Annotated in this window: 52 protein-coding genes and 1 riboswitch (2 of these 53 only partly in view); of the genes, 41 read left to right on the top strand and 11 right to left on the bottom strand. The window is 50.0% G+C overall.

The window, feature by feature from the left end:
* Nucleotides 1-1,374, top strand: the 3' portion of a protein-coding gene (locus QU597_RS07695; RefSeq protein ID WP_310832108.1) for a helix-turn-helix transcriptional regulator. The gene continues 2,955 nt to the left of window position 1, outside the view; only the last 1,374 of its 4,329 coding nucleotides appear in the window; its start codon lies off the left edge, out of view; its stop codon occupies nt 1,372-1,374.
* 14 nt (nt 1,375-1,388) lie between these two features.
* On the opposite strand, the gene QU597_RS07700 is transcribed toward QU597_RS07695, so the two are convergent.
* Both QU597_RS07700 and QU597_RS07705 read right to left on the bottom strand, forming a co-directional pair.
* A complete protein-coding gene (locus tag QU597_RS07700; protein ID WP_310832109.1) occupies nt 1,389-1,739 on the bottom strand; it encodes a response regulator in 351 nt (116 codons plus the stop codon).
* Nucleotides 1,740-1,769: 30 nt separating this feature from the next.
* On the bottom strand, nt 1,770-2,975 hold the full coding sequence (locus QU597_RS07705; RefSeq protein WP_310833254.1) for a sugar efflux transporter: 1,206 nt from the start codon (nt 2,973-2,975) through the stop codon (nt 1,770-1,772).
* Between the two features lie 134 nt (nt 2,976-3,109).
* Here QU597_RS07705 and QU597_RS07710 point away from each other — a divergent pair, with 134 nt between their 5' ends.
* The 7 genes from QU597_RS07710 to QU597_RS07740 all read left to right on the top strand — a co-directional run bounded on the left by QU597_RS07710 (nt 3,110) and on the right by QU597_RS07740 (nt 10,945).
* Entirely contained in the window at nt 3,110-4,000 is an 891-nt protein-coding gene (locus QU597_RS07710; RefSeq protein ID WP_310832110.1) for a helix-turn-helix transcriptional regulator, read from the top strand.
* Between the two features lie 116 nt (nt 4,001-4,116).
* Nucleotides 4,117-6,939 (top strand): glycoside hydrolase family 3 protein, encoded by a 2,823-nt coding sequence (locus tag QU597_RS07715; protein WP_310832111.1) that lies wholly within the window; start codon nt 4,117-4,119, stop codon nt 6,937-6,939.
* Between the two features lie 295 nt (nt 6,940-7,234).
* A complete protein-coding gene (locus QU597_RS07720; RefSeq protein ID WP_441295339.1) occupies nt 7,235-7,738 on the top strand; it encodes a DUF6933 domain-containing protein in 504 nt (167 codons plus the stop codon).
* A 250-nt stretch (nt 7,739-7,988) separates the two neighbouring features.
* Nucleotides 7,989-8,396, top strand: coding sequence for a hypothetical protein (locus tag QU597_RS07725; protein ID WP_310832113.1), 408 nt, complete (start codon nt 7,989-7,991; stop codon nt 8,394-8,396).
* Between the two features lie 232 nt (nt 8,397-8,628).
* Entirely contained in the window at nt 8,629-9,141 is a 513-nt protein-coding gene (locus QU597_RS07730) for a hypothetical protein (RefSeq protein ID WP_310832114.1), read from the top strand.
* Nucleotides 9,142-9,650: 509 nt separating this feature from the next.
* On the top strand, nt 9,651-10,049 hold the full coding sequence (locus tag QU597_RS07735) for a MerR family transcriptional regulator (RefSeq protein ID WP_310832115.1): 399 nt from the start codon (nt 9,651-9,653) through the stop codon (nt 10,047-10,049).
* A 53-nt stretch (nt 10,050-10,102) separates the two neighbouring features.
* On the top strand, nt 10,103-10,945 hold the full coding sequence (locus tag QU597_RS07740) for an oxidoreductase (protein WP_310832116.1): 843 nt from the start codon (nt 10,103-10,105) through the stop codon (nt 10,943-10,945).
* Nucleotides 10,946-11,260: 315 nt separating this feature from the next.
* Here QU597_RS07740 and QU597_RS07745 read toward each other — a convergent pair whose 3' ends face one another.
* Nucleotides 11,261-12,004: a YqcI/YcgG family protein gene (locus QU597_RS07745; protein WP_310832117.1), complete on the bottom strand. Its 744-nt coding sequence runs from the start codon at nt 12,002-12,004 to the stop codon at nt 11,261-11,263.
* A gap of 383 nt (nt 12,005-12,387) precedes the next feature.
* Here QU597_RS07745 and QU597_RS07750 point away from each other — a divergent pair, with 383 nt between their 5' ends.
* From QU597_RS07750 to QU597_RS07785, 8 genes are all read left to right on the top strand, one after another.
* Nucleotides 12,388-13,155: a nucleotidyltransferase domain-containing protein gene (locus tag QU597_RS07750; protein WP_310832118.1), complete on the top strand. Its 768-nt coding sequence runs from the start codon at nt 12,388-12,390 to the stop codon at nt 13,153-13,155.
* Nucleotides 13,156-13,570: 415 nt separating this feature from the next.
* Nucleotides 13,571-13,948 (top strand): hypothetical protein, encoded by a 378-nt coding sequence (locus tag QU597_RS07755; protein ID WP_310832119.1) that lies wholly within the window; start codon nt 13,571-13,573, stop codon nt 13,946-13,948.
* A gap of 21 nt (nt 13,949-13,969) precedes the next feature.
* Complete coding sequence (locus QU597_RS07760; RefSeq protein ID WP_310832120.1) at nt 13,970-14,104, top strand: hypothetical protein; 135 nt, start codon at nt 13,970-13,972, stop codon at nt 14,102-14,104.
* Between the two features lie 737 nt (nt 14,105-14,841).
* A complete protein-coding gene (gene yidC, locus QU597_RS07765) occupies nt 14,842-15,684 on the top strand; it encodes a membrane protein insertase YidC (RefSeq protein WP_310832121.1) in 843 nt (280 codons plus the stop codon).
* Nucleotides 15,685-15,930: 246 nt separating this feature from the next.
* Nucleotides 15,931-17,025: a GerAB/ArcD/ProY family transporter gene (locus QU597_RS07770; RefSeq protein ID WP_310832122.1), complete on the top strand. Its 1,095-nt coding sequence runs from the start codon at nt 15,931-15,933 to the stop codon at nt 17,023-17,025.
* Between the two features lie 51 nt (nt 17,026-17,076).
* Complete coding sequence (locus QU597_RS07775; protein WP_310832123.1) at nt 17,077-18,669, top strand: spore germination protein; 1,593 nt, start codon at nt 17,077-17,079, stop codon at nt 18,667-18,669.
* Between the two features lie 40 nt (nt 18,670-18,709).
* Complete coding sequence (locus tag QU597_RS07780) at nt 18,710-19,906, top strand: Ger(x)C family spore germination protein (protein WP_369698848.1); 1,197 nt, start codon at nt 18,710-18,712, stop codon at nt 19,904-19,906.
* Between the two features lie 135 nt (nt 19,907-20,041).
* A complete protein-coding gene (locus QU597_RS07785) occupies nt 20,042-20,482 on the top strand; it encodes a DUF5680 domain-containing protein (RefSeq protein WP_310832124.1) in 441 nt (146 codons plus the stop codon).
* 72 nt (nt 20,483-20,554) lie between these two features.
* Here QU597_RS07785 and QU597_RS07790 read toward each other — a convergent pair whose 3' ends face one another.
* From QU597_RS07790 to QU597_RS07800, 3 genes are all read right to left on the bottom strand, one after another.
* Nucleotides 20,555-21,055: a hypothetical protein gene (locus QU597_RS07790; protein ID WP_310832125.1), complete on the bottom strand. Its 501-nt coding sequence runs from the start codon at nt 21,053-21,055 to the stop codon at nt 20,555-20,557.
* A 247-nt stretch (nt 21,056-21,302) separates the two neighbouring features.
* On the bottom strand, nt 21,303-21,665 hold the full coding sequence (locus QU597_RS07795; RefSeq protein WP_310832126.1) for a hypothetical protein: 363 nt from the start codon (nt 21,663-21,665) through the stop codon (nt 21,303-21,305).
* A gap of 71 nt (nt 21,666-21,736) precedes the next feature.
* Nucleotides 21,737-23,017, bottom strand: a complete 1,281-nt coding sequence (locus QU597_RS07800) for a helix-turn-helix domain-containing protein (protein WP_310832127.1) — start codon at nt 23,015-23,017, stop codon at nt 21,737-21,739.
* A gap of 119 nt (nt 23,018-23,136) precedes the next feature.
* On the opposite strand from QU597_RS07800, the gene QU597_RS07805 reads away from it, so the two are divergent.
* Nucleotides 23,137-25,407 (top strand): glycoside hydrolase family 3 C-terminal domain-containing protein, encoded by a 2,271-nt coding sequence (locus tag QU597_RS07805; RefSeq protein ID WP_310832128.1) that lies wholly within the window; start codon nt 23,137-23,139, stop codon nt 25,405-25,407.
* 397 nt (nt 25,408-25,804) lie between these two features.
* Here the strand turns inward: QU597_RS07805 and QU597_RS07810 are convergent, their stop codons facing one another.
* On the bottom strand, nt 25,805-26,740 hold the full coding sequence (locus QU597_RS07810; RefSeq protein ID WP_310832129.1) for an MBL fold metallo-hydrolase: 936 nt from the start codon (nt 26,738-26,740) through the stop codon (nt 25,805-25,807).
* 241 nt (nt 26,741-26,981) lie between these two features.
* On the opposite strand from QU597_RS07810, the gene QU597_RS07815 reads away from it, so the two are divergent.
* The 19 genes from QU597_RS07815 (at nt 26,982) to QU597_RS07905 (ending at nt 49,958) form a co-directional block, all read left to right on the top strand.
* Nucleotides 26,982-28,352: a glycoside hydrolase family 30 protein gene (locus tag QU597_RS07815; protein ID WP_310832130.1), complete on the top strand. Its 1,371-nt coding sequence runs from the start codon at nt 26,982-26,984 to the stop codon at nt 28,350-28,352.
* Nucleotides 28,353-28,469: 117 nt separating this feature from the next.
* Nucleotides 28,470-30,251, top strand: a complete 1,782-nt coding sequence (locus tag QU597_RS07820; RefSeq protein ID WP_310832131.1) for a sensor histidine kinase — start codon at nt 28,470-28,472, stop codon at nt 30,249-30,251.
* Nucleotides 30,244-31,329 carry a response regulator transcription factor gene (locus QU597_RS07825; protein WP_310832132.1) on the top strand — a complete coding sequence of 362 codons (1,086 nt, stop codon included), beginning with the start codon at nt 30,244-30,246 and terminating at the stop codon, nt 31,327-31,329. The genes QU597_RS07820 and QU597_RS07825 overlap by 8 nt, the downstream gene beginning before the upstream one ends.
* 79 nt (nt 31,330-31,408) lie before the next feature.
* Nucleotides 31,409-32,710, top strand: coding sequence for an ABC transporter substrate-binding protein (locus tag QU597_RS07830; RefSeq protein ID WP_310832133.1), 1,302 nt, complete (start codon nt 31,409-31,411; stop codon nt 32,708-32,710).
* A 102-nt stretch (nt 32,711-32,812) separates the two neighbouring features.
* Nucleotides 32,813-33,697 (top strand): carbohydrate ABC transporter permease, encoded by an 885-nt coding sequence (locus tag QU597_RS07835; protein ID WP_310832134.1) that lies wholly within the window; start codon nt 32,813-32,815, stop codon nt 33,695-33,697.
* Nucleotides 33,694-34,521: a carbohydrate ABC transporter permease gene (locus QU597_RS07840; RefSeq protein ID WP_310832136.1), complete on the top strand. Its 828-nt coding sequence runs from the start codon at nt 33,694-33,696 to the stop codon at nt 34,519-34,521. The genes QU597_RS07835 and QU597_RS07840 overlap by 4 nt, the downstream gene beginning before the upstream one ends.
* 20 nt (nt 34,522-34,541) lie before the next feature.
* Nucleotides 34,542-36,554 carry a beta-galactosidase gene (locus QU597_RS07845; protein ID WP_310833256.1) on the top strand — a complete coding sequence of 671 codons (2,013 nt, stop codon included), beginning with the start codon at nt 34,542-34,544 and terminating at the stop codon, nt 36,552-36,554.
* Between the two features lie 86 nt (nt 36,555-36,640).
* Nucleotides 36,641-36,750, top strand: a riboswitch (guanidine-I (ykkC/yxkD leader).
* 283 nt (nt 36,751-37,033) lie between these two features.
* A complete protein-coding gene (locus QU597_RS07850) occupies nt 37,034-37,390 on the top strand; it encodes a DMT family transporter (RefSeq protein ID WP_206103820.1) in 357 nt (118 codons plus the stop codon).
* Complete coding sequence (locus tag QU597_RS07855) at nt 37,391-37,705, top strand: DMT family transporter (protein WP_054939541.1); 315 nt, start codon at nt 37,391-37,393, stop codon at nt 37,703-37,705.
* A 110-nt stretch (nt 37,706-37,815) separates the two neighbouring features.
* Entirely contained in the window at nt 37,816-38,679 is an 864-nt protein-coding gene (locus QU597_RS07860) for an aldo/keto reductase (protein WP_206103822.1), read from the top strand.
* A gap of 156 nt (nt 38,680-38,835) precedes the next feature.
* Nucleotides 38,836-40,434 carry a spore germination protein gene (locus tag QU597_RS07865; RefSeq protein WP_370656236.1) on the top strand — a complete coding sequence of 533 codons (1,599 nt, stop codon included), beginning with the start codon at nt 38,836-38,838 and terminating at the stop codon, nt 40,432-40,434.
* Nucleotides 40,435-40,473: 39 nt separating this feature from the next.
* A complete protein-coding gene (locus QU597_RS07870; protein WP_310832137.1) occupies nt 40,474-41,661 on the top strand; it encodes a Ger(x)C family spore germination protein in 1,188 nt (395 codons plus the stop codon).
* Nucleotides 41,658-41,879, top strand: coding sequence for a hypothetical protein (locus tag QU597_RS07875; RefSeq protein ID WP_310832138.1), 222 nt, complete (start codon nt 41,658-41,660; stop codon nt 41,877-41,879). Before QU597_RS07870 ends, QU597_RS07875 begins: the two co-directional genes overlap by 4 nt.
* A 15-nt stretch (nt 41,880-41,894) precedes the next feature.
* Nucleotides 41,895-42,986 (top strand): GerAB/ArcD/ProY family transporter, encoded by a 1,092-nt coding sequence (locus QU597_RS07880; protein WP_310832139.1) that lies wholly within the window; start codon nt 41,895-41,897, stop codon nt 42,984-42,986.
* A gap of 160 nt (nt 42,987-43,146) precedes the next feature.
* Complete coding sequence (locus QU597_RS07885; protein ID WP_310832140.1) at nt 43,147-44,490, top strand: GH1 family beta-glucosidase; 1,344 nt, start codon at nt 43,147-43,149, stop codon at nt 44,488-44,490.
* Between the two features lie 253 nt (nt 44,491-44,743).
* Nucleotides 44,744-46,198, top strand: coding sequence for a PTS mannitol transporter subunit IIBC (locus QU597_RS07890; protein ID WP_310832141.1), 1,455 nt, complete (start codon nt 44,744-44,746; stop codon nt 46,196-46,198).
* Between the two features lie 97 nt (nt 46,199-46,295).
* Nucleotides 46,296-48,362: a BglG family transcription antiterminator gene (locus QU597_RS07895; RefSeq protein ID WP_310832142.1), complete on the top strand. Its 2,067-nt coding sequence runs from the start codon at nt 46,296-46,298 to the stop codon at nt 48,360-48,362.
* Between the two features lie 16 nt (nt 48,363-48,378).
* A complete protein-coding gene (locus QU597_RS07900; RefSeq protein ID WP_054939548.1) occupies nt 48,379-48,813 on the top strand; it encodes a PTS mannitol transporter subunit IIA in 435 nt (144 codons plus the stop codon).
* The gene (locus QU597_RS07905; protein WP_310832143.1) at nt 48,813-49,958 is read left to right on the top strand and encodes a mannitol-1-phosphate 5-dehydrogenase; all 1,146 of its coding nucleotides are present in this window, start codon (nt 48,813-48,815) and stop codon (nt 49,956-49,958) included. Before QU597_RS07900 ends, QU597_RS07905 begins: the two co-directional genes overlap by 1 nt.
* Before the next feature lie 245 nt (nt 49,959-50,203).
* On the opposite strand, the gene QU597_RS07910 is transcribed toward QU597_RS07905, so the two are convergent.
* The 3 genes from QU597_RS07910 to QU597_RS07920 all read right to left on the bottom strand — a co-directional run bounded on the left by QU597_RS07910 (nt 50,204) and on the right by QU597_RS07920 (nt 52,301).
* On the bottom strand, nt 50,204-50,737 hold the full coding sequence (locus QU597_RS07910) for a hypothetical protein (RefSeq protein ID WP_310832144.1): 534 nt from the start codon (nt 50,735-50,737) through the stop codon (nt 50,204-50,206).
* Nucleotides 50,738-50,872: 135 nt separating this feature from the next.
* Nucleotides 50,873-51,718: an anti-sigma factor gene (locus QU597_RS07915; RefSeq protein WP_310832145.1), complete on the bottom strand. Its 846-nt coding sequence runs from the start codon at nt 51,716-51,718 to the stop codon at nt 50,873-50,875.
* Entirely contained in the window at nt 51,690-52,301 is a 612-nt protein-coding gene (locus tag QU597_RS07920) for an RNA polymerase sigma factor (RefSeq protein WP_310832146.1), read from the bottom strand. Before QU597_RS07920 ends, QU597_RS07915 begins: the two co-directional genes overlap by 29 nt.
* 179 nt (nt 52,302-52,480) lie before the next feature.
* Between QU597_RS07920 and QU597_RS07925 the strand changes: the two genes are divergently transcribed.
* From QU597_RS07925 to QU597_RS07935, 3 genes are read left to right on the top strand one after another with little or no spacing between them, the layout of a single operon-like run.
* A complete protein-coding gene (locus QU597_RS07925; RefSeq protein WP_310832147.1) occupies nt 52,481-53,650 on the top strand; it encodes a COG1470 family protein in 1,170 nt (389 codons plus the stop codon).
* Nucleotides 53,651-53,679: 29 nt separating this feature from the next.
* Nucleotides 53,680-54,693 carry an ABC transporter ATP-binding protein gene (locus QU597_RS07930; RefSeq protein WP_310832148.1) on the top strand — a complete coding sequence of 338 codons (1,014 nt, stop codon included), beginning with the start codon at nt 53,680-53,682 and terminating at the stop codon, nt 54,691-54,693.
* Nucleotides 54,694-54,695: 2 nt separating this feature from the next.
* Nucleotides 54,696-55,763, top strand: coding sequence for an ABC transporter permease (locus tag QU597_RS07935; protein ID WP_370656237.1), 1,068 nt, complete (start codon nt 54,696-54,698; stop codon nt 55,761-55,763).
* Between the two features lie 88 nt (nt 55,764-55,851).
* Here QU597_RS07935 and QU597_RS07940 read toward each other — a convergent pair whose 3' ends face one another.
* Nucleotides 55,852-56,925: a M42 family metallopeptidase gene (locus tag QU597_RS07940; protein ID WP_310832149.1), complete on the bottom strand. Its 1,074-nt coding sequence runs from the start codon at nt 56,923-56,925 to the stop codon at nt 55,852-55,854.
* 150 nt (nt 56,926-57,075) lie between these two features.
* Here QU597_RS07940 and QU597_RS07945 point away from each other — a divergent pair, with 150 nt between their 5' ends.
* A complete protein-coding gene (locus QU597_RS07945) occupies nt 57,076-57,246 on the top strand; it encodes a hypothetical protein (RefSeq protein WP_159067692.1) in 171 nt (56 codons plus the stop codon).
* Between the two features lie 139 nt (nt 57,247-57,385).
* Nucleotides 57,386-57,671 carry the 5' portion of a stage V sporulation protein AC gene (gene spoVAC, locus QU597_RS07950; protein ID WP_370656238.1) on the top strand. It continues 212 nt past the right edge of the window, so 286 of the gene's 498 nt are visible here — the first part of the coding sequence; it begins with the start codon at nt 57,386-57,388; the stop codon falls past the right edge of the window.

Here is a 57,671-nt window from a genome sequence, read left to right on the forward strand (position 1 = left end):
GAAATCTATTATATCTGCACCTGTGAAACGGAGCTGGCCTATCTGGAAGGGAGATACCGGGACGCGCTTGTCTGGGTGGCTCAAGGCCGCTTTAACACCTTCCGGCAAACCCGGATGCAGGTGCGCAAACAGCATATTTACCATGCTTTGACGCTTGCTGCCCTTTATCCTGACGCCTTGCCGGAGGAGCGCAGCAGCTTCCGCCGGCAGCTTCACAAACAGCTGGACTCCCTGAAACGCTGGACCGGATATTTTGGGAGGGATTCATCTGCCTGCCTGCTGATTAAGGCTGAAATCGAGCGGATTGACGGAAAACGGACGGAAGCGGCTAAAAACTATGAACTGGCCATTGCAACAGCACGGAGAGAAGGCAACGGGATGATGGAGGGAATCGCCTGCGAACGCTCTTCACATTTTTACAGAGCGGCTGGAAGTGTAGCCGGAGCAGACGGGTTCTTGGCAGATGCCTGCCGGGCGTATTCTCTGTGGGGGGCCGAAGGCAAGGTACAGCTGTTGAAGGAGCGCTATCCTGATCTGTCCTTGCCGTCTTTGCTGAAGGCGGGAGAGCAGGCGGCAGCAGAAACGGCTACTGCAATCATTGATAGAGAAGCCGTGCCGGAACAGCGCAAAGAGGCGCCGAACCGGTTCGACGGCTGGCCTGAGCCGATAGATCGCCTGGATAGAATCAGCAGCTTCCTGGAGTCGGCCGTCCGGTATTCGGGAGCAGTGCAGGGATATGTGCTGAATAGCGACGGCAAGAACTTCACTGTATCTGCACAGAGCGGAAACCTGGAGACCCGGGTGCGGGAGGAAGAAGGCACGGTATTCGCGGAGTCTGTTGTGCGTTATGTCGTAAAGACCACTGAGCCGGTGCTGCTTGCCGATGCTGCGCGCAGTTCCTTTGCCGCTGATCCCCACATCCGGAGGCATCCGGTGCTGTCGGTACTGTGCATGCCGATTCTTTTTCCGGTAGAGGCCATGACCTCTGTGCTCTACCTGGAGAATGACCTGATTACCGGAGTGTTCACGCTGGATGGGCAGAACGTGCTGGATTTCATGATCGCCCGCATGGTGTACCTGCATTCGCTGCAGAGTGCAGGGCCGCAGGGGAATACCTATGAACATGAGCCTGAGCATGAACCGGGTGGACCTGTGGAGCGCGCGGAGGATCCGCTGGTTGATTCACTTACCTACCGGGAAAAAGAAATCTTATATTCCTTATCAGACGGATTGTCCAACAAGGAGATTGCCGAACGGTTCGGAATTACGGAGGGGACTGTGAAAAGTCATGTGTTCCGGCTGTACGGCAAGCTCGGCGTCAAGCGCCGGGCCCAGGCTATTGCCCGGGCCCGGGAGCTGCAGCTGCTGGATTAACCGGAGAGCTTCGCCTATCCGGCAGCTGACACCCGCAGCAGGACATTCTCCAGTTCACCTGTATCAATGGGCTTCAGGAGAGAATCCATCCCGCCCCGGCAAAATGCATCCAGCACAAAGGCATGGCTGCTGGTAACAATGATTCTGCTATGAGGGTAAGTTTCGTCCGGGAGCAGGGACTCACTGAGCAGCAGCAGCTTGGCGTCGGTCACGATAATATCCGGTTCATGCGCTGCGATCAGCTGGATCGCCCCCTGATCACAATTGGCCTCCAGGATATCTTCATTTTTAAATGACAGCTTCTTCAGCACCGGCTTTAGTGAATCGCGCACATGCGCTTTATCGTCGATGAGTATGATTTTCATAATAAGGTTCCTCCTGTTTGAATGCGGCCGTTAATCAGCAGTTTCGTGTGCGGGCTTATGTTGGGGTAGCGCCAATAGGCCGAAGGAGATGACCACCAGCAGCAGACAAGCCCAGTAGGCATGACGGTAGCCGACCCACTGCGCCGCCGCTCCGCCCGCGAGGCTTCCGAACAGTCTGCCGAGGGTTGTAGCGTTGGTATAGAGGGTGGAGGCATAGCCGGGCAGATCCGGCAGCAGATCCTGAATATAGCTGATCCCGATCGCTGAAATTACAGCTACGAAGAAAGCCAGCAGCACCTGCCCTGCGATAATCTGCCACAGCTCTGTTGAAGACAGCACCAGTACATAATAGGCTCCACCGAGAACAATCCCCCAGATCATCAGCAGACGATTGGAATATTTGGCTGACAGAGCGCCGAGTACAAGCATGAAGGGGATCTCCAGCAAGGCGCAAATACTGGACACCGAAGCTACATTCTCTGTACTGCCGCCTAAAGTGTTAACAATAAACAGAGAGATATTCAGATTGTTCAGCCAGTGTCCGGAATAGAGCAGCGTCAACACAAGAAACGGAATAAGCACACGCGGATTCTGATGCAGCTTAAGCTGCTGCTTGGGCTTGGAGCGTACAGTGCCAGCAGCGGCCGGTGCCGGCCGTTTCACGAAGCACAGCATCAGTGCCGCGTTGATGACAAAAATCAGGGAGGTTCCGGTGAAGATTCCCTGAAACCCGAAGCGGCTGAGCAGAACCGCACCGATCAGCGGTCCGGTGATGAAGCCCAGGGAGAACATGGAACGGAGCGTAGAATTGGCAAAAGCATGATCGGTGCTCCGGCTGGCATTTACCGCTTCCCGCGCACTGGCGAACAATTGCGGCATGGCGGATGCACCGGCTGCAGTGAATATAGTCATGTAGATCAGGAGCAGATAAAATTCATGGATAAATAAATACCCGGAAAAAGCCAGGGCGTTAAAAAACATGGCCGTAACCATGAGGGTCTTCCGGTTCATACCGGTGTCAGAGCGCCCGGCAATAAGCGAGCTGACCCAGACGCCACTGATCAGGGTGACGGCGGTGAAGATGCCGAAAACACCGGCAGAAACCCCTAACTTAGTGGTGAAATAGACAGCCAGAAACGGAGAGCTGATGGAAATGCCCATCCCCTGGAGGATCATGCAAATCATAAACGTGGTATAGCCTGGAATGCTGAAAAGCTGGCGGATGCGAATTGACATTGACACAATTAATCTCCTTCGAAATTCTTTGCGGTATTCTCTTTGATTTGGTTATAGTATAGTTATTTACTTAAGATTAGTGAATGTTTTATCTGATTACAAACCTCTACTATTTGGCTGGGAAGGTGACAATTGTGGATTTGAGGCTGCATGCCTGCGCGTATTCCTTTCATACACTTCCGTTCAAATCGACCTTTAGACCGCCGCCGTTTTATCTATTTCGGCTGCAGGTGGTGGGGAGCTGCCGGGCGCTCGTTGACGGGAAAATGAGCCTGATCGAGCCGGGAGATTTGCTCATTTACCGTCCCGGAGATCCGTATTATCTGTCTGTTGAGGAGATTGACGGGAAGATTGAAAGCGGCGATTATTATCTGCTCTGTGAAGGCTCATGGATCGAGTCCTGGTGGGCTGCCCAGCCGCGGCAGACCCGGCAGCGGATTCATCTGGATGCCGGGATGCTGTCACTGTGGCAGCAGCTCGGCCTTGAGCAGCACCGGATTGTGCAGCAGAATCCCGAGCTGATCCGCCATCTGCTCTGCGCACTCTGCTTATCGCTTGACCGCCTGCCGGTTGAAGCCGTTTCACGGCAGGACACCCCAGGGCGCTCCAATGAGCTGATCATGCGGATGAAGCGGTATATTAACGAGAATGCGCTGCAGCCGCTGCGGGTTGAGGATGTCGCGAATTTCGCCGGGCTGAGCGTCTCGCGGGCGGTTCATCTGTTTAAAGAGAAGACCGGATATACCATTATCCAATACACTCAGGAAATCCGTCTGTCTAACGCCCTGGAGCGCATCCGCTTTACGGATTTAAGCCTGGAGAGTATTGCCGGCAATTGCGGATTCGGGACGTATTCGTATTTTCACAAGGTATTCAAGGCGAGATACGGAATAACACCCAAAGAAATCCGCAGCCGCCTGCTGGAGAGCGAACCGGAAGGTGACTACGTCATTACGAGCGGAAAAGAAATTAAGCTGACCGGCCTGTCCCTCGATGCCCTGAAGTTCCTCAAAACAGAAGAATAAATCTCTAATTTTGCACTGATTTTTATGTCAATTGTTCTGGTGTTTCTGAAAGCGGTTATCTTTTATGATGAAATAGGATGAAACCGTTATCATATAGACCGAAGGAGTGACTATGAATGGAAACCGCTACATATCCTTTTCAGCAGACAGACTTGCCGCTAAACGAGCGTGTGCAGGATCTGCTGTCGAGATTGACTTTGGATGAGAAAGTAAACCTGATGCCGCAGTATCAAGCGGCCATTGAGCGTTTGGGCGTAAGCGCCTATAAGCATGGTACGGAAGGAGCGCACGGTATCTCCTGGCTGGGCAAAGCAACCTCATTCCCGCAGCCGAGCGGTCTCGCCTGTACCTGGAACCCGGAGCTGATGAAGCGAATCGGTTCCGCCATCGGCGACGAAGCCAGAGCCTTCTATAAAAAAAATCCGACGGTCAACGGACTGACCCTCTGGGCGCCGACAGTGGATATGGAACGCGATCCGCGCTGGGGCCGTACAGAAGAAGCTTACGGAGAAGACCCGGGACTGACCGGTCGGCTCAGCACCTCGCTGGTGCAGGGAATTCAAGGTGATCATCCGGTATACTTGAAAGCGGTAGCAACGCTGAAGCATTTCCTTGGCAACAACAACGAAATTAACCGCGGTGTGGACTCTTCCAGCATTGATCCGCGCAATATGCGTGAATATTATCTGGAAGCCTTTAAGCCTGCCTTCAAGGAAGGCGGCGCCCAATCGATGATGACCGCCTACAATTCGGTCAACGGTGTACCGGTTATCCTGCATCCGGCGGTTATGGATGTGGTGAAGGGCGAATGGGAGATGGACGGATTTATTGTAAGTGATGCCGGCGATTTGTTCGGGATTGTCAAAGATCATAAGTATTATGAGTCCTTTGCCCAGTCCATGGCAGAGTCTATCAAAAACGGGATCGACAGCGTGACCGAAGAGACAGCTGAGACGATCAAGGTGATTCATGAGGCGCTGGCTGAAGGACTGCTGGCGGAAGAGGATCTGGACCGCGCGCTATTCAATACTTTCCGTGTACGTTTCCGTCTCGGTGAATTTGATCCCGAGGAAGGCAATCCTTATGCATCCATCGACGACTCTGTTATTCTCAGCAAAGAACATAGTGAGCTGTCGCTCGAAGCGGCTAAGCAATCCATCGTGCTGCTCAAGAATGAGAAGGCTGCACTTCCGCTGAACCCGCAGGAGCTGTCCAAAGTAGCTGTAATCGGGCCGCTCGGCGATGAAGCCTTTAGAGACTGGTATTCCGGCACATTGGCTTACGGGGTCACACCGCTGCAGGGTGTAACCAAGAAGCTGGCCGGCAAGCAGGTGTCGTTTGAAAGCGGCGATGACCGGATTATTCTGACCTCGGCAGCCAGCGGCCAAGCTGTAGGAATGACAGGGGAAGACGGCAGACTCGCTGTGCTGCATGATGTGCCGGAGCGCGGGGAATTGTTCCGCCATACCGCCTGGGGCTGGACTGCCCATACACTTGAAGCGACAAGCCGCGGCCAATATGTAACCCTGAATGATGAAGGTACGCTCACTGCCTCCGCCGATGAAATTTACGGCTGGTATGTGAAGGAATCGCTGAACCTTGTGCCGGAAGAAGACGGAACGGTAAGCTTACGCACCTGGAATGACAAGCCGATTTCGGTGTCCGAAGACGGGACGCTTCGTGCCAGTGAGGCGGAGGACGATGCTAAGGCGCATTCATTCCGCAAAAATATCGTTGTGAACGGAGTAGAAGCCGCGGTTGAAGCGGCGAAGGCTGCTGAGGTTGCCGTCGTATTCGTCGGAAACCATCCGCTGCTGAACGGTAAGGAAGAGATTGACAGACCGGATATCGTGCTGCCGGAAGAGCAGGAGAATCTGGTGAAGGCTGTTTATGCAGCCAATCCGAACACGGTTGTCGTGATTGTCGGCAGCTACCCGATTACTTCAACTTGGATCGATGAGCATATCCCGGCGGTGCTGTATACTTCCCACAGCGGTCAAGAGCTGGGTAACGCAGTGGCTGAGGTGCTGTTCGGCGGCTACAGTCCGTCCGGCAAGCTGAATATGACCTGGTACCGTTCGGTGGATCAGCTTCCTCCGCTGATGGACTACGATATTATCAAAGGCAAGAGAACGTACATGTACTTTGACGGAGAACCGCTATATCCGTTTGGCCATGGCCTGAGCTATGCACAGGTTGCTTATAAGCAACTGACGCTAGCGGCTGAAGAGCTGCAGCAGAACGATACGATCAGCCTGAGCGTAGAGCTTGAAAACAGCGGCAGCGTGGACGGTGATGAAGTCGTTCAGCTGTATGTGCAGTCCTTGTCCACCCGGATCAGACGCCCGCTGAAGCAGCTGAAAGGCTTTGAAAAGATCCGCCTCGGCGCCGGCGAATCACAGACGGTTACGTTCTCTCTGCCGGTAGCTGAACTGGCGTTCTGGGATGTAACCCGTGAACAATACTGTGTGGAAGACGGAGAATACAACCTCCTGGTTGGCCGTTCCTCCGGTGACATTCAGCTGTCCGCCAAGATTAGAGTGCACGGCGATACGGTACCGGCCCGCAATCTTTATACTGCAACCAAAGCAGAGAACTACGACGATTATGAAGGCGTCTATCTGGATGAGTGCAAGGCAGGCGGGGCTTCGGTTCATCCAGTTCAGGACGGAGCTTGGATCGCTTTCAATAATGTGCAGTTTGCTGAAGGAGCGGCGGCTTTCGAGGCGCTTGTTTCGTCCGTGAGCGGCGGCAGCATTGAGGTCAGAACCGGCAGTCCGTCGGGCAAACTGGCCGCAACCCTGGAGGTTCCGGCAGGCGGAGGGCTGCAGGAATGGCACACTCTGTCAGCTATAGCAGGAGTCGATGCCGGAACAGCCGATGTATTCCTGGTCTTTGCAGGCGAGGTATTGCTCAGCCGCTTCCAGTTTACGCTGTAAATTCTGGCTGAATGGAACATATTAAGCCCTGCCATTTCTGGTTATCAGAAATGGCGGGGCTTTTTTTTACAGGCTTAAAGATGCATTTAAGAATATACATTTAAGGAAAAGTGGCAGAGAGAAATTTATGTCAAAAGAAAATAGAGTTTTAGTAATGAGGAAATGGAATGTTAGACTGACGATGATTCATTAAGGAAACTGGCAGGATAGCTTAATAATTTCGCGAATACACAACATATTGAGTTATTTACGACGTTATCTGAAAATAGTGCAAAGCTTGAAAGGACAATTCTAAATGCTCATATTTAAAGCGACGAAAGATACTTTGAAAGATCTTAAGGTCCAGCCTGATTCAGTTGGCAACTTAGATTTGCTTTTTTGTTGGCATGTAAACATATTTAATCTATATCGAAAGAAGCACTATGTGTTTATGAATGATCTAACAAGATTGAGTCTAACAGTTACTGGCATTAGAACGGGACAGAATCAAAAGCTTAATGAGTTTTTTGTAAATAGCTTAAGAGAATATTTAATTGAAGAAGATCTTTCAGCGTCTCTAATTAGTTCATATATAGAAAACTGCAATGAAACAATAATTACTAAAACGGATAGTAGAAGTGTAATAAGTACATTAAGTGAAATCATGCTAGTGATGAAATCACTTGAAATGGACAATCAAGGCTTTGAAGACATGGACGAAAGACAAAAATGGAATAATAGATTTATTTACAAGCCTATAGATTATCAAAAACCAATTGAGGTTTTTATTAAAGAACTTAAACAAAGATATTCAAGCTAGATTAAGAAATTTCGAAGAAGGCACTGGCATCGTCCGGGAGAGACATTTCGAGGAAGTGGATTCACCGGACACATCCCACCGCCTAACTGCCGCTAGCGGCAGCCGGACCTACGCTTCTTAAGGCGCTAGGACGTTGTAAATACGGGAACGTTATACGAAAGCACTTTAAATCATACTAAAACAAAAAAATCATTTAGAAATGAAATAATTAAGAAATAGGTGATATTGATTGAGCTGGGATGTAACATTTATGAAATTAAATAAGAAAGTTAGTAGCGTTGAGGATATAGCTGATGAGATGACTGAAGAACTAGGAAACAGAAAAGAAATAATAGATATGATAAGCAAGCTATTTCCGGATGCCGATTTTAGTGATCCTTCTTGGGGAATACTGGAGCAAGCAGGCTATTCTGTGGAGTTTAATATCCCAGAAGAAAACAATATTACAGAGATTATGTTACATATACGAGGCGATGAAACCTCTATCGAAGTAATTAGGGAAATCCATGATAATACTTCCTGGACGGCTATTGATGAAGAAATTATCGACTTTAATAATAGTCCTGATAAGGGTTTGAAAGAATGGCAAAATGCTAGAGATTTATTAATCAAAGAAGTGAGTACAAGAAAGAAGAAATGGTATGAATTTTGGAAGTAACTCAAAGAAGAAAGTGCCTTCGTATAACAGAGTATTCACGCTGCAGGACCTGTCGGTCCCTTGGTCTGCGGGAGTAAATTCAAGGAAGCAATTAGCAGGCAGACAACCCTGCGAGGCTAAGTCTGGCCATACGTTCGCCGGCACTTGATTAAGCCTCTCGGGTTCGTGAATGGGGGAATGTTAGGTGCAATATTGCAATACTTAATAAATACAGTAATCAGTGGGGTGAGTCATGATGATATTTTCAAAGATAGATAATCTAGATAGATTATCATTTGACATGGAAATAAAGACAAGAAAAGTCTACAAAAATATAACAAGAGTGAAAGGAGGAATGGTTCATGTTATTGATTGGAAGATTTCCTTATATATAAACGGCTATAAACTAGATGAAGATGAAGTGTTTGTAGATGATGTTTATTTCAACTCGTTACTTTATCCTGGGAAGTATCCTATGTTTACTTGCACTTGTGGTATTTTCGGATGTGGAGGGTATTATGTAGATGTTGTGCATAACAATGAAACGATGATTTGGACAACTGAACAATCACCATTTACGGATAGAACAATTAAGAGTACTAATAGATTTGTTTTTTCATGGAGTAATATAATCGAATTTACAGAAGAATTAATACAGAGATTAGAAGACCTCAAAAGTTTAATGCTATCCAATGAATTAGAATTTCAATACGATCTTGAAAAATATAAGGACATAATGCAAGAAATAAAAATTAAGAGAAAATAAGTTATCATAAATATTGAAGTGGATTCAATGAAGGCACAATACTTCGCCTAACATAGCATTAAACGCTACGATCCGGGACAAGCCCGACTCTTGGTCCGAAGAGGCATTTCGGGGAAAAGATTCACCGGACACATTCAACAACACATTCCTGAAATATAGGGGTGGGTTAACGCTCTTCACACTACCCATCCTGCGAGATACAACGCGCAGGACCAAAGGTCTATCAGACACATCGACGGTAGAACATAAAGAAGGAGAAGTAAGCCCGATAAGAAGTCTACAGATTTTGTATAGCCTTTTTGATTTCGTGGGTTTAAAATAGCAAAGTTTGTTACGCTAACGGGACACTATAGCTCAATAATACATGAGGCAGCCGACAGATAAATTGGCTGCCTTATTTGCGCTAAAAAGCAGGATAGTTCAATGGATTAGGACGTGAACGTAATATTGACGGATGGTTTTCTGTCAATTATCTTAAAGTTAACTTTAACTAAAAGGTGGTTTCGCATATGTATAGCATAAATGAGATTGTAAAAATAACTGGAATTCCAGCTTCTACGCTTCGCTATTATGAACAAGAGGGTATTCTTCCCGAAGTGACCAGAAACGTGAATGGGCGCAGAGAGTATAACGAAAAGGTGCTCGAATGGCTTGAATTAGTTGTGGCTTTAAAAGATACTGGCATGTCTATTGAAGAAATAAAAACTTATACAAAGCTAATTCTTCAGGGGGATGAGACTCTAGAGGATAGGAGAAGCTTTCTTTCTGAGCATAAAAGTAATGTGGAAAAGTCGTTGGCTAAAACACAGTATCATCTCGAAAAAGTTATTCGCAAAATAGCTGTTTATGATGTGTTGCTCTATAAGAAAAGTACCAACTCGGACCCTTTAAGATCCTATTTGACTTAAAGTGTACTTTAACAGGTAAAGTAGAGATATTAAATCTTTAAGGAGTGGATAGAATGTCTCTACAACATAAAGTTTGGTTAATTACGGGGTGCTCAACCGGGTTTGGCCGTCATATCGCAAAACAAGCAATTGAGGCTGGCTATAAGGTAATTGTGACGGCTCGCAAGGTCGAACAGATTCAAGATCTCACATCAGGAAATGAAGAAAACACGCTTGCACTCCCATTGGATGTAACAAATCATGAACAAATTATAAGTACAGTCAAGCAGGCTATCGAAAAGTTTGGACGTATTGATGTTCTAGTCAACAATGCCGGAATTGGATATTTTAGTTCAGTTGAAGAAAGTGTTGAAGAAGAGACTCGCCGAATGTTTGAAATTAACTTCTGGGGTCTTATGCATATGACAAATGCTGTCTTACCTTATATGAGGGCTCAGAAGTCCGGTCATATCATTAATTTCTCATCTATTGGTGGTTTGACTTCATTCCCAACACTTGGTTACTATCATGCAACCAAATATGCAGTTGAAGGAATTTCAGAAAGTCTGGCTAAAGAACTGATTCCATTTAACATAGCTGTAACTTTAATTGAGCCGAGCGGTTTCCGTACAGATTGGGGTGGTCGTTCTTCCGTTAAAACTGATACTCAAATACCTGAATTTAAGGAATCTGTAGTAGGGCAGATGCTCAAAGGTGTGCAGCATAGCGGTGGACAAGAATCTGGGGATCCTGTGAAAGCCGCAGCTGCTGTAATTAAGGTTGTAGAAACATCAAAGCCTCCACTTCGTTTGCTTCTTGGAAAAGCAGCTTATCAAGCAGCAACGCATAAATTCACAACCATGCTTGCAGATATGGAAGAATGGAAAGAAATTACCATTAATGCCGATTACGAATGACCTACAGGACAACTTGGTTTTGGAACTGTTTAGCAGCGGGAGTGAGGGTGCTCGGGCACATTACGAGGAATAAATGGACCTTCTCATAGACGGGATTAAGCTAACGGGAAACGATAGTTAAACGGTTCAGGGAGCAGCTTGCCGCGGCAGCTGCTCCCTGTCTTCATTAAGCTAAAGGGCAGGATAGTTCAAATATATGTTGAAATAAAATTGAAGCAGTTTATGGGTTGAATGATCGTCACCGCAAGCAATGTACTGTCTTGGAGAACAGCACATTGGTTATTTAATGTAATGTATTACCTCTGTTAAAATAGTCTAGCTTTTTTTCATATGAAGGTGGGCAAAAGGACATTTTCCCGCTGCAGGTAAATCATCATCACTTAGAAAATATTGCTTCCATTCAAAGTTGTCCTCACTGCCGTAGAAATTTAAATCCGGATGAACTCCGGTCTCATCATATTCAGTAATTCGTTCTCTGATTTTTTTCTTGATTTGAGCTGCAGCTGCAGCATTTTTATTGAATTGAGTCAAAACCCAGCGGGGAGTAATGGCGAAGATAAAGTAAGGGAAGTGTCGACTCTGCCTTCGTTTGTGTGCAGGTGTAGCACAATACATAAAATACTGTTCATTACCAAAGCAATATTCCCATACATTTTGATCCGGATCGAGTGGAATGTGTTCGGGCCATGGCTGCTCGTCACGAGCGCTGACCTGGCTGAGCACTTTCCAGAATAATGCTTGATATTCTTTTACTTGATATTCTACCGTAAGGTCTTCGGGAGTCTCAAAGAAAGCGATAAGTGAAGTGTATTTCCCAATATCTTTTGATTGTTCACCATATGCACTAAGACTGTAAGCAAGTTCTTCGGAAGCCTGTTCTTTCCTTGGATCACTAAGAAATATATAGCGAAAATGATTCGATTTATAGCCAATGGTTGCTGGAATGCAGGGGAATTTATGCTCAGAATCCGACATTTTCTCGGAAAATAGACGATAGGCTTTTTCTTTCCATCCACCAAGAGACGAATGCTCCATATGTTCATTATCATACAACAGCATGTATCTAGACCTCCTTGTGTTGTTACTGTATTAAAGGAAGCCGCATTGTGTGTATTAGTCTATAGGTTATTTAAAATATTTTTGACGATGTTTGAAATATCATTTTGTGTTAATATTTCTGGAACTGTCGTATGATCAACTTAGCTATCAACCTTCGCTCTAAAGGTGATGCGGTGAAACCAGTATAATATTAAGCCTTAAGCTAACGGGAAACGATAGCTCAATGAAATTACGAAAGCAGCTGATCACGTCGATCGGTTGCTTTTGTTCATCTAACGGGCAGGTTAGTTGAATGATTTCGCGAATAACTTAAGTCATGACGAATTTACGAAGTTCACAAAAGACGTTAGCCGAAAGAAGTTCTTAGTTTAGGAGGAGTCTATATGATAATAGAAAAAGTTATAAATAGAATTGTAATAAAAAGTGAATATAGGGATTTTGTTGATAAGTATATAGATAATATACTTACCGAATTTAAAGGTAAGATTCATAGCATTTATATGTGTGGCTCGATTCCAAAAGGAACTGCTAAACCTTTTAAGTCAGATGCAGACTTTACTATTGTATGTGTAAAACCCAATGATATTGATTACGAAAGATTGTCAAATATTAAAGACAGGCTTTTGGAAGAATATCCAGTAGTAACTAAGATTGATACGATAATTTGCTCGATTGACGATGTATTAAGTAAACCAAATGAGTGGGGTTTTTGGGTAAAGATAATTTGTGTTTGCATATATGGTCATGACGTTGGTGAAAAAGTACCACCGATAATTATTTCTCCAGAGTTCATTTTAGACTTAAATACAGAGACCAAGGAGGAAGTAGATCGTATACATAGTTTACTTTCTAATGCTAGTGATAACACAATGAAAGCTAGATATATTAAAGGTTACTCCAAGAGATTAATTCGTGCACTATACTCTTTGGTTTTAGAAGATACAGGTGTATGGCAAGATGACATTAGTAAGATGAAGAATGCCATATTAAACTATTGTGAGATTGACTCCGTTTTAGTTGATTATCTGTATGCTTGTTACTTGGATAGTAATGTACTTGTTGAAGAGTTTCTGGGAATTGCAGATGAAGTATATAGCTATTTTGAGAACGCCTTAAATGCTGTGGCTGCTTCCAGAACTTCCTTAGGCTAACAACATATTGATGCTCCGGGTCATTCTGAGAAGCGAGTGACCACATCCAGCCCCCTAAGCCCGTCGGGACGTCACTGCGTTAGGTGTTCGGCAAGCCTTACAACTATAAGCAGCGACTCTAATTAAAACATAAAACTATTGAGCTAACGGGAAACATTAGTTTAATATCAGTGGCAGCCTAATATTTTATTTATTAATTCTTGTTCTGCCGCTGCTTCTTTCAATGAATCAATCTAAAACTTATTTTTAAAAGTTTACTGATTTTTCAATTTTATTTTGCACCGAACAGCAGAACTACAAGCCGGAACCCTTTATGAAGGTGCGCTGGAATCGAGCGGAAATTCACTTCGCAGACAACTAGCGGTACTACGCGCCGAATGGAACTTGGTACTAAAAGGAGGGGCAGGAAGGATACATGCGAGAAGAACAGGAAATATTCGCGGGTAAAGGATATAACAGGTCGTACGCCATTGCTACGGGTCTGCCGATTTTGAATGTTAGGGGTAGCCTGTCGCATGAAAGTAACAGCCAATTACCGTTTCCATGGGTGTCAACGGGCATCAAGATTGATAAAGAACAGATGTTGGAAACCGTAATGAAGCAGAAGTCACTCGAGTATTTGTTCAAGATGCAATTTAGTAAGGAGGAAATGACAGACCGTAATTTGGTTGTAGGCTGTTATGAATATAAGAATCCGAATGACAAGGATCAGATAACGCTATATGCGCTGGTTTCGTTGAAGGAATTTCTCGCGAGATACGGCGATGAACGGGCATTGGAAATTCTGATGTGAGTTGGCTGAGGAGCAACCCGAATGAGCGAATTTAGTCAAAGCTATCATTTGTTGGGTAGCAAAGAAAAAGCAATTGAACTTATCAACCATGCAGGTGAACAGGGTTTTGTATTTGAAACGACGAAATATTCGACCTGGATGTTGTCAAAAAACTAGTCGAAGAGGCTGGTAATGTTTCATCTGACTTGGAAGTACTATTTACGAAAGATCACGAAATTATCTTTGCTATGGAGAGCCCCTGTGCTTATCAGATTGCTGAGAAGCTTGGTATCTTCAATTATGCTTGGATTTCCGCTGATTCTCTCGATAGGGACGATGGTTTCTACAAAAATGTAATTAAAGTTTAAAGTCCGGTAAGAAGCTTTCGCGTTCGACTAACGGGAAACGATAGTTGAACATAAAGGGTTCCACATATTAGTCATGACTAATATGTGGGACCCTTTATTATATCTTACTTTCCTAAATTTAGGTCTTGAAAAACTCGGGAAATAGAGTGTTAGACTGACGATGCTTTAATAAGGTAACGGGCAGCTTAGTGAAACCACACTGTTTTTCTAACGTATAGTCATTATTCAAAATTTTCCAAATGCGGCCCGTACGGAGGTGAACTTGACTGGAGCATTTTTTTGACTTGGTTCAATTGGCATTCTCGATCGCACTCATCTCTTCCTTAGTGTTAATTCCACTCACCTATTTTTCTTTACAAGATATTCACAGGGGTCATGAAATTGCTGCAGCCGGTTCAACTTGGTTTGTGGCTGTCAGACTGTCGCAAGTGAGCAGCATTCAGCGGTGGATAGTACGTATCGCCAGACGAAGAGAAGCACCCGACGAAGAGGATAATGGTCCTTCCCCACATTGATATTCCATACTTTCAATTAGGGAGGACAACGATGAAAAAGTTTTTATTGCTCCAAAAATGGGTCAAGCCCATTCTCATCCTGTTGATTGGAGTTATTCCGATTTTTGTGCTCAGCGGGTGTTCGACAGCATCCCAATCAGATTCGATTAATGCCGATTCATCAGGGATATTTAATCACTTTTTTATTTATCCATTATCGATCCTGATCAAATTCTTTGCGAATGCACTTGACGGTAACTACGGATTATCGATCGTGCTGATGACTTTCATCATCAGACTTGCGATCATGCCGCTCATGATGAATCAAACCAAGAAACAAATGGACATGAAAGAAAAGATGGCCGTCCTTCAGCCGGAGCTAACTGTACTTAAAGAGAAGTATAAGAACGATGTCAGTAGCGAGGCAAAAAAACAACAGCAAGCCGAGATGACGCAGCTCTACCAGAAACATCAATTTAATCCCTTAAGCATGGGGTGTTTACCGATGCTTCTCCAATGGCCGGTCACCCTTGCATTTTACTACGCCATCCGTCGTACCCCAGAGATTGCAGCTCACGATTTTCTGTGGTTTAGCTTGGGGAAAACAGATATGATTTTGCCGCTAATTGCCGCTGCAGTGTATTACATGCAGTTTCGCGTGTCTCAATCCGTTTCAGCGCAGGTTCAGCAAAATCAAAATAACCAAATGGCTTTCATCGGATTGCTGTCACCGATCATGATGGGTGTATTTTCCTTTGGGATGCCCGCTGCGTTACCATTATATTGGGCGGTTGGCGGTATATTCATTGTCGTGCAAACGATTATACTCCATAAAATATACACGAAGCCAAATGTAGCGAGTAAAGACCTGCCTACCGGTGTAGAAGATATATAAATTGAACCAGCCATAAAACAATACTGAATACAAGGCCTCTGAGGAACGACCTCAGAGGTACTTTTTTTATTGGCGGCTCGTTAACGGGGAACATAGCTCAACATACCTGCTTTTTTTGAAAAGCTGCCTATCGTCTTAAAGACCGTGGGCAGCTTTACTTGTTTTAAGCCCTCTATATGCATAAAAACTATTCGCAAGGTGACACTAAGGGGAATTATTCTACTTATTACCATCGGAGGAAGAAGAATGGAGAGAATCTCGCAATCTCAAATGGCGGCGCTCATCATCGTGTTTCAGATCGGCAGCTCTCCTTTGTATCTCCTCGGCAAAGAGGCAGGGACAGATGCTTGGATTTCCATTCTTATCGCCTTGGTGCTTGGTTTATTGCTTCTGATGCTAATCCTTCTAATCCATCGTCTTGAGCCGGATAAGGATTTGGTGGAGATTAGCAATGCGTATTTCGGCAAAACGATCGGCTATGTCATCGGCGCAGTGTATTTTGTCTACTTCGTCTATCAATCAGTGAGGAACGTGCGGGAACTTGGAGATCTAGTCTCCTTGTATTTCCTCCAAACGACTCCATTATGGATAGTAATCAGTATGTTATTACTCATCGCCGGTTATGCCGTATGGCATGGACTAGAGGTGTTCAGCAGAATTACACAAATCCTCGCTCCAATTATTTTATTGATTTATGTAGGGTTCTTCATTTTGGTCTACACGCTCGGATTTATCGATCTGCACCGGATAGAGCCCGTTCTCGAAAACGGACTTCCCAAGGTGATCGATGCTGCTTTTGGGGTGGTGTCGTTTCCGTTCGGAGAGATGGTGCTTTTCTTGATGTTCTGGAAATTCGTCGCGCCGCAAAAGAAGGTGTTTCCGACAACCGTCCTATGGTACATGGTTACAGGTTTATTCATTTCGTTGATGAACTTGATTATTATCGCTTCTTTAGGGCCGATATCGGAGATGAGTATCACTCCCTTTATAGAGTTGATGAGCCAGGTGAGAATTGAATCGTATCTGGAACGGCTCGATCCCTTCGTTGGGGCGGTGTTCTTTGCGGGTGTCTTTATCAAAATGACGGCTTACTTCTTAGGAGCGGTTCTTGTCGGGAAACGCATGGTCAAGTCCGGTCAGCGGTACATCGTCGTTAGCATCGGAGTCTTATTGCTTATCGCTTCCCTTTTATTCCGGAGTTACATGCAGCATATTAGAATCGGATTCTCATTCGACGTGAAGTACCATTTTCCAATTTATCAGTTCTATATCCCCTTGGTGCTTCTATTGGTAATGCTCATTAGGAGAAGCATGCGTGCCAAAAAGAATGGACGGTCTTAACGATCGCTAAAGGATGAGAACAATTATGATCCTAATCTGGAGACGAAAAATATGAACAAAGGACCTAAAGACACGAAAGCGACACCCGCGGACGCGAGCAAGACGAAACAGCCGATCACTGCGCAATTTTCGGCTAATCTTAAATGGCTAAAAGATAATCTTGGTGCCAGCTCCGATATCGTCGTGCGCAGTATCTCCGATCGGGCTTCTGGTATGGAAGGGGCGATCATCTATGTCGATCATCTGGTGGACCAACAAACGGTTAATCAGATGATTGTACATCCAATACTGGCGGAAATTGGTTCGGATTCAAACTTATCGCCTTTAGACTGGTTAGAACTGTTGAAAAATAAGGCTTTGTCCGTAGGACGTATCGAAGAAGTGCAATCCTTGGACGTCGCCCTCGCGCAGCTTCTCGACGGTAACACTGTCATTTTGTTGCAGGGTTGTGCATCCGCGTTATCGGCCAGTTCTTCCGGCGGCGAAAAGCGCGGCGTTGAAGAACCTTCTACGCAGACTGTCGTCCGGGGACCGAAAGAGAGCTTCACGGAAAGTATAGATACCAACTTGTCATTGATACGCCGCCGAATAAAATCACCGCTGCTTCGAATTGAGTTCCTGCAGATCGGTAAGCAGACGATGACGCGAGTCGCAGTCCTGCACATGAAAGGAATTGCGAAAGAAAGTATCCTGGAAGAAGCCCTCACGCGGTTGGAGCGTATTGATACGGACAGCATCCTGGATAGTGGATATATCGAGGAATATATTCAAGACGCCACTTTTACGCCGTTCCCGACAATGCTGAGCACTGAGCGTCCTGATGCCGTTGTCGGAAGCCTTCTCGAGGGGCAATTTGCGGTTGTGGTGGACGGGTCGCCTTTCGCCTTAATCGCTCCGGTAACGTTTGGTCAGTTTTTTCAGTCGAGTGAAGATTATTACCAGCGGTACGATGTCGCCACGTTCCTGCGTATCATCCGAAATATCGCGTTTTTCGTCTCACTGTTATTCCCGTCACTATTCATAGCGATAACGACCTTCCATCAGGAGATGCTGCCGCCGCCTCTTTTGATCAGCCTGACCGCGCAGCGCGAAGGAGTACCTTTTCCGGCGATTATTGAAGCGCTTCTCATGGAGATCACTTTCGAGGTACTGCGGGAAGCAGGTGTTCGAATGCCACGGGCCATCGGACCCGCGATCTCGATCGTCGGCGCACTTGTGCTCGGGCAAGCGGCCGTGCAAGCGGGCATAGTATCTGCAGCGCTCGTAATCGTTGTTTCCTTCACGGCCCTCGCCAACTTTGTTATTCCGTCAATTAATATGTCCAACGCCATCCGATTGCTCCGCTTCGTAATGATGCTGCTCGCAGCTATGTTCGGTCTGTTCGGCATACTGTGCGGACTGATGACGTTGCTCATTCACTTGGCGAGCTTGCGATCATTCGGCATTGCTTACCTGACGCCGTTTTCTCCGTTCATTTGGTCAAACTGGAAGGACATCTTGCGTGCTCCACGTTGGACCATGAGAACTCGCCCTATTTCCATGTCTTCAGGCAGTAATCGGACAAGACAAGGAAGGGGTCAAGGGCCTCAGACACCACATCGCCCGGGTCGCGGGAATGATCCGAATCCAGGCTCGAACGAATAGGAGGTTATAGGACGTGCAAATCGGTTCCAGACCCTTACGTGTGACACGACTCATATTGTGTATCGCTGTCACCGGTGTGTTGCTTACGGGCTGTTGGGATAGCGTGGAGTTGGACAGGCTAGCATTCACGTCGGCAACGGCGGTCGATTACAAAGACGGTAAGTGGCTCTTCTCCTATCAGGTAGTTATCCCTGCGGTCATCTCTTCCACATCGTCGGCAGGAGGGGGGAAGCTTCCGATCGCCGTCTATTCGACGCAAGGTACGACGATAAAGGATGCTGTATCGCGAAGTCAGTTAGAAAGCTCGAGGAAGCTGTTCTTCTCTCATACACGATCTATTATCATAAGCGAAGCGGCGGCCAATCATGGACTATCGCAGCTTCTGGACGTTTACCTCCGCAATTTAGACTCTCGTGAAACAGTCAGCGTGTTTATTACCGAAGGGGAGTCGCGCCGGATTTTGAACCAGTTGATTCAGCTTGAAGTTTTGCCCGGAGAAGGTATCGAAGATATGATCATGGGAGAATCAAGCGAGTTATCGATCCTTCCTAATGTGAACATGTTCAAGCTGGGATTGTCTTTGCTGGGAACCACTAAAAGCGCGGTGCTTCCTGAAATTATCATCTCGGGATCGCCCCCTGTGACAACGGCGGACGAGTTAAGTAAAACCGAGCTGAGCTCGAAGATCAAGCTCAGAAGATTGGCCGTACTCAGCCAGGACAAGCTGGTTGGTTGGCTATCGCAAAAAGAGGCATTCGGCACAGGTTTTATTCGCAACGAGATCCATAAGGCAGTGATTCCATTTTCGTGCGCAAGAGGAGTGCGAGAGCCGGATTCGACCTTTCAGTTTCTTCACAGCAATACCCAGTTAACCCCGCGGAAATTCGGTAACCGTATCACGATCGAAGTGCGAGTGAAAGGAGAAGGCGAGCTTTTGGAGACGAATTGTCCGATTGACTTCGAGAAGCTAAACGCGGAGGATGAGATGGAACAACAGCTGGAGAAGGAAGTGGAGAAGATGATCATAGAATCATGGCAAGCCATCAAGAAGTTGAAGACGGACATCGTCGACTTCGCGGATCTCGTTCACCGAAAGTATCCGAAGGATTATGAGCGGATGAAGTCTGAATGGCAGAAGGAATTCGTTCAGATTGAAGTTGTTCCCAAAGTTGACGTCAAGATCAGGCGGGTAGGACTGACAATGAAGTCGTACAAACAACAGGAAGAGCAGAAGTAACCGGGAATATAAGGGAATATCTTGGAGAATATGGACGTCAATCTAGCCATAGCATCAGGGACAAAAGTCATATTTATCCAAGAACATATGTTCTAAAATAGAGGGGTGACTAATAATTCCGGGGAGATGGTAGGGATGGAAGAATTGATAGATTTTTTGCTGGAGGCTAAGAAAGCAACTTATGCAGGAGAGGGTCCGGAGCTGTCCCCGTCCCGTCCGTCATCCCATGATCTGGCGTTTACACGCGGGAATTTTCAGTACATCGATACTTATCTTGGGTCAGAAAAGTTTGCCGGAGAAGAAGCGTTGTGGGAGAATGACAAGCCGCTATGGGCCATGAATTATGCGGGCCGTGTTACCGCTGGAGGATTCAGTGGTGATTTCCTGAAAGAGGCTTTGCTGCATGTGCCGGCTGATCAACCATTTCGTGGGCCAGAGCATTATAGTGATGGACATTTCACCTACACCTGCACTGTGAACGGGGATTTTGGCTGGTTCAGCGGTGTTGAAGAAATCCGGGCGGGCGGCATGAAAGTGTATGAATGTATGTTTCATGGCGGCTGGATTAAGGAATAAATTCATGTCCAAAATAGTAAACCCGCCAAGCTGCGTGGAATTCGGCCTGGCGGGTGTGTTATAGTGCGGAAGTTAATTGATGCTTTCGGCGCGCTTAGCCTGCTTGGCATGCAGCAGCTTCATTGCCAATCGTGCTATCGGCTGTGCAATTATCATTTCAATCCAGAACGCTACACCGAAATTTCTAGGCCAGATGCGAAGAAAGTTTTTGAAGGGTTCCAAGCTTATTTGCTTCGTACCCACCCAAGTTCCGATAATGGATAGTAAGAGGGATAATACCATTACATTTAGAACAATATTGAATAACACTCTGGCATTAAATCCATCTGTCTGCCCTACGAACTTTGGCAGAAGCATGCCGACAATCGGCCCGGCAACGCACTTAACTAACAACACTACAATAATCCACAAGACCGGAAGGATCTGCAGCGTATCTAAATAAACCTCTGTACTGAAGCCGCGTTCCAGACCTACAATAATGGGAGCAATAGTGTTAACTGAAATGAGCGAAACAATCAATAGGAAGAGAAGACCCTCCTGTTTGTTTCTGGGTAATCTTGTTTCTTGCAGCATGCTTGTCATCTCCAAAACTTGATTTCAGATGGAAGACGTTCTTGTACATGATATTTCACAACATCGCACAAAAAAAACGCAAGACCCGGTTCAGATGGTCATGCGTCATCGCTACACACTGATATATTTATCTTAACATTTTGTTCGGATAGAAAGTCAAGGCCTAAAGTTTAGGAACTTATGGACAAGCTCATTGTAAACAACCGACCGTTTAGAGTGCAGCCTGAGAGGTTAGCTACTGCCAGGGTTAATCCCCGCCGCCGCCGCCACCGCCAGAATCTCCGCCACCGCCGCCGGAATCTCCACCGCCGCTGTCCCAGCCTCCATGCCCGCCATGCCCGTGATCATGTCCGCCGCTCCAACTGCTTCCGCCGTGGTTATGACTGTGATGTCCATGATGTCCGTGATGTCCGCTGTTTTTGCTGTGATCATCATTACGATTGTCGTCACCAGTGAAGAAATTCGGGTTCGCACCTGTATAGAAATAATTGTCGGCAGAGTCGCTTTTGCCCCCGTACCGATTTCTTCCGCGGCCCCTTCCATTATCACGTACAATAGCCTGCACAATGATATACGCAACCACACCAATAAAAATAATGCCTATGCCCAAGTAGGTATCGCTCCTTTTAGGAAATAGTGTGAGGAAATCTCATAATAATCATACCATAATTTTCAAGTTGTCTACAGAAGATTACCCTTTTCCTGCCTGTACTGCCTTGGCGTCTTCCCTGTGTATTTCTTGAACACCTTGGTGAAATAGCTCTGATCGTTAAAATGCAGCCGGGTAGCGATATCTGACAGGGTGATGCCTGGCAGCTCCATCAGGCGTTTGGCTTCCTCAATCCGCTCCCGCTGGATATAGTCGCTTACGGCAAGTCCGGTTTCTTTTTTGAACAATTGAGAAAGATAACTGGCATTCAGTCCGGCAATCTCAGCTAGCCTGCTCAAGGAAATGTCCTCGTACAAATGGTTGAAAATGTAATTCTGGCACAGGGCGGAGGTGCGGGACAGCTTCGATCTGCGGTTGTCGCGCACATGGTCGGCGAAATCACACAGGGCGGCGGTCTGAGCCCGGTCTACAGCCGGAATATCCTTTAGCTCCTCGATGTGCTGGATATGGAAGTCGCTTAGGGTGTAGGCGATTTCCCAGAACAGGCCGCCCTCAATCGCTGCGCGTGTTGCCAGGGTAATGGAGGAGACGGCCAGATTTTTTTTGCTGCGCAGCTGGCTCTTCTTGGACAGTAGACCGAAGCTCTCATCGGAAAAAGCTGCCTGGGTCCGCAGCAGTCCCGCTTTATCCCCGATGGCAATATGGCGGAACATTTCCCGCTCCAGCATCGGGTCATGGTGCAGCCAGACGTTCTCGCGCCGGTAAGAAAGGTCCAGATCCGGCCCGTCACCCGGATGCACAGCCGGCTCCGGGTTGGGTGAAGCCAGCAGCAGCTCCGTAACAGACAGCGCCTGCCCGGTGATAAGCGTGTACAGCAGCAGTGCAGCATGATACCATCTCATCCGGTTCAGTACAGGCAGGCTGCGGTAATATCGAAGCCAGCTTTCCAGTTGACTGTGCGGAAGATTATAGTCGCGGAGCAGGCTGGCAGCCATCTCCTCGGTTATGGGAGCAGACAGTGAAGGGCCGAGCATGATCGTTCCGCCGGAGTGTGCTTCCTCAGCGGGGAGGCGGAGCAATATACAATTCTCCAAAAAGCCGGTGGTGTGCACTAGCGGAAGGGGACTGTGGGCCTCAGTACTTTGGGGTATACTGCTGCTGCGGACATAATCCATAACTTCCTCCAGCAGACCCCAGCTGCCCGGATCGGCTGGACGGCCTTCAGCAAGCGCAGGCAGCATCAGGAGGATACTGTCATCATCGTCCAGCCAGACTACCTGTATCCGGTAAGCCTCATACAACAGCCTGCATATATAAGGAATACCATCGGCTTCTTTCAAGTGGTTTAGCATGCCAGCCCCCTCCTTCTTATCCAATTAAAATACCAAAAATCCAATCAGAATGCCATAAATGCAGGGGGAAGTAGGTTAGAATGAAAAAAAGAAAACGCTATCTTAGGGAGGATTCCTTGATGACAACGGACATTCAACACCTTATTTCACAGATGACACTCGAAGAAAAAGCAGGACTATGCTCCGGATTGGATTTTTGGCATACGAAAGGGATTGAGCGGCTCGGTATTCCGTCGCTCATGGTAACCGACGGACCGCATGGCCTGCGCAAGCAGCAGAGCAGTGCGGATCATCTGGGGCTGCACGACAGCGTGCCGGCTACCTGTTTCCCTTCAGCCGCCGGACTCGCTTCCTCCTGGGACCGTGAGCTGATCGGCCGGGTAGGGCAAGCGCTGGGTGCGGAATGTCAGGCGGAGAATGTTGCCGTGCTGCTGGGTCCGGGTAACAATATTAAACGTTCGCCGCTGAACGGACGGAATTTTGAATACTTTTCGGAAGACCCGTTTTTGGCCTCGGAGATGGCGGCAAGCCATGTGGCGGGTGTGCAGAGCCAGGGCGTAGGGACTTCGCTCAAGCATTTTGCCGCGAATAACCAGGAGCACCGCAGAATGTCTGTTGATGCCGTTATTGACGAGCGGACCCTCCGTGAAATTTATCTGGCCAGCTTTGAAGGGACCGTGAAGCAGAGTCAGCCCTGGAGTGTAATGTGTTCCTACAATCAGGTCAACGGTGAGTACGCATCAGAGAGTGAAACGCTGCTGACTAAGGTGCTTCGCGATGAATGGGGATTTGAAGGCTTTGTCGTGTCAGACTGGGGTGCGGTGAATGAGCGGGTGAAGGCGCTGCAGGCCGGGCTGGAGCTGGAAATGCCGTCAAGCGGCGGGATCGGCGATGCCAAAATCGTAAACGCGGTGAACAGCGGCGAGCTGTCCATGGAGACATTGGATAAGGCAGTGGAACGGTTGCTGAGCTTTATTTTCAAAAGCGTGGAAGGCCGCCGGAAGGATGCAGCCTTTGATGCTGAAGAGCATCATGCACTGGCGCGTGAGGTGGCACGGGAGAGCATGGTACTGCTGAAGAATGCGGACCATGTGCTGCCGCTTGCCAAGTCCGGTACCATCGCCATTATCGGCGAATTCGCCAAGAAGCCGCTTTATCAGGGCGGCGGCAGCTCACATGTCAATCCGACGAAGCTGGATGATGCCTTTGCGGAGATGCAGGCCGTTGCCGGAGATGCTGTGAGCTTCCTGTATGCGCAGGGATACGAGCTGGCCAGCGATGACGTCAACGAGAGCATGCTGCAGGAAGCCCGGGATACAGCGGCAAAGGCGGATACGGCAGTGCTGTTCCTTGGATTGCCTGACCGTTATGAATCCGAAGGCTATGACCGCAGCCATCTGTCGCTTCCGGCCAGCCATAAGGCGCTGATCGAGGCGGTAGCTGAAGTGCAGGACAACATCACCGTTGTGCTGAGCAATGGTTCACCGGTGGAAATGCCGTGGCTTCCGCAGACCAAAGCGGTGCTGGAAGGCTATCTGGGCGGACAGGCTTTTGGCGGCGCGGTTGCCGATCTGCTCTTCGGTGCAGTAAGCCCCAGCGGCAAGCTGGCGGAGACTTTCCCGCAGAAGCTGAGCGACAATCCTTCGTTTCTGAACTTCCCCGGCGAAGGGGATAAGGTGGAGTACAAGGAAGGGCTGTTTGTCGGCTACCGTTATTACGATAAAAAAGAAATTGAGCCGCTGTTCCCGTTCGGCTTCGGGCTAAGCTACACTGAATTCGAGTACAGCAATTTGTTGCTGGATAAGAGCAGCATCGAGGATACGGATACGGTACAGGTTACGGTTACCGTTAAGAACACCGGCAGCAGACCCGGCAAAGAAACGGTGCAGCTCTATGTCAGCGATGTGGAGAGCAGCGTCATCCGTCCGCTCCAGGAGCTGAAGGGTTTTGCAAAAATCGAACTGCAGCCGGGTGAGGCACGCGAGGTTTCCTTTACGCTGAACAAGCGCTCGTTCGCCTATTACAATGTACAGCTGGGCGATTGGCATGTGGAGAGCGGAGTGTTTAACCTTCTGGTTGGTGCGTCTTCGCGCGATATCCGCCTCACCGCTCCGCTGGAAGTAAGATCGACGGTACGGCTTGCCGCGAAATTCCACCGGAATACCACGGTAGGCGACCTGCTGGCAAATCCGCTGACCGCAGACAAAGCGAAGCACTACAGCAGCATCTTCGGCCTGGAGAGCGCAATGGAGGACAATCCGGAAATGTTCCTTGCCATGATGAAATATATGCCGCTGCGGGCACTGATCGGCTTCGGTCAAGGCAAGTATACCGAGGAGAACCTGGCAGAGGATCTGCGGGAATTGAACGCACTGGCTGGTCAGGAATGAGTATTAGCCTTCAGGAACAGAAGTTTGATATAGGCTGAGCTTGCAGCAGTTAACTCCATGTGATGGCTAAGCGGCTATTGGAGTCATTGTATTTACTGCAATAGAAAGGTTCAATATCCTGAGGTGAATCTTCTTCTATTGTATTTCATACATTAGATTTCCTTGTTTCGGGCTAAAATCATCGTTATCACCCAATTCTAAAATCTATATCGGCATATAGTTGAGCTCGATCCTATACTAAGCTTCTCGGGACATATATCATGCTTCACCCGCAGGCACTGCTGATCGCAAGCAGCAGTGCCCACAACACACAGAGCAGCATTTCTCTGATAACCGGAGAAACGCTGCTCTGTAGTTTTTTCTCTCCATGGTGCCCAGAGGGCTGTCTTGGCTGTCTTTAGAATGACCTGTTCAGCAGAAACTCCAGATTGCGGTAATATACGCCAGTGGCGTTCCAGTCCCGGTAAGCTTCCGGCACCGGAATGCCCGCGGCGTCCGGCTTCGGCTCCAGCCCTCTATATTGTTGACTGACAGCCAACAAATCCCTTATGTATTCCTGCATATATTTGATGCTGCCAGCATCGCCTACGGGACCATGTCCTGGTACAATCTGCTTAGCTCCTAACTTCTCCAGCGCGTCCAGTGCGTTCAGCCAGCTGTGCGGATCTCCGTCTGTGAACAGCGGATGATTCCGGATGGCGATAACATCTCCGGCGAAGACGAGGGAATCAGCAGGGGAGTAGAGAATCGAATCGCATTCCGTGTGTGCCCGCCCAAGGGACAGCAGCCGGACACTTCTTTTGGAGCCATGGAGGGTCAGCTGATGTTCATAGGTAAGCTCCGGATAGGTGACGGCGAGTGTCTCTATCGATTCCCGGATTTCCAGGAGGTAGTTATGTTCACTAGCCAGCCGCAGCCGCTTCTCCTGCTCAGGCTCAGAAGATAGCTTGTCGGCGGCTTCGGCAATGTCCGCTTCCAGTTTCGGCAGCAGCGGCGTCATCCGGGTCAGCCACTGGGGCTGTGTTTCCTGCATCAGCTCCCGGGCTCTGCTGGAAGATACAATCGTTTCGCCGGTGAAAAACTGATTGCCGCGGACATGGTCCCCATGCCAGTGGCTGTTGATGACATAACCGATAGGCTGGTCAAAGAGGTGCAGCGCCGCTTCGCGCAGGTCTTTGCCGGCCTGGGGAGTGTTAAAAGTATCGAAGATCAGCGTAAATCCGCCCATATCCATGATGCCTGCATTGCTCATGGCCCCGCCCTGTTCCGTGGCTATCAGTGCATAAATACCTTCAGCCAACGGGTGAATGCTGAAATGCCGGGAATGAAACATAATTTGACCTCTTTTCATAAGTAATGAATTCATAATATTTCCAATTGTCTTTGTACGTGAGCATAACGCCGTTCGTTTCATCCGGCAAGATTAAAATAATCCAATCCCCGGCTGCCGGATTGTCCAATCCATCTCCAGCACATTAGAGATATAATGTAAGCGCAAACATTCCGGTGCAGGCTATATCTGCTGCATGAGAAGAACTGTGAACCCTATTACCGTAAGGAGTGAAAATAAACAGATGACAAATACACAGCATCGATGGTTCGCAAGTACAGAACAGGCAGCATGGGTGGAGCAGGAAGCTCCTGAGCCGAACGGATCTGATAAGTCCGATGGCCCTGCCAAGGCCAATAAGCCCAATCTTTCAATCACCGCCGACCAGCATCAGATACTGGAAGGCTTCGGCGGCTGTTTCAATGAGCTGGGGTACGAAGCGCTGCTGACTTTGCCGGAGGAGGAACGGGCCAGGGTGATGCGCGCGCTGTTCCACCCGGAGGGAGAGCAGCGCTTCAGCATCTGCCGGCTGCCGATCGGCGCCAGTGATTATGCGCTGGAATGGTACAGCCATAATGAGACCGACGGCGATTATGCGATGGAGCATTTCTCCATTGAGCGTGACCGGAAGTTTATAATCCCCTATATCCGTGAAGCGCTGGCGCTGAACCCGGAGCTGAAGCTGTTCGCTTCGCCTTGGAGTCCGCCAACCTGGATGAAATACCCTAAGGCCTACAACTACGGTACGCTGCGCTGGGAACCAGAGAATCTTGCGGCTTATGCGCTGTACTTCGTCAAGTTCGTGCAGGCTTATAAGGAAGAAGGGATCACCATTCATCAGGTGCATGTGCAGAATGAAGTAGTGGCCGACCAGAAGTTTCCTTCATGTGTCTGGACCGGAGAGCAGCTGCGCGAGTTCATCCGTGACTATCTGGGTCCTGCCTTTGAAGACCATGGATTGGACACAGAAATCTGGCTGGGCACCATCAATGCGCCGGAGCCCTGGGATGAATGGCTAAAGCATAAGTCCAGCGACCATGACGCTTTTGCCGGTGTTGTGCTCGGTGATCCGGAAGCTTACAAGTATGTTAAGGGGGTCGGTTATCAGTGGGCAGGCAAGCATGCGATCCAGCGGACCGCCCAGAGCTATCCCGAGCTGCGGTACATGCAGACCGAAAATGAATGCGGGGACGGGGAGAATACTTGGTTTTATGCCAAATATGTATTTGGTCTGTACCAGCATTATTTTACGAATGGCGTGAATGCCTATATCTACTGGAACATGGCGCTTGCCCCGAAGGGACGGAGCACCTGGGGCTGGGAGCAGAACTCGATGCTGACCATTGATCCCGGGCATAACACTGCCATCATCAATCCGGAATATTATGTGATGCAGCATTTCTCCCGCTTCGCTGCGCCGGGTTCGGTGCGGGTGGGACTTAAGGGACCCTGGAGCGGACATTCGGTGGCCTTCCGCACACCGGACGGCGGGGTAACGCTGGTACTGGCCAATCCCTACAAGGAAAAACGTATGCTGCACTTGGACAGCGGCTCTGCAGAGTATGCTTTTGAGCTGGAGCCGGAATCCTTCCATACGATCGTGCTCGGCCCATAGAAGGCACAACATTTCTGAACTAACGTCCGCTATCCGGGGCGTTAGTTTTTTGCTAATATGAATCCATTCTGCGATGGGCAGACTATGAATACTGAAACCGGGAGGTTAACTAGAGCGATGTTCACGAAATGGATGATGAAACTGATAGAGCCTTTCCGGCGAAGTATCCGCAATAAGCTGATGCTGACGATGATTATTCTTGCAGTAGTACCGATCGTCACCATCACCGGCCTGGCCGCAGAGAACAGCCGCAGGTCGATGGAGGCAGAGGTCATCAGCACGAATCTCTCCAATATGAAATGGACCGGAATCTATCTCGGAGACCAGTTCGCCCAGCTTAACAATCTGATTTATACCGTGCTGATCAGCCCGCACCTGAGCGATTATCTTGCAAACGCCGAGGAGCCATCCCTGTCCAGCCAATTTGCCGCGCAGAAAAATATTATAGACACTCTGACCAATCTGTTCTACTCCGCAGGCAACCATGTGATCGGGGTGGAGCTGTACTTGAAAGAGTATGACAAGCTGTTCACAATCAATGCCTCGCAAAGTGATATCGAATCACCAGGCGCTATCCCGGCCCCATACAAGCTGCTGTTTGACCAGGATAAGGATTTCATGATTACTTCGGACAGCCGCGATGACAGCAAGTTCCAGCTCGTGCGGAGCATTAACCGGTTTGAGAATCAGGAAAAGCTTGGCGGCATCTCGCTAGGCATCCGCTGGGGGGTACTCGATCAGACCCTGAATCTGCTGGGCCGCGGCAGCGACCATACGGTATTCATTGCCGGTGCGGACGGTGAGGTGCTTTATCAGCCCTGGGGAGACAGCCCGTCCAACGATACACTGAGCCGCGTAGCCGGCACGCAGGAGACTCAGGGATATTTCCGCAGTGACCATGGATATGTGTTCTACAATACGATAGATCCGGTTGGCCTTAAGCTGGTCACCGTGATTCCGAACAGCTCGATCAATGAAAGTGCGCTGGCGACGATGAATTTCGGGCTGATTGTCGGGGCGGTGTCCGTGGCATTAGCCATCCTGCTTGCGGTGCTACTGGCCTGGCGGGTGGCAACGCCGATTGTCAGTCTGACCCGGTCGATCCAGGGCTTCGGTATGATGAAGGAGCGGGAGATGAAATTCAGCAGCCGGATGGACGAGATAGGCTTCCTGGAGACGAAGCTGTACCAGATGTCGCACCGCATCCGCGAGCATATCCGCACGGAGTATGTGATCAGTCTGGAGAAAAAGAGTGCCGAGCTCAAAGCGCTACAGGCGCAGATCAACCCGCATTTTCTGCAGAATACACTGCAGATGATCGGCAGCATGCTGTTTAAGAACAGCCCGGCGGAGAGCTATGGTGTACTGAGATCACTCAGTGACATGTTCCGCTACATCATCCGCGAGCCAGAGGACCTGGCACCGCTGCAGGCAGAGCTGAATCATCTGAATAACTATATGCAGATTCAGCAGCAGCGTTTTGCCGCCCGGCTTGATTACAGCATCACGGTGGATGAGGACACGGCCGGCAGCCTGATCCCGAAGCTGAGCCTGCAGCCGATTGTGGAGAATGCTTTTTTTCACGGCCTGGAACAGAAGACTGGACCCTGGAAGCTGGAGGTCCTGGTAAAGCGTGAGGGACAGAACACGGTTATTATGATCCGTGATAACGGGATAGGGATGCCGCCGGACAAGCTGTCGGAACTGAAGGGAAGGCTCCAGCTGCGAAGCGGCGGGCTGTGGACGCACGGGGAGCGGATCGGGCTCAGCAACGTGGCTTCGCGGATTCATATGCATTACGGCGAGCTGTACGGAATCCGCGTGGAGAGCAGTCCCGGAGAAGGAACAACAGTGACGGTAACAATTCCCTTAGAGAGGAAGGTGATGGATCATGCATAAAGTGCTGCTGGTGGATGATGAGAGCTGGAACCGTGATATTGTGCGGACGTTCGGAGCCTGGGAGGCCCTTGGGCTGGAAATAGCCGGCGAAGCAGAGGACGGCCAGGAGGCGCTGCGGCTTGTAAGCGAGCTGACAGCGCAGATTATTATTACCGATATGCGCATGCCCGGTACGGACGGCGTAATGCTGATGAATGAGCTGCATGCACGGTTCCCTGAGATCAAAGTGATCGTGATCAGCGGATATGACGATTTCAAATATGCGCAGAGCGCAATCCGCTACGGGGCAATGGATTATCTGCTGAAGCCGATCGACCCGGCGGAATTGAATGCTGTGCTGCGCAAATGCGTCAAGGAGCTGGAAGAAGCATTCAGTATACCGGGGGATTACGCTCTGGACCTGGGTGTATCCTTCTCGCTGGCACAGCACAAGCAGGTGATGAAGGTACATTTCAACGAGCTGAACAGCGAAGGGGTAAGCTCAGTTCTTGATGCCGTTGGTAAGGAATTGGAACAGGCAGGGGCCGGCAAACCGGGAGCCCTCCGGCAGGCGGCTGGTGAAATGCTGCTGCTGCTGAAGGAGCTGATGCACGGCAACGGGCTGGAGGACGACGGACTGGTAACGGAGCTTCCGCAGGAGGTGCTGCAGTCCGGCAGCAGCATGATTGCTTTTCTCAAGGGACTTTATACGGCGGGACTTGAGCAGCTGATCGGCCAGCGGAAGTTCAAGAACAAGCTGAATCTGGACGAGGTCCGGCAGTACATCGACGCCCATTTTGCCGAAGCGGTGACGCTGGAAGCGCTGGCGAGAGCCTTTTTTGTCAGCAAGGAATATTTAAGCAAGGTCTTTAAGCTGGAATATGGCTGCAATGTCACGGATTATATCCTGCATCTGCGCATGGAGAAGGCGAAGGCGTGGCTGGCGGAGGAGAGCATTCCGATCAAGACGGTGGCAGAGCTGTCCGGATACGAGGATGTGGGCTATTTTTACCGGGTATTCAAGAAGCATTACGGCATCGCTCCGGGTGAAATGAGGAAGCAGGGCAGCAGTTTAAAAATGTCCAATCCCAAAGGGTAATTCCGTCCAATTAAACGCTTTCATAAAATAGATACAATGAAAGCGTAAACAAAACAAAGACATTGGGAGGTCTTACAGCATGAACAAAATGACCAAAGGTGTACTCTGCACAATGCTCACCGCTACTATGCTTGCAGGCTGCGGCAGCAATAATACTAATAATACAGGTGCTGCTAACGATGCCGGCACAGGCAGCAGTGTTGCCAAAAGCGTAACGCTGAAGATGTTCATCGCGCAGCCGCGTTTTAAAGAACAATACGATAATTACATTGCCCAGTTCGTTAAAAAAGAGAAGGCCGAGAAAAATATCGACGTTACCGTACAGCTGGAGATGCCGACGGCAGACAATGCCTCGCAGATCCTGAAAACGCGCCTTGCCTCAAACGATGCGCCGGATATTTTCGCTATCCATGCTGTAAATGAGATTCCGTCCTATTATAAAGCTGGGTATCTGGAAGACTTGTCAGATCAGCCGTTTGTCAGTAAGCTGCTGGACAGTGTGAAGCCTTCCGTAACCACTACTGACGGTAAAGTAGTAGCTCTCCCGCTGGAAACTTTATCCTGGGGCTACCTTTACAATAAAACGATCTTTGCCAAATACGGCCTTACGCCTCCAACAACGCTGACTGAGTTAAAAGCAGTTACCGAGAAGCTGAAAGCTAACAATGAGACACCTTTCGTGCTCTCCTATAAAGAGTCCTGGATTCCGCAGCTGGTGCTGCCGCTGGCTGTCGGGGGAATGGTAAAGACCGAAGATGCGGACTTCGTGGATAAAATGAACAAGGATGAGGGCTCATTCACCGAGATGAAGGCTGCAATCTTTGATGTGTTCGATCTGATTAACGAGAACGGTACAGCGAAGGCGACTGAGGTTGGCGGTGACGACGGTGCGGCTGCTTTTGCAGCAGGCCAGGGCGCGATGTGGCTGATGGGTCCATGGTACGCTGAAACGATCCTTAAGTCGAATCCTGATCTGGATTTTGGCGTAGCACCGCTGCCGATCAACGACAACGCTGACGCCACGCTGATCAACCTGAGTGCTTCGACTTCGCTGGCGGTATCGCCTACAAGCAAGAACAAGGAAGTAGCGCTTGATTTCCTGAACTATGTGCTGGATGACACGGACTCAAACGGCCTGTTCCAGGCAATGAAATTCAATCCGGTAGCTACTGTGCATACTTACGAAATGTATCCTTGGATCGCTGAAGCAACGTCTTATGTAAAAGAAGGGAAATCAGTACAGGATCCGGCTATTCCGCAGTCTGTGAAGGATGAAGTGGGTAAAGGGCTCCAGGCATACTACGCCGGACAAATGACGCAGGATGATGTGCTCAAGGCGCTCGACAAAGCGTGGAAATCCTACAACAAAGTAAATAAATAAGCTGAAATCTACAGGACAGGGATGGAAGAACCGAGCGGAGCGGCTTGTTCGCCTCCATCCCTGGTTTACTTTGCACATCACAGAGGAAGAGGGGCGGAACCTGTGCCGGTTAACAGATATAAACATGTTGTTTCACTGCTTGCTTTTGTCGCACCCGCATTTATCATTTACTCATTGTTTCTGCTGATTCCTACCATTGGCGGTATGTATTACAGCTTTACGGACTGGAATGGACTGAACCGCGATTATTCGTTTATCGGCCTCGGCAATTTCGTTGAAGCGCTGCGTGAAGATCCCGATTTTGTAAACTCGCTGCTGTTCACGTTGAAATATGTGCTGTTCATGATTGTGCTGCAAAATGTCTTCGCCCTTGTGCTTGCTGTATTTATTGAGACGAAAACGCGGACCAAGGGATTTTTCCGGACGATCTTCTTCATGCCGAATATGATCAGTACGATTATCAGTGCTTTTATGTGGACATTCGTGTTCTCCCAGGTACTGCCGCAGCTTGCCGAAAAAACCGCCATAAGCGTTCTCGACCAGCTGTGGATCGGGGACCCCAAGGTTTCCTTTTATTCGATCATTATCGTCTCGCTGTGGAACGGTGTCGGTTATATGATGATTATCTATCTGGCCGCCCTGCAGGGCGTGCCGCAAAGTCTTAAGGAAGCTGCGGTTATTGATGGAGCAAGTCCGTTCCAGACCTTCCGCAAGGTGACTCTGCCGATGATTACGCATGCGGTAACGATCTGTTTCTTCCTTACGCTGAACGGGGCGTTCAAGGTGTTTGAAGTGGTATACGGGCTTACCGGCGGCGGTCCGGGACGCAGTACGCAGGTTATCACGATGAATATTTATGAGGAGGCATTCTCCAACAACTTCCGCTACGGGTATGCCAGCGCCAAATCGGTGATCCTGTTCATTATTATTCTGCTCTTTACCTTTATCCAGATTGGCGTCATGAAGAGAAAAGAGGTGGAGGCATGAGACTTAGAAAAAGCGCTTCGCTGTTCATTACCTTGTTCCTTACCATCGGGGCAGTCATTTCTTTCTTTCCGATCTATCTGGCGATTATCAATTCGCTCAAAACCCAAGGGGAAATGTTCGCATCCTTCACGGCGCTGCCGACGAAGCTGCATTTCGAGAACTATGCCCACGCTTTTGAGCAGATCAATCTGCTGGGCAGCACCATCAACTCGGTAATTGTCTCGGTCATCGGGATTGGAGGCATTATCTTCTGCGCAGCTCTGGCCGGCTATAAGCTGTCCCGGACCAGCGGCAGACTGAGTGCGGCGATCTTCTCGCTGTTCATCGCCTCGATGCTGGTGCCGTTCCACTCCATCATGATCCCGCTGACCCGGATGGCCAAAAACCTGCATGTCAGCGGCAGCACCTACGGTCTGGCTCTGATCTATATCGGCCTTGGCGTGAACATGGCGATTTTCCTGTATCATGGCTTTGTGAAGTCCATTCCCCGGGAGCTGGAGGAAGCGGCGCGGATTGACGGCTGCGGTGAATTCCAGACATTCTTCCGGATTATTTTCCCGCTGCTGCTGCCGATTACAGTAACGATTGCGATTCTCGACTTCCTGTGGATCTGGAATGACTTCCTGCTGCCGCTGCTGATGCTGACCGATTCTACTAAATACACGCTGATCTTATCTACCAATACGCTGTTCGGGGAGTACAATAAGGAATGGTCGCTCATTCTCGCGGCTTTGGTATTGACAGCGCTTCCTGTTATTATTATCTATGGATTCTTTCAGAAGTTTATTATGCAGGGAATTGCCGAAGGGGCAATTAAAGGCTAAGGGGAGAGGACTGGAAAGTGATGAATCAGTTACGCTACGGAGTCGCTTATTACGACGAGTATATGCCCTATGAGAGATTAGATGAAGATATAGCCATGATGAAGGCGGCCGGCATCAACACGGTCCGGATCGCGGAATCCACCTGGAGTACACATGAACCGCAAAATGGGGTCTTTGACTTCACCTCCGTGGACCGTGTGCTGGATGCTATGCACACTGCAGGAATTGGCGTTATTGTCGGGACACCGACCTATGCTGTTCCCACCTGGCTCGTGAAAGAACATCCGGAGGTGCTTGCGGTAACGGCAGACGGCCCCGGCAAATACGGCGCCCGGCAGATTATGGACATCACAAGCCCGGCCTATCTGTTCCACTCAGAGCGGATTATCCGTAAGCTGATCAGCCGGGTGTGCAAGCATCCGGCGGTTATCGGCTACCAGACCGACAATGAGACGAAGTATTACGGGACCGCCGGGGATAACGTGCAGCTGCGCTTCGTCAAATATATGCGCGAGAAATTCGGCACGCTGGACGTAATCAACGAAAGATTCGGGCTGGATTACTGGAGCAACCGGATCAATGCGTGGGAGGACTTCCCCTCGGTGGTCGGAACGATCAACGGCAGCCTGGGTGCGGAATTCGCCCGCTTTCAGCGCGGCCTGGTGACGGATTTCCTCGCCTGGCAGGTATCACTGGTGAACGAATACAAGCAGCCTGGCCAATTTGTTACACAGAACTTTGATTTTGAATGGCGCGGGCATTCGTATGGCGTGCAGCCTTCGGTGGACCATTTTGCCGCAGCCGAAGCCTTTGATATTGCCGGTGTTGATATTTATCATCCCTCGCAGCATGAGCTGACCGGAACGGAAATCTCCTTCGGCGGGGATATGACGCGGTCCCTGAAGCGCAGCAACTATCTGGTACTGGAGACGCAGGCGCAGGCTTTCCCGAATTGGACGCCATATCCGGGGCAGCTGCGGCAGCAGGCGTTCAGCCATCTGTCCTCGGGGGCGAACATGGTCGCCTACTGGCACTGGCATTCGATCCACAACTCTATTGAAACTTACTGGAAAGGGCTGCTCAGCCATGATTTCCAGCCGAACCCGGTGTATGATGAGGCGAAGACAATCGGCCATGATTTTGCCCGGTTAAGTGAGTCACTGGTGAACCTGCGCAAGGAGAATAAGGTTGCCGTGATGGTCAGCAACGAAGCGCTGACGGCGCTGGAATGGTTCAAGCTGCCTGACGGAAGAACTTACAACGATGTGGTGCGCTGGCTGTATGATGCCCTGTACCGCATGAATATCGAATGCGACTTCATTCAGCCTTCCTGCACAGAGCTCTCGCGCTATAGCCTGATCGTTGTACCGGCACTGTATGCCGCGCCGGATGAGGCGCTGGAACGGCTGAATGAGTATGTGCGGCAGGGCGGACATGCCGTTTATTCCTTCAAAAGCGGCTTTGCCGACGATACCGTCAAGGTGCGTACGGCGGTGCAGCCGGGGGTGATCAGCGAAGCCTGTGGGATCCGCTACAGCCTGTTTGTCACTCCGCATGAGGTGCGGCTGCGCAGTGAGCATCCGGAGATCATCGTTGCCGCTGATGACAGTGGCAACGAAGCCTGGATGGAACTGATCACTGCGGAGGACGCAGAGGTCCTGCTGCATTATGATCATCCGCACTGGGGGCAATATGCCGCTGTAACCCGGAACCGCTACGGCAGCGGGACGGCGACTTATATCGGCTGCATGACCAGCAGGGAGCTGCTCAGCAGTATTCTAAAGAATGTGCTCCAGGAATCCGGATTATGGGGAGCAGAACAGGAGCTGGCATTTCCGCTGATCGTCAAAACAGGTGTGAATCCGCACAACGAGACCGTCCGCTATTATTTCAATTACAGCGATGCCCCGCAGTCATTCGTATATCCGCATGGTGTTGCCGCGGAACTGCTGTCCGGCAAGGAGATCCAGTCCGGAGAGCAGGTTGATCTGGAAGCCTGGGGGGTAAGGATTATGCTGGAGGCTGGAAGCTGAAGGTTCAAGGCTGTATGCTGGAGCTGGAAGCAACTACGGGTTGCTTTCTGCGCTGTGATTTGCTAACATACGATGTAACTTAATCAGGTTTGGTTTTCTAGGGTTCCGCGGCGGAATATGGCCGGTCTGGTCCGAGGGAAAACGCACGGATGCCAGATGCTCCGTGTCTACACGGAGGGACAAAAGCCCGGGAGGTATCGTCAATGATGACGATGGCCTTCCGGGCTTATTTTATTGGCGCGGGAGGCTATATTGATTGAACTTAGAAACATACGCAAGGGAAAAGTGACGGAAGGGAATTTTGGAACTGTAGGAGCGGTAGCGTCCGCCTTTGTCTGCGGATTTCCACCGATAACAGCGGTATAAATTTAAGAAATCTGCAGACAACAGCGGCTGGAAGTCCAAATATTCTCTGTAGTCACGGCTGATCCAAAGCAGAAAACTCAGAAGATCTATTTATATTTGAGGAGGAGAAAGTGATGAGCAAGAGCAGTAAGGCATGGCTACAAATCGCAGGCGCCGCCTGCTTCGAGGTCGCATGGGTGATCGGGCTGAAGCACGCATCCGCGCCGTGGGAATGGGGGATTACAGTGCTGGCCATTCTCATAAGTTTTTATGTTCTGATCTCTGCCAGCAGGACTCTGCCAGCGGGTACGGTATACGCGGTATTTGTCGGGCTCGGCACCACCGGAACTGTGCTGGCGGATATGCTCTGGTTCGGGGAGCCATTTCGTATGCTGAAGGTGGTATTGATAATCCTTCTGCTGGCCGGGGTTATCGGGTTAAAGCTGACTACCAGTGACGGGCCGAAAGAACAGATCAAGGAGGTGTCCTAAATGGACTGGCTGATGCTGATTGGTGCGGGACTCAGCGAAATGATCGGGGTGGGGATGATGGCGAAGCTGCAAACGCACCGCAGCTGGCGGACCCTTTCCCTGCTGATCTTAGGATTTGGCGCCAGCTTTGTGCTGCTGTCGCTGGCCATGCGGACACTGCCGATGGGCACGGCTTATGCCATCTGGACCGGGATCGGCGCTTCCGGCGGAGCAGTCCTTGGCATGTTATTCTATGGCGAATCCCGGGAGATGCGGCGGATACTCTGCATTGTGATGATTCTCGGTGCTGCAATAGGATTGAAACTGGTTGCCTAAGTTCATAGAAGATGTTAAAGATTTGGACACCTGTACGATGTTTCGAACGAGACAACATGGTAAGTATATTAAGTATACAATCCAATCCATTCGTTAAGGAGACTTCTCATATGAACAATAGCACTCACAACCGGATTAAGCTGCAGGACGGCGCTTCTGTCCCGAGAATCGGACAGGGCACCTGGTTTATGGGCGAGGATGCAGCGAACCGTGCCGAGGAAATCGCAGCCCTGCGCCTGGGTGTGGAACTTGGCATGAACCTGATCGATACCGCTGAAATGTACGGGGACGGACGTTCCGAAGAGCTGGTCGGCGAAGCTATCCGCGGGATCCGTGATGATGTGTTTCTGGTCTCCAAGGTGTATCCGTATAATGCCGGACAAGGGTCGCTTATCCGCAGCTGCGAAGACAGCCTGAAACGTCTGGGCACTGATCATCTGGATCTGTATCTGCTGCACTGGCGGGGCAATGTCCCCCTGGAAGAAACCGTTGAAGGCATGGAGGCCCTGGTAGCTGCCGGCAAAATTAAACGCTGGGGCGTCTCCAACCTGGATACGGAGGATATGAAAGAGCTGCTCAGGATTCCCGGCGGGGAGCACTGTGCAGTGAATCAGGTGCTCTATCATCTGGGTTCACGCGGTATTGAGCATGAACTGCTGGCCTGGGAAAGAAGCCACAAGATACCCGTAATGGCCTATTCCCCTTTAGCACAGGCGGGCAGCCTGCGTAAGGGTCTTACCGAGAACGAGACTGTTCAGGATATCGCCTTGAAGCACGGGGTAACCCCGCTGCAGATCATGTTAGCCTGGAGCATCCGTGACGGCGATGTCATTGCCATTCCCAAGGCGGCTTCCCGCCAGCATGTCGCCGAGAATGCGGCGGCAGCGCAGATCAGGCTAAGCGATGATGAGCTGTGGATGCTGGATGAGGCATTCCCGCAGCCGGCCTGGAGAGTTCCGCTGGATATGATTTGATCTTAGCCTGTAAGGTATAGGAAGGCCGTCCGTTGATTGCGGACGGCTTTTGTGTGTGTCCAGGGAATAGGGGCAGGCGGAAGGTGCCTACTCTTGCGGACCGGAATTTACATATAAAAGGATAGAATGGAAACCATACTACAAGTGACGAGATAAATGAAGGGAATATCGCTAATGAAGCTGCGCAGACCGTTTAGGTATAACAGTAAAGCATCTGCTGCCCAACAAGTGCAAGACGCTTCTCAACCGCAAGACGCCGCTAATCATCAGTCTATGGTGCTAGATAAGGATTTGCAGCAAAATATCCATCAGATCCGGGCGATTTATGCCAAAAGTTCGGATATCATTTACCGCTCCTTTTATATCGAAGGCCAGACAAAAGCAATTCTGATCTATATTGACGGCCTGTCGGACTCCGCCGGGATCGAAAAAAATGTGATCACCCCTCTCATGCATGAGATCAACGGGGAGATCACTGCCATTAGCCAGCTGGCGGAGCGGAAAATTTCAGCAGCTCAAGCAATACCCTTTACCACCTTCGGGGAATGTGTCAGCTATTTAGCGAATGGTCTGCCGGTGCTTATCCTGGATCAGGAAGCCACCGGTCTCGCTTTCGGATTGAACAAGTGGGAAAAACGCTCCATTGAAGAACCTGCGGCGGAGTCAGGCATCCGCGGGCCCCGCGAGGGCTTTACGGAAACGCTGCGGATCAATACTTCCCTGATCCGCCGGATCGTAAAGAGTCCTCTGCTCAAAATGGAAACGATGAAAATCGGCGGGTATACCCAAACGAATGTTGTCATTGCTTACATTGAAGGGCTGGCTGAGGAGAATCTGGTTGAAGAAGTCACCACCCGGCTGAAACGCATCCGTATCGACGGCATTTTGGAAAGCGGATATATTGAAGAGCTGATTGAGGACATGCCCTTATCACCATTTCCGCAGCTGATGTCGACAGAACGCCCTGATGTAGCCTGTGCAAATTTACTGGAAGGGCGGGTAGCGATACTGGTAGAAGGAACTCCTTTCGTGTTAATCGCACCCATAACCCTTTTTTCCTTACTGCAGTCCCCTGAGGATTATTATCAGCGTTTCTGGGTAAGCACCGCTATGCGGTGGCTTCGGTATCTGTTTACACTGAATTCATTGTTGCTTCCTTCTCTTTATGTAGCGATTCTGACCTTTCATCAAGAAATGGTGCCGGGTGCCCTGCTGATCAGTATGGCTGCCTCCCGGGAAGCTGTACCTTTCCCTGCTTTTATCGAAGCTCTGATGATGGAAGTGACCTTTGAAGCGCTTCGGGAGGCAGGCGTCCGCTTACCTAAACAGATCGGTTCTGCTGTCAGCATTGTCGGGGCCCTTGTCATCGGCCAGGCAGCAGTACAAGCTGGTCTGGTCTCAGCGCCGATGGTCATTGTTGTAGCGATTACCGGGATCTCTTCATTCATGATCCCGCGCTACATTGCGGGTATTGTAATCAGGCTCCTGCGTTTTCCGTTAATTTTCCTCGCGGGATCGCTGGGACTGCTAGGCATAATGATGGGGATCATCGCTATTGTCCTTCATTTGTGCAGTCTGCGTTCGTTCGGTGTCCCTTATTTGTCCTCTGTCTCTACATCTAAGATGCGGGAAATGAAGGACATGCTGATCCGGGCGCCCTGGTGGATGATGGATACGCGGCCTCACCTTACAGGCGACTACAACGAATACCGGCAGGCTTCCAATCAAAAACCGGGACCAGAACGCAGCGAATAGCTTATTCGAAGAAACTGCAGACTAGGGGGATTCGAGCCAGTGAAAATAAGCATTAAATCCTGTATTTTACTGTCCCTGCTGGTATTCCTGGAAGGCTGTTGGGACCGTACGGAGCTTAACGATTTGGCACTTGTTACGGCGATGAGTTTCGATAAAGGGGAGCATAACGAGATTATAACAACTGTACAAATCGTCATTCCGCAAAATCAAGGCAGTGGCGGCTCGTCGGGTGGAGTGTCCGGAGGAGCACCTCATAAAACAACGATCCGTAGCGGGGCTGGAGTCAATATTTCCGATTCCTTATCGAAACTCCAACAAAAAACACCGCGCAAACTGTTTTGGGGACAGTGTAAAATCTTCATTTTCAGTGAAGACATCGCGAAAACAGGAATAAGAGATGAATTCGATTTTTTGGCCCGTCATCCGCAGCCCAGAGAGCGGGCGAATATTTTTGTTAGTAAGGGCAAAGCGGCGCAGACGCTTGAATTGTTTCCACCGATCGAAAATAGTTCATCTGAGGTGCTGCAGAAATTAACGGACTTTAAAATTGGCTATAAAGTAACCTTGCAAGAACTGAGCAAAATGCTGAAGGGAGAAGCAGGGGCAGCTGCGATCCCAATCGTCTTAATACTTCCTAAAGCGGAATCGGCTGAACCGTTTCAAACGATTCCTTATGTCATGGGAACAGCTCTTTTTAAAAAGGATAAGATGATCAGCCAGATATCGGGAAAAACAACGCACGGTGTGAAGTGGATCTTAAATGAGGTCGATGAATTTACGGTGACTTTCAAAGTGGCTGGAAACGAGGGCCTGGTGTCCTTAAAGCCGGTTAAAGCCAAGGTCAAGCTCCTTCCCCAAATTGTTGACGGCAAGTGGAAGATGAAGATCCAGGTGAAAGCTACCGGCAGCATCATTCAGAATGGTACTGCGATGGATTCAACGAATCCCGCGTTATTGAAGAAGATGGAGACAGCGTTCGAGCAAGATATAAAAGTACGCATCGAGCAGGCGCTTATAGAAGTTCAGCACAAAAACAAGACGGATATCCTGGGCTTCGCCGAGGCCTTTCACCGGAAATTTCCGCAGCAATGGGAGAAAAACAAAGAACGCTGGGATGAGCTTTTTCCCGGTGTTGAAGTCTCGATTGATGTTGCGGCGTCGATACTGCGTTCTGGGCTGATCAACGCCCCCGGAGGAATCCCTGAAGATGAGGTGGTGGCGAAATGAACTTGGTTTTGTTTAGCTTCGTGACCCTGGCCGCTCTCCTGATTCTAAGACTGGAATGGACAAAAATGAAGGCAAAAAAGACAAGGGACAAATCAGCGTTTTTTTCATTGCTCCTGATCGTATGGCTGTTGTCCATACTGGACCTGTCCAATGCGCCGGGACCTTTAACTCTTTTTGAAGCTATATTTAAGCCGTTTCGGGGCTGGATTGAAAAATGAACGGAGGTGATGAGAATGCTTGATAAAGGGAAAATATCAGGATTACAAATGGCGCTGCTGCTGTATCCGGCCATAATGGCTACCTTTTTTCTAACCCTGCCATCCAGTACGGCCTACTATGCCCGAAATGATATGTGGATGACAGGGATTCTCTCCGCCTTTTTTGGAGTTCTTGTTATATATATTGCGACAAAGCTGCATGAACTTTTTCCCGGTAAGACGATTATCCAGCAAAGTGAACACATTATTGGCGTCCTGCCCGGTAAAGTGATCGGCTTTCTTTTCTTTTTCTATTCGATCCATGTGGCAGGACTGATTACCCGTATGTATGCCGAATTTGTAACAGGGCAATTCTTTTTTAAAACACCACTCCTGCTGATCATTGCCTTAATGGTATTGCTTGCCTCCATTGCTGTCCGGGGCGGAATAGAGGTAATGGCGAGATGTGCTGTCATTTTTACACCAATCTTTATTTTCCCTCTTTTACTGCTTCTGCTTCTCTTTCCCGACTTGGAGCTGCATAACATTTTTCCTGTTCTTAGCCGCGGGATCCTTCCTGTGCTGCAAGCAACGGCCTTACCTCAGGCCTGGGTCAGCGAATTATTTTTCATATCCTTTTTTTTGCCCAGCCTGAACTCTCCGGCTAAAGGCAGAAAGTGGGGGAATATCACATTAGCAGCGGTCCTGCTCAGTATTATTTATGTCAACCTGATAACTCTCTTTTTATTAGGACCCGATGCCGCAAACAAAACCTATCCCGTTCTGGTCACCTTCCGTTATATTAGCGTCTACGGTATTTTTGAAAATTTAGAGTCTCTGCTGCTCGCGATGTGGATCTTCGGGAACTTTATCAAAATATGTGTTTTCTTATATGTTGCGGTAGTCTCCTTTGCACAAGTCCTGCGGTTATCCGATTACCGTCCTGTGGTCTTTCCGATGGGAATTTTGACGATCGTGTTCAGCTTTTGGGGGATTCCGGATGCATCCGTTTTAGGGGAATATATAAGGTACGTAGGTCCATTCGAAATACCTGCCGTAATGCTCTTAATCCCTTTTCTGCTGCTCCTTATAGCACGCATGCGCAGAAGTGGAACTGCAAAGAAGTAGGCGTCCTCCAGAGGTGTTAATTTGTTATTAAAAACAACAATAAAGTTTGATATAATATATAAGAATGTAATAACATCAATAACAAAACTAAAAGTATGGATTCTTTCTTCCTTAGAACTTTTTTTCATGCTAACAAGAATAACTGGAGGTAAGCTGCTTTATGACTAAAATTGTATTTCCGGAAGGATTCACCTGGGGGGCCGCGACGGCCGCCTATCAAATCGAAGGTGCTTACCAGGAGGACGGGCGCGGCTTGTCCATCTGGGATACCTTCTCCCGCATCCCTGGCAAGGTGGTTAACGCCGATAATGGCGATATAGCCTGTGACAGCTACCACCGTTATCCTGAGGACATCGCCCTGATGAAGGAGCTTGGCATCAAAGCCTACCGTTTCTCGATGGCCTGGCCGCGTATTTTTCCGCAAGGAACCGGAGAAGTGAACCTTAAAGGTCTTGAATATTATCATTCCTTTGTAGACATGCTGCTGGAGAATGGCATAGAACCGGTATGTACGCTGTATCATTGGGATCTGCCGCAGGCGCTTCAGGATCAGGGCGGCTGGACGAACCGCAGCACTATTGATGCTTTTAACGGATATTGCGGGACGGTGTTCCGGGAGTTTCAAGGGAAAATCAAACAGTGGTACACCGTAAATGAACCGTGGTGCGCGTCCTTTTTGTCGGAATACTATGGTGAACATGCTCCGGGAAATAGGGATTTACAGACTGCTCTGGATGTGGCCCATCATCTGCTGGTAGCACACGGAAGAGCTGTACGGACATTCAGGGAGCTTGGCATGGAAGGCCAGATCGGATATGCGCCCAATGTAACCTGGATGGAGCCATACAGTACCCGCCAGGAGGATATTGACGCCTGCAGACGGCAGACCGGCTGGTTCCTGGAATGGTTCATGGACCCCGTTTTCAAGGGCGAATATCCTGCATTTCTGGTGGAATGGTTCAAGAAGGCGGGAGCAGAGCTGCATATTGAGGACGGGGATATGGAGCTCATCAGCGAGCCGATCGATATTCTTGGCATCAACTATTATAACGGCACGGTGGCGCGGCATGATGCGGAAGGCGGATTAATGCATATCCGTACGCTGGATATGGGGTATGAACATACGGATATCGGCTGGCCGATTTATCCGCAAGGCTTTTATACGGTGCTTAGCCGGATCCACGAATTATATGGGGATATTCCCATTTACATTACCGAGAACGGGGCCTGCTACAACGATGAACCGGTGGATGGCGTGGTTGCGGACCAGAGACGGATTGATTTTATCCATAAACATCTGATTCAGCTGGAGCGCAGCATTGCCTCAGGCATCCCGGTCAAAGGCTATTATTCCTGGTCGCTGATGGACAATTTTGAATGGGCCTTCGGCTACACCATGCGTTTTGGCCTGATTCATGTGGATTACAAGACTCTGGCAAGAACGAAAAAGGACAGCTTCTACTGGTATCAGGATACGATCGCACGCAACGGGGTTGAAATCTGAATAATTCTTCTGCATAAAAGGGAGTTCCGCACTATAGCGGGCTTCCTTTTTTTTGCAGTCTTGTAGTGCGAAAGGCCTGATGAAAGCGCATGGCAACAGCTCTTAAATGTTGTCAACAACGTTCATGACGAAACCGTATTTTCAATTTGATGACAAAGAAAGCGCTTTGATTTAGGATGTGTGCATAGGGGATGACCTTACAACAAAGCTTAATCGTAAGTATCCCATTTAATTCAATAGGGGGGCATTATATATGGCCACAACAGCAACAACGCCAGCAACGAAAACCTCATCCGGCGGTGCTAGGGTGAAGCTTCAACAATTCGGCCGCATCCTCAGCGGTATGGTATTGCCGAACATCGGCGCCTTTATCGCATGGGGTTTGATTACGGCATTATTCATTCCAACAGGTTGGATTCCAAATGAAACCTTAGCTGCTCTGGTAGGTCCAATGATCACTTACCTGCTGCCGCTGCTAATCGGTTATACCGGCGGTACCATGGTCCACGGCAAACGCGGGGGCGTTATCGCCGCTACCGTGACGATGGGGGTTATCGTAGGTACAAGTGTTCCAATGTTCCTCGGCGCTATGGTCGTCGGTCCTCTGTCCGCATGGATTCTGAAACAGTTTGACAAAGCAGTTGACGGTAAAATCAAAGCCGGCTTCGAAATGCTGGTTAACAACTTCTCGCTCGGTATTATCGGCGGCGCGCTGACACTTGGCGCACTTAAAGGGATCGGACCCGTCATTCAATCACTGACCGACGTCCTTGCTGACGGAGTTCAGGTGCTGGTCGATCATAACCTGCTGCCGCTCGTGAACATCATCATTGAGCCGGCAAAAGTACTGTTCCTGAACAACGCAATTAACCAAGGTATTCTCAGTCCTATCGGTGTAGGTGAAGCTGCTAAAGTAGGTAAATCCATCCTGTTCATGCTGGAATCCAATCCGGGTCCAGGTCTGGGTATCCTGCTCGCTTACTGGCTGTTTGGTAAAGGTTCTGCTAAATCCTCCGCTCCGGGTGCGATTATCATCCACTTCCTTGGCGGTATCCATGAAATTTACTTCCCGTACATCCTGATGAACCCGCGTCTGATTCTGGCTGTTATCGGTGGCGGTATGTCCGGTACATTCACTTTCCAAATGCTTGGTGCAGGTCTGGTTGCTTCTCCATCGCCTGGTAGTATCTTTGCATATTTCGCAATGACGCCTAAAGGCGGATATGTTCCAATGCTCGCCGGTGTAATCGTTGCTACTGCAGTTTCCTTTGTCCTGGCTTCGCTGCTCCTGAAGACTGTGAAGAAGACAGATGAGGACGAAATGGATCTGGAAGAAGCAGCAGCAAGAGTGAAAAACATGAAGGCTGCCGGCGCTGTATCCGGAGCAGCATCTGCTGCAGCAGTAAATACATCCGCTAATGTTCGCAGCAAGTCCGAGGTTAACAAGATTGTCTTCGCTTGTGATGCAGGAATGGGCTCCAGTGCCATGGGTGCTTCCGTTCTGCGGAAGAAGCTGCAGAATGCCGGTGTTAACATTACTGTTGTGAATTCAGCAGTCAGCGAAATTCCTGCCGATGCGGATATCGTTGTAACCCAGAAAACGTTGACAGACCGCGCCATTGCAAGCAATCCGAATGCAGAGCATATTTCAATTGATAACTTCCTTAAGAGCCCTAAATACGATGAGCTGGTGGAACGTTTAAAGTAAATGAATATGGTTTAGAAATGACGTATAACGCTATATCAGGAGACGCTGGCCGCCAAAGCCAGCGTTTGTCTCCATTTTGGGGCGGAGGTACACGGTTATGAGGAAAGTTACCGCCAGACAGCGCCAGATTATCTGGCTGCTGCTCGGCGTAAATGAAGAAATCACAGCCGCCGAAATCGCCGAGGGTACGGGGGTAAGCGTAAGAACCGTTCACCGCGAGATGGAAGACATAGAGCAGACACTTGCGGATTTCGGTCTGGATCTTATCCGGAAATCAGGGAAGGGCATTCAGCTGAGCGGACCGGAGGACGGTCTTGCAGAGCTGAGGCTGTTCCTGCGGCAGGAAAAGCCGGCAGAATACTCCGGCGAGGAACGCAAGATATATGAGCTGTGTTCGCTGCTGGAGGCTGAAGAGCCGGTGAAGCTGTTTACACTGGCTCACTGGCTGAAAGTGACAGTAGCCACCGTGAGCTATGATCTGGATGAACTGGAGCCCTGGGTCCGCAAATTCAACCTGCAGCTGGTCCGCAGGAGGGGTTACGGCGTTGAAATCACAGGCAGTGAGATTGACAAACGGCGGGCGATCGGCCGGCTGGCAGCCGAACATCTGGACCTTTCCGATCTGGTAGGTCATGCTCCGCAGATGGCCAGCAGTCCGGTGTTCCGGATTCTGCTCTTGACGGTCGGCAAAAGCAATCTCCTGGATGTGGAGAACACGTTATGGGATATGGAGTGGCAGTGGACCGCTGAGCTCCCGGAAATTGTATATATGGAAATGCTGCTTGGGCTGGCGGTAACCACCAGACGGATTGCTATTGGCAAGGGGATCGAAAGCGGCGGTGATACGGGCTACCCCAGAATGTCCGACCACCGGAATATTGCCGGTGCGGAGCAATTTGTACAGCGGCTCGGACCGGCCCTTGAAGAAGACATTCCCCGGGTAGAGATTCTGTATATCGCGGGATTATTCGACAGGGCACAGGATTCGTTCTCCGCCGGCGGTATTGCCTACGGTGACATTGAACTGATGGAGACAGTCTACAAGCTGACCGAAAGTGTGATCAGGCGGACGGGACTGCCGTTCCAAAGCGACCGCTCCCTGCGGGAAGGGCTGCTGGAGCATATGGAGCCGGCATTCAAGCGGCTGCGCGAGGGTACCCGGATCCGCAATCCGCTGCTGGGCCCGATCCGTAAGGATTATGATTATTTATTTCAGATTGTCCGGGCTGCGGTGGAGGATCTGCAGCTGGAGCTGGAGATTCCCGATGAGGAAATTGCCTTTCTGGTCATGCATTTCGGCGCTTCCATCGAAAGGCTGAATCAGCTGAAACGCAGTGTGCGGGCCATCCTGGTCTGTGCCAGCGGGCTCAGCTCCTCCCGGCTGCTGGCCACCCGCCTGGCCAAGGAGATGCCGCAGATTGAAATTCTAGGGAATATCTCCTGGTATGAAGCTGCGCGCCTGCCGGAGGTTGACTACGATCTGATTATTTCTACCATTGATTTGCCGCTGGACAAAGAGCGCTATATCAAAATCAGTCCCTTGCTTACCGGGGACGAGATAGAGAAGCTGTTAAGCTACATCCAGAATATTACGCTGCGGGAACGGGAGAGCGTTCCCAAAAGCGAGACAGACAGGACGGGACGCGAGGTTAGTGCGCTTGACCGTTTGAAGAGCTACAAGGGCATTCTGGATGAAACGGTCAGTCTGCTGGAGCGGTTCCGCTTTTATCCGCTGGATAACGAAGGAATTCCTCTAGACGCTACGATTTCTGCGATGCTTGATTTCCTGAAGGGCAGCGGGGTAATCGGCGATGCCGACATCCTGCTGGAGCGGCTCCTGGAGCGGGAAAGAATGTCCAGTCAGGTCATACCGGATACGGGGCTGGCACTCTTTCATACCCGGAGCAGCCACATCCATATGTCCTCCTTAACCTTGTACCGCCTGAAGCAGCCGGTTGTGCTGGAGGGGAATACCGAGGTGAGGGTCATTCTGCTGATGCTTGCCCCGCGCAAGCTGTCCAAGGAGAGTCTGGAAGTGCTCAGTGAAATCAGTGCGATGCTGCTGAATTCTGAACTGGTGAAGCTGCTTGAGGAACGGACAGAAGCCGAGATCAGGGGTTATTTATCGTCTGAACTGCTACATTTCTTCGAAAATAAAATGTGAAAGCGAGAGAAACCATATGAGTATACTGTCAGAAAACAAAGTAATAATGAACGGTGCCGCCAAAGATAAATACGAAGCGATCACTATGGCCGGCAAACTGCTGGTAGAAGCAGGACATGTAACGGAAGAATACGTACCGAAAATGCTTGAACGCGAGGAAGTTGTATCGACCTATATGGGCGGTGGTCTTGCGATTCCCCACGGAACGAAAGAAGCGAGACCATTCATTAAATCTACCGGCCTCTCCGTAATCCGGTTTCCGGACGGTGTTGATTTCGGCGGTGATGAGCCTGCTTTTGTTGTGATCGGCATTGCTGCCGCAGGTGACGGGCATATGGAAGTGCTGACGAACGTAGCTATGATCTTCACGGAAGATGATGCGATTGAGCGGGTAATGAGCGCTCCTACCCCGGCGGATGTCATCGCGATCTTTGAAGGAGGACTGGAATAATGAAGGCCGTTCATTTTGGTGCAGGCAATATCGGCAGAGGATTCATTGGACTGCTGCTGTCACAAGCAGGCTACGAGGTCTGTTTCGTTGATGTGAATGAAGCTTTTGTGGCTCAGCTTAAGGAACGCGGGGAATATCCGGTGACACTGGCCAGCGACGGACAGGAAACGGTACTGGTGAAGAATGTAACCGCTCTGAGCAGTGTTACCCAAGCTGATGAGGTGGCTGCAGCGATTGCCGAAGCGGATCTGGTTACGACCGCTGTCGGTGTTTCCATTCTGAAGCATATTGCCGGTGTTGTGGCAGAGGGAATCCAGAGACGGGCCGGCGTTTCAGATTCGCCGCTGCATGTGATCGCCTGCGAGAATGCCATTGGCGGCAGCGCACAGCTCAAAGAGCTGGTCTATGCGAAGCTGGATGAAGCCACCCGCGCTAAAGCGGATGCTTCTGTAGCTTTTCCGAATGCGGCCGTAGACCGGATTGTGCCGCTGCAGCAGCATGAGGATATTTTGAAAGTAGTAGTGGAGCCTTTCTATGAGTGGGTAGTGGATGCTTCACAGATGATCCCGGGTTATACTCCGGTTGAAGGTGTGCATTATGTAGAGAACCTTGAGCCTTATATTGAACGCAAGCTGTTCACCGTGAACACCGGACACTGCTCTGCAGCATATCTGGGCTACCTGCGGGGCTACGAGACCATCCAGCAGGCTATGGCTGATGAGGGCCTGACTGGACTGGTACGCGAAGTTCTGGAAGAAACAGGCGCCGTCCTGGTTCAAAAGCATGGCTTCGACGAAGCTGAACACAGCAAATATATCGACAAAAACCTGGAGCGTTTCCGGAATCCGGCCCTGACCGATGAAGTATCGCGTGTAGGCCGCTCGCCGATCCGCAAGCTGTCCCCGAATGACCGTCTGGTATCGCCGGCTCTTCAGGCTTATGAACGTGGCCTTAGCTACAAGGCTCTGACCCGTTCCATGGCGGGAGCTATGCTGTTCCAGGCAAGTGATGATCCGGAAGCCGTGGAGCTTCAGGCAGCTATTGCCGAGCTTGGTGCAGAAGCAGCGCTTACGAAATACACCGGCCTGGCTGCAGATCATGAGGTGCACCAGTCCGTGATGGCGGAATACGGCAAACTGAAATAAGCGGAGGCTTAATATTCTGCAACCACAAAGAGCAAGGCTTCTCCATTACAGGAGAGGCCTTGCTGTTCAGTGAAAATAAAGTATTTGACTAGAGTCGTTAATTTGAATTGAAAAATCGTCAGCTTTTGGAAAAAAAAGTTTCAGACTGATTCATTAATTGAAGCAGCGGCAGAAAAAGACTAGATCAATAAAGTCTTAGACTGCCGCTGTTGTTGTTTAACTAACGTTTCTACGTTAGCGTAAGACTACATACCATCATTACATAATAAGCAGCCATGGCAAGATAGAAGAATTTTATGCTTAGAACAATGAGGGAAACCATTAGGAATTGTAGGATACTCATCTAACTCGTCTGTGGCAGACCATTCAATATAATGACTCTCATCTACAAATTCTTCTTGAAAATTGGTTATTAATAAACGGAAATGATTTAAAATCCTTACTACTATGTCCTCATTAGGAGTGTAATCTAAATCTTCCCATCTGTGTTTATTAATTGCACTATCAATAACAGAAAACAAAAATCTCTTTGCCTCGTTATAATCTCTTTTCGTCCAAGGCATCTCACTAATGCTAAATCCCACAGTTCCAATACCTACAATTGATTGATCCCTTTGATTCAACCAAACGATAAACTCTTTCTCTCTGTCTGTTACTGCTAAGTCTGACCCACTTAGTGCCAGTACCTCGAGAAGTACACTAGTGGCTCCATTAGACATAGAGAGTGACTCAACAACTTTTTCTCCGCAATTGTCACGTAACCATATTGTGTTTCCCATATAAACGATCACCTCGTCCCTATTCCGTACAAATTATACCAGTTTAACCTGCCCGTTAGCTTAATGAAGCGCCCGCCAGTCTAACATTTTATTTTTCAGTCTAATACTTTATTTTTGAACACTTGCTCTTTGCGGTTAACGTTTAATCAGATGTACCCAGACAGCATCAGGAGAGGTAGGCCGTTCACTGCCGCCGGGAGGTTCGACTGTCAGTGCGATATTGTCCGCTTCACCAAGCTGTGTCCCCTTCACGTATAAATGCCCCTTGGCAGCTTCAATCTGCACCAGCCCCAGCGTATCCCGCCGGCTGCCGTTTACCGCCCACGCCTGTATGGAATGGCCTTCCTGCAGCATTAAATCCTCAATCAGCACGAAGAGTTCGTTGGAGTGGCCGTTGTACCATACATTGCCGGTAAACTGGTCATCACGGCTCCGGTCCAGCGGGTAGGAAACAGTCTCCGGCCGGTTTAGCACACCTAATGCCTGCGGTTCATAGTTGCTGACATAGCGGCTACGTTCGGTAGTGCTGCCTTGTTCAGTTCCGAACAATCCCAGAACCAGAAGACCAGCCAGTGCACATGCACCCAAGGCAGCAGCACTTCTGTAGAAAGCCGGTTTGACAGCAGCTGTAGCCAGCCTGCGCCGCCATCCGGTTCGCTGAACCTTCCGTCTAAGCTTCCGGCGGACAGCATCCGCAGGGAACAGGTGGGGAGCGGTGGCCTGATCCACAGCAGCGTAACCACCTTCCGTCAGGGAAACTGGCTCCGGAGACGGATCAGCCAGCAGCGGAAGCCATACCTCATACAGCTCACGGCATTCCGCGCAGAGTGTTAAGTGAATATGCATATCCTCGCGTTTTTTGCCTGTAATGTCCATGCCAATCCAATCAATCCATTCTGCTTCGCTGAAGTGGCGCAGAGCATTACCGGCTCTGTCTCTGCTGTAAATTGGATCAACGTTTTCGTTTGAGTGACGGTTCATGCTCTGCGCCTCCTTCCGGCTGGTCCACCCAGCCCTGCTTAATGAACTGCTTCCGCATATTAGCGACGCCATACTTAATCCAGGATTTGACCGTACCCAGCGGTACACTCCAGGTTTCTGCCAGTTCCTGATGAGTGTGCGCCTCGAAATACGAGCCGACAATGGCCTGCTTCTGGTTCAAGGGAAGGCCGCTCAGGGCTGAACGTAACGCTTCGCGCTGGAATCTGCGTACTGCCGGATCCTCTTCCGCAGGTCCGGTCTCGTCCCTGCGTAGCAGATCCGGATCGGCGAGCGGCTCTGTCTTTGCCCTGCGGCGAAGCTTGTCTATGCAGCGGCTGCGGGTCATAACTGCGAGCCAGGACTTGATGGAACCGCGTGACGGATCGTAGGCATGGCCTCGGCGCAGCACCTCCAGCATAATATCGTGACAGATGTCCTCTGCTTCCATCTGCTCCTGGGTCACTCTGTATGCAATCTGCATAATGAACGGGGCATAACAGGCATAAAATTCATCAAAGGCCGCTGTATCCCCCTCGCACATCTGCGCCAGCCGCATGGCCATCGCCTCGTTGTGCAGGTCCATTGCCGTCTCCCTCCCTCGCTGATACTGCCGCTGTCTCCGGACTGTATTCTCATTCTAAATACGTTTTACCACTATTTCTCCGTTTTTTAAAGTCCCGAAAAAATTTATTTCAGCGTGTAAATCCAGCTTCCTTCCCCGTTCGTATTCCTTTACGGAAGAACAATAAGGAGGAATGATTTATGCTGAAAAAAACCGCAAAACCGCTTGCGGCACTGCTGATTCTGATGCTTGCCGCCCTGGGCTGGTACACCAATGCAGGCCTTGAGAAGGCTGCTGCGGACGGGACTCTGGAGCTGTATACCCCTTATGTGGAGCTGTCTGCAGCTCCGGGTGAATCCGTCTCCTACCCGATTGATGTAATCAATCACGGAACCTCTACCGCCAAAGCGGCCATTTCCTTTGATGCCGGGGGGAACTTCTGGAAGTATGAGCTTACCGCCGGCGGCCGTCAGGTTCAGCAGCTGGCAGTCAAGGGAGGAGAGACCCAGAACGTGACGCTTCAGCTGGAGGTGCCGCTGGAGATCAATAAGGGAAGCTACAGCTTTGCAGTCAAGACAGGCGCAGGGGAGACACTGCCGCTGAAGGTGAATGTCTCGGAGCAGGGGACCTTCAAAACGGAGCTGACGGTGGATCAGGCCAACATGGAGGGTCATTCCGATACGACGTTTACATACAGCGCGGTTCTGCGCAACCGTACAGCCCAGAAGCAGTCCTATGCCCTCACAGCGCAAGCTGAGGACGGCTGGGATGTGCGGATCAAGTCGGACGGCAACAGCGTTACTTCTGTGGAGCTGGAAGCCGGAGCTGAGAAGTCCATCAGCATCGAAGCCAAACCGCCGGAACAAGTTAAAGCCGGCACCTACAAAATACCGGTGACAGCATCGAGCGGCTCCACCAATACGCAGGCTGAACTGGAAGCAGTGATTACAGGTACTTACGGCATACAGCTCAGTACCTCAAATGATGTGCTGAGCACGGATGTCAAGGCAGGCGGAGAGCGCCGGGTGGATCTGGTGATTACCAATACCGGCAGCGTTCCACTGGAGGATGTCTCACTCGCTTCCCAGGGTACGCCGACCGGATGGGAGGTATCCTTCGATCCTTCAACCGTCCGTACTATCCAGCCTGGAGCTACCGCAACGACCCAGGCGGTTATCAAATCCAGCGGAAATTCGCTGCCCGGTGATTATGTAGTTAGCCTTACGGCTTCTTCCGCCGCGAAGTCAGCTTCGGCAGACCTCCGGGTTACCGTCAAAACCTCGGTCTTCTGGGGCTGGATAGGAGTGCTGATCATTGCCGCCGTAATCGCCGGTATTTACTATCTGTTCCGCAGATTCGGAAGACGGTGAAGCCGATGGATATCCGCGAGAAACAGCCAATGATTACTGAAGAAAAGCTATTGGATTCAGCCAATGCCTCCGGGGAGGCACCGGTCATTGAACTGGAATCCCTGACCAAGCGCTACGGGGCATTTACCGCAGTAGACAATCTTAGTCTACGTATCCGTAAAGGAGAAGTCTTCGGGCTTCTCGGCCCGAATGGCGCAGGCAAAACGACGACCATTCTGATGATGCTCGGTTTGACTGAGCGCACAGCAGGCAGTGCCAGAATCTGCGGCTTCGATCCGGCTCGCTCAGCGCTTCAGGTGAAGCGGAGAGTCGGATATATGCCGGATGATATCGGCTTTTACGAAGACCGCAGCGGACTGGATAATCTGGTCTATACTGCCAGGCTGAACGGTGCTGCGCCTGCAGAGGCGCAGAAGAGAGCCAAAGAGCTGCTGGAAAAGGTGGGCCTGGCCGGCAGCGCACGCGCCAAGGTATCCACCTATTCCCGGGGGATGCGGCAGCGGCTCGGCCTGGCCGATGTGCTGGTCAAGCAGCCCGAGGTTATTATCCTCGATGAGCCGACGCTCGGGATCGACCCCGAAGGGGTCCGGGAGCTGCTGCGGCTAATCTCTGATCTCAGCCGCAATGAAGGCATAACAGTGCTGCTCTCCTCCCATCAGCTGCAGCAGGTACAGCAGATCTGCGACCGGGTCGGTTTGTTTGTCCAAGGCAAGCTGATTGCCTGCGGCGATATTGCTACGCTCTCTGTGGAGCTGAACCAGGAGCGCCGGGTAGAAGTAGAACTGGCAGTCCGGCCGTGGAGTGAGGCGCTGAGTGCCCGGCTGAAGGCTTTGCCGGGTGTTCTTGAGGTGCAGAGCGGGGAGTGGAAGAAGGAGGAGGCTATTCCCGGCAGCAGCCGGGTAACACTGGCATGTGACCGGGATTTGACCGCCGCCATTGCTTCCGAGGTTATACACAGCGGTGCAGAGCTTTACGACATGCGGCGCAGGGAATTCGGGCTGGATGAGATCTACCACCGCTACTTTGAGAAGAAGGAGGAATAAGGATGATCGCAAAATTATCCGGTGCTATGCTCCCGGAGAAGGTCTGGAACAGGCTGCGCGGATGGTTCCGGCAGAGCGGTGCAGCCTCTGTTTCTCCGGAGCGGGAGGCAGGCAGCCGTTCCGCTTTCTGGGTGATGGTGCAGAAGGAGCTGGGAGACCACATCCGCAGCTGGCGGTTTACGATTCTGATCGGAATCATCGTACTGGCCTGTATCGGATCAATCTATTCTTCAATCACAGCGATAAAAGGCGGGAGCTCGGATGGGCAGAGCGGAACGACCTTCCTGTTCCTGAAGATGTTCACCCTGTCGAGCAGCACCTTATCGCTCCCGACATTCACCACGTTCCTGTCCTGGCTCGGGCCGCTGATCGGCATTTCGCTCGGCTTTGACGCCGTCAATTCCGAACGGAACAAAGGCACATTGGGACGATTGCTGTCTCAGCCGATCTACCGGGATGATTTCCTGAAGGCGAAATTCACAGCTTCACTGCTGCTGATTGCCATTGTGGTGTTTTCGCTCGGGCTGTCGGTGACCGGACTCGGACTTTTGACCATCGGTTACCCCCCGACACCGGAGGAATTCTGGCGTATTTTGTTCTTTTTGATCATTGCCGTGGTCTATATCGGCTTCTGGCTGAATCTCTCGATTCTGTTCTCCATCCGCTTCCGGCAGGCAGCCACTTCCGCATTGTCGGGCATTGCTGCCTGGCTGTTTCTGACCTTGTTCTACAGCATGATTATCAATCTGATCGACAGCGCTACAGCGGTATCTCAGATGGCTACCGTCAGTGAGCAGCTGCATCATGCCAATTTCATTCTTACCTTGAACAGGCTGTCTCCGACAGAGCTGTTCAGTGAGACGATATCGACGCTGCTGTCGCCGGGTGTGCGTTCTCTTGGACCGCTGACGATGGATCAGCTGGTCGGAGCGATCTCAAGCCCTTTATCACTGGGCCAAAGTCTGCTGCTGGTCTGGCCGCAGCTGACCGGTTTGCTCGCGGCTACAGTTCTCTGCTTCGGGTTGTCCTATTACATCTTCATGCGCCAGGAGGTCCGTTCACGGAACTGACGGTTCATCGCAAGGGATAAGAACAAAAAACGGGCGGGATTGAAGGTCAATAGCCTTCATTCCCGCCCGTTTTTTAACGGTCGTGGTCTTAGCTGTTCTCTAGGATGGTCTGGAGCGTGGTGCGGTCCAGTCCTTCAACGAGCTTGATCAGCAGCTCCTTGGCCGCCTCGTAATCATCGCTATGAATCACAGACGAAGCGGTATGGATGTAGCGGGAGCAAATTCCGATTACCGCAGACGGAACGCCGATCCCGCTGACATGTACCTGGCCGGCATCCGTTCCGCCCTGGGAAACGAAATACTGGTACTTGATCCGGTGGGTATCTGCTGTATCCTGGACGTACTCAATCAGTCCGCGGTGGGTAATCATGGTCGGATCATAAATCCGCAGCAGTGCGCCTTGGCCGAGCTGGCCGAAGGCCTGGCGGTCGCCGGTCATGTCGGCGGCGGCACTGGCATCCAGGCCGAAGAAAATGTCTGGTACCAGCAGGTTGGCTGCGGTGCGAGCGCCGCGGAGGCCGGCCTCTTCCTGCACCGTAGCACCGGCATAGACCGTGTTCGGCAGCTTTTTACCGTGCAGCGCCTTGACCAGTTCAATCGCGAGGCCCACGCCATAGCGGTTGTCCCAAGCCTTGGCCATAATTTTCTTCGGATTGGCCAGTGGTGTAAACGGGCAGATCGGCAGGATCTGCTGGCCTGGCTTCACGCCGAAGCTCTCAGCTTCTTCCCGGCTGTCTGCACCGATATCCAGATACATTTTGCTGATATCGCCGGTTTTGTTACGTTCCTCCGGGCTTAGCAGATGGATCGGCGTGCTGCCGACCACACCAGTCAGCGTGCCCTTCGGGGTAATGATCTGCAGCCGCTGTGACGCCACTGCCGACGCCAGCCAGCCGCCAAGCGGCTGAAACCGGATCATTCCGTTGCCTGTAATACCGGTGACCATGAAGCCTACTTCGTCAAAATGACCGGCGACCATAATTTTGGGGCCGTTTTCTTCGCCGCGCAGTACGCCGAAAAGGCTTCCCAGCCGGTCCTGCACGAACTCATCCGTATAAGGTAACATAGCATCCTTGACGTAAGCGCGCAGTTCGCGCTCGAAGCCCGGAGCTGCGGGGAATTCGGTAAGTGTTTTAAATAAGTCCATCGTTTCTTGGTTCATATGCTTATCGCTCCTTTACTACATATAGTATGAACATTCCGACTTCTCTTGTCTATCTTAGGGTACCTCCGGCAAACACCGGGCAGCTGCTGTGCGAATAATATGTGGTAGTGGCTCTGAAGCCAGGAGCCGGGAAAGGAAGCGAGAACAATGAGGGTTGCAGGAAGCATTTCCGGGCCTTACGGGCAGGGTGTCCCCCGCAAAGTGCATACGCGCGGAATGCAGAGAAGGTATCCCCGCCGGTACCGGCGGGAGAGCGAAACGGTACTGATTTTGGTTTTATTCCTGCTGCTGATAGTGGTGCTGTTGTTTTTTTCCTGAGTATACCAGGACATAATCTGGCGGCAGATGGCGAACAATAAGGAAAAACTTCTAAGAGAAGAAAAATCCGAGGGGAAACGGCAGCCCGATTGTTGCTCTGATATCTTCCCTTCGCCTACATTCCAGGAGGTGTCCCTATTTGCCGGCAAAAACCAAAAAAACCGGTGTCAAGCTGCGGCTTGACACCATGACTCCACAGGACTATGAGAAATTGTCCAAGCCTTTTGTGCCTTCCCGCCCGGTATTCAAAAACTGCATCCGGGCCTTTCTGTCGGGAGGTTTGATCTGTGTGCTGGGACAAGGGATCCAGGAGGCGTTCATGGCTATCTTTGATATGACCTCCCGCGAAGCCTCAAGCCCCACGGTAGCGGTGCTGATACTTATTTCCGTGATTCTGACCAGCTTTGGCGTATATGATAAATTAG

The sequence above is a fragment of the Paenibacillus pedocola genome (assembly GCF_031599675.1).
GTDB lineage: Bacteria > Bacillota > Bacilli > Paenibacillales > Paenibacillaceae > Paenibacillus_AQ > Paenibacillus_AQ pedocola.

Excerpts from the sequence above, each read along its gene's own strand:
- QU597_RS07700 (WP_310832109.1), bottom strand. The coding sequence starts at position 1,739 with ATGAAAATCATACTCATCGACGATAAAGCGCATGTGCGCGATTCACTA.
- QU597_RS07705 (WP_310833254.1), bottom strand. The coding sequence starts at position 2,975 with ATGTCAATTCGCATCCGCCAGCTTTTCAGCATTCCAGGCTATACCACG.
- QU597_RS07715 (WP_310832111.1), top strand. The coding sequence starts at position 4,117 with ATGGAAACCGCTACATATCCTTTTCAGCAGACAGACTTGCCGCTAAAC.
- QU597_RS07720 (WP_441295339.1), top strand. The coding sequence starts at position 7,235 with ATGCTCATATTTAAAGCGACGAAAGATACTTTGAAAGATCTTAAGGTC.
- QU597_RS07725 (WP_310832113.1), top strand. The coding sequence starts at position 7,989 with ATGAAATTAAATAAGAAAGTTAGTAGCGTTGAGGATATAGCTGATGAG.
- QU597_RS07730 (WP_310832114.1), top strand. The coding sequence starts at position 8,629 with ATGATGATATTTTCAAAGATAGATAATCTAGATAGATTATCATTTGAC.
- QU597_RS07735 (WP_310832115.1), top strand. The coding sequence starts at position 9,651 with ATGTATAGCATAAATGAGATTGTAAAAATAACTGGAATTCCAGCTTCT.
- QU597_RS07740 (WP_310832116.1), top strand. The coding sequence starts at position 10,103 with ATGTCTCTACAACATAAAGTTTGGTTAATTACGGGGTGCTCAACCGGG.
- QU597_RS07745 (WP_310832117.1), bottom strand. The coding sequence starts at position 12,004 with ATGCTGTTGTATGATAATGAACATATGGAGCATTCGTCTCTTGGTGGA.
- QU597_RS07750 (WP_310832118.1), top strand. The coding sequence starts at position 12,388 with ATGATAATAGAAAAAGTTATAAATAGAATTGTAATAAAAAGTGAATAT.
- QU597_RS07755 (WP_310832119.1), top strand. The coding sequence starts at position 13,571 with ATGCGAGAAGAACAGGAAATATTCGCGGGTAAAGGATATAACAGGTCG.
- QU597_RS07760 (WP_310832120.1), top strand. The coding sequence starts at position 13,970 with ATGAGCGAATTTAGTCAAAGCTATCATTTGTTGGGTAGCAAAGAAAAA.
- yidC (WP_310832121.1), top strand. The coding sequence starts at position 14,842 with ATGAAAAAGTTTTTATTGCTCCAAAAATGGGTCAAGCCCATTCTCATC.
- QU597_RS07770 (WP_310832122.1), top strand. The coding sequence starts at position 15,931 with ATGGAGAGAATCTCGCAATCTCAAATGGCGGCGCTCATCATCGTGTTT.
- QU597_RS07775 (WP_310832123.1), top strand. The coding sequence starts at position 17,077 with ATGAACAAAGGACCTAAAGACACGAAAGCGACACCCGCGGACGCGAGC.
- QU597_RS07785 (WP_310832124.1), top strand. The coding sequence starts at position 20,042 with ATGGAAGAATTGATAGATTTTTTGCTGGAGGCTAAGAAAGCAACTTAT.
- QU597_RS07790 (WP_310832125.1), bottom strand. The coding sequence starts at position 21,055 with ATGCTGCAAGAAACAAGATTACCCAGAAACAAACAGGAGGGTCTTCTC.
- QU597_RS07800 (WP_310832127.1), bottom strand. The coding sequence starts at position 23,017 with ATGCTAAACCACTTGAAAGAAGCCGATGGTATTCCTTATATATGCAGG.
- QU597_RS07805 (WP_310832128.1), top strand. The coding sequence starts at position 23,137 with ATGACAACGGACATTCAACACCTTATTTCACAGATGACACTCGAAGAA.
- QU597_RS07810 (WP_310832129.1), bottom strand. The coding sequence starts at position 26,740 with ATGTTTCATTCCCGGCATTTCAGCATTCACCCGTTGGCTGAAGGTATT.
- QU597_RS07815 (WP_310832130.1), top strand. The coding sequence starts at position 26,982 with ATGACAAATACACAGCATCGATGGTTCGCAAGTACAGAACAGGCAGCA.
- QU597_RS07820 (WP_310832131.1), top strand. The coding sequence starts at position 28,470 with ATGTTCACGAAATGGATGATGAAACTGATAGAGCCTTTCCGGCGAAGT.
- QU597_RS07825 (WP_310832132.1), top strand. The coding sequence starts at position 30,244 with ATGCATAAAGTGCTGCTGGTGGATGATGAGAGCTGGAACCGTGATATT.
- QU597_RS07830 (WP_310832133.1), top strand. The coding sequence starts at position 31,409 with ATGAACAAAATGACCAAAGGTGTACTCTGCACAATGCTCACCGCTACT.
- QU597_RS07840 (WP_310832136.1), top strand. The coding sequence starts at position 33,694 with ATGAGACTTAGAAAAAGCGCTTCGCTGTTCATTACCTTGTTCCTTACC.
- QU597_RS07845 (WP_310833256.1), top strand. The coding sequence starts at position 34,542 with ATGAATCAGTTACGCTACGGAGTCGCTTATTACGACGAGTATATGCCC.
- QU597_RS07850 (WP_206103820.1), top strand. The coding sequence starts at position 37,034 with ATGAGCAAGAGCAGTAAGGCATGGCTACAAATCGCAGGCGCCGCCTGC.
- QU597_RS07855 (WP_054939541.1), top strand. The coding sequence starts at position 37,391 with ATGGACTGGCTGATGCTGATTGGTGCGGGACTCAGCGAAATGATCGGG.
- QU597_RS07860 (WP_206103822.1), top strand. The coding sequence starts at position 37,816 with ATGAACAATAGCACTCACAACCGGATTAAGCTGCAGGACGGCGCTTCT.
- QU597_RS07865 (WP_370656236.1), top strand. The coding sequence starts at position 38,836 with ATGAAGGGAATATCGCTAATGAAGCTGCGCAGACCGTTTAGGTATAAC.
- QU597_RS07875 (WP_310832138.1), top strand. The coding sequence starts at position 41,658 with ATGAACTTGGTTTTGTTTAGCTTCGTGACCCTGGCCGCTCTCCTGATT.
- QU597_RS07880 (WP_310832139.1), top strand. The coding sequence starts at position 41,895 with ATGCTTGATAAAGGGAAAATATCAGGATTACAAATGGCGCTGCTGCTG.
- QU597_RS07885 (WP_310832140.1), top strand. The coding sequence starts at position 43,147 with ATGACTAAAATTGTATTTCCGGAAGGATTCACCTGGGGGGCCGCGACG.
- QU597_RS07890 (WP_310832141.1), top strand. The coding sequence starts at position 44,744 with ATGGCCACAACAGCAACAACGCCAGCAACGAAAACCTCATCCGGCGGT.
- QU597_RS07895 (WP_310832142.1), top strand. The coding sequence starts at position 46,296 with ATGAGGAAAGTTACCGCCAGACAGCGCCAGATTATCTGGCTGCTGCTC.
- QU597_RS07900 (WP_054939548.1), top strand. The coding sequence starts at position 48,379 with ATGAGTATACTGTCAGAAAACAAAGTAATAATGAACGGTGCCGCCAAA.
- QU597_RS07905 (WP_310832143.1), top strand. The coding sequence starts at position 48,813 with ATGAAGGCCGTTCATTTTGGTGCAGGCAATATCGGCAGAGGATTCATT.
- QU597_RS07910 (WP_310832144.1), bottom strand. The coding sequence starts at position 50,737 with ATGGGAAACACAATATGGTTACGTGACAATTGCGGAGAAAAAGTTGTT.
- QU597_RS07915 (WP_310832145.1), bottom strand. The coding sequence starts at position 51,718 with ATGAACCGTCACTCAAACGAAAACGTTGATCCAATTTACAGCAGAGAC.
- QU597_RS07920 (WP_310832146.1), bottom strand. The coding sequence starts at position 52,301 with ATGGACCTGCACAACGAGGCGATGGCCATGCGGCTGGCGCAGATGTGC.
- QU597_RS07925 (WP_310832147.1), top strand. The coding sequence starts at position 52,481 with ATGCTGAAAAAAACCGCAAAACCGCTTGCGGCACTGCTGATTCTGATG.
- QU597_RS07930 (WP_310832148.1), top strand. The coding sequence starts at position 53,680 with ATGATTACTGAAGAAAAGCTATTGGATTCAGCCAATGCCTCCGGGGAG.
- QU597_RS07935 (WP_370656237.1), top strand. The coding sequence starts at position 54,696 with ATGATCGCAAAATTATCCGGTGCTATGCTCCCGGAGAAGGTCTGGAAC.
- QU597_RS07940 (WP_310832149.1), bottom strand. The coding sequence starts at position 56,925 with ATGAACCAAGAAACGATGGACTTATTTAAAACACTTACCGAATTCCCC.
- QU597_RS07945 (WP_159067692.1), top strand. The coding sequence starts at position 57,076 with ATGAGGGTTGCAGGAAGCATTTCCGGGCCTTACGGGCAGGGTGTCCCC.